Origin of the sequence: Bradyrhizobium sp. 61, from assembly GCF_023073075.1 — a bacterium.
Classification (GTDB): Bacteria; Pseudomonadota; Alphaproteobacteria; order Rhizobiales; family Xanthobacteraceae; genus Bradyrhizobium; species Bradyrhizobium barranii.
The window spans coordinates 57672-108300 of the sequence record NZ_JADPIU010000077.1 but is presented as its reverse complement, the minus strand read 5'-3'; the positions used below and the strand labels follow the sequence as shown (position 1 = coordinate 108300).

Annotated in this window: 74 protein-coding genes and 1 tRNA gene (1 of these 75 running past the window's edge); 45 read left to right on the top strand and 30 right to left on the bottom strand. The window is 61.8% G+C overall.

All coding sequences use genetic code 11. From position 1 onward, the window contains the following. The first annotated feature begins 100 nt into the window (after positions 1-100). Genes IVB46_RS30350 through IVB46_RS30340 form a run of 3 tightly spaced genes read left to right on the top strand, consistent with a single transcriptional unit; the run spans position 101 to position 830 of the window. A complete protein-coding gene (locus tag IVB46_RS30350; RefSeq protein ID WP_063983468.1) occupies positions 101-355 on the top strand; it encodes a PilZ domain-containing protein in 255 nt (84 codons plus the stop codon). Between the two features lie 56 nt (positions 356-411). Further along, complete coding sequence (locus IVB46_RS30345) at positions 412-657, top strand: hypothetical protein (RefSeq protein WP_247310617.1); 246 nt, start codon at positions 412-414, stop codon at positions 655-657. Between the two features lie 5 nt (positions 658-662). Further along, positions 663-830, top strand: coding sequence for a hypothetical protein (locus tag IVB46_RS30340; protein ID WP_014495480.1), 168 nt, complete (start codon positions 663-665; stop codon positions 828-830). 132 nt (positions 831-962) lie between these two features. Here the strand turns inward: IVB46_RS30340 and IVB46_RS30335 are convergent, their stop codons facing one another. Both IVB46_RS30335 and IVB46_RS30330 read right to left on the bottom strand, forming a co-directional pair. Beyond that, on the bottom strand, positions 963-1601 hold the full coding sequence (locus tag IVB46_RS30335) for a glutathione S-transferase (RefSeq protein WP_247310614.1): 639 nt from the start codon (positions 1599-1601) through the stop codon (positions 963-965). Between the two features lie 341 nt (positions 1602-1942). Continuing rightward, entirely contained in the window at positions 1943-2395 is a 453-nt protein-coding gene (locus IVB46_RS30330; RefSeq protein ID WP_014495478.1) for a VOC family protein, read from the bottom strand. Positions 2396-2697: 302 nt separating this feature from the next. Here IVB46_RS30330 and IVB46_RS30325 point away from each other — a divergent pair, with 302 nt between their 5' ends. The 3 genes from IVB46_RS30325 (at position 2698) to IVB46_RS30315 (ending at position 4487) form a co-directional block, all read left to right on the top strand. Next, a complete protein-coding gene (locus tag IVB46_RS30325) occupies positions 2698-2904 on the top strand; it encodes a hypothetical protein (RefSeq protein ID WP_247310611.1) in 207 nt (68 codons plus the stop codon). Beyond that, positions 2901-3623 (top strand): hypothetical protein, encoded by a 723-nt coding sequence (locus IVB46_RS30320; RefSeq protein ID WP_247344105.1) that lies wholly within the window; start codon positions 2901-2903, stop codon positions 3621-3623. Before IVB46_RS30325 ends, IVB46_RS30320 begins: the two co-directional genes overlap by 4 nt. Positions 3624-3875: 252 nt before the next feature. Next, positions 3876-4487, top strand: coding sequence for a hypothetical protein (locus IVB46_RS30315; RefSeq protein WP_247344102.1), 612 nt, complete (start codon positions 3876-3878; stop codon positions 4485-4487). Positions 4488-5266: 779 nt separating this feature from the next. Here the strand turns inward: IVB46_RS30315 and IVB46_RS30310 are convergent. The 4 genes from IVB46_RS30310 to IVB46_RS30295 form a co-directional block, all read right to left on the bottom strand. Beyond that, complete coding sequence (locus IVB46_RS30310) at positions 5267-6085, bottom strand: TIR domain-containing protein (protein WP_247344098.1); 819 nt, start codon at positions 6083-6085, stop codon at positions 5267-5269. Positions 6086-6088: 3 nt separating this feature from the next. Beyond that, a complete protein-coding gene (locus tag IVB46_RS30305) occupies positions 6089-6274 on the bottom strand; it encodes a hypothetical protein (protein ID WP_247310598.1) in 186 nt (61 codons plus the stop codon). Positions 6275-6296: 22 nt separating this feature from the next. Then, on the bottom strand, positions 6297-6566 hold the full coding sequence (locus IVB46_RS30300; RefSeq protein ID WP_247310594.1) for a hypothetical protein: 270 nt from the start codon (positions 6564-6566) through the stop codon (positions 6297-6299). Positions 6567-6929: 363 nt separating this feature from the next. Further along, positions 6930-7067, bottom strand: coding sequence for a hypothetical protein (locus IVB46_RS30295; protein WP_247310586.1), 138 nt, complete (start codon positions 7065-7067; stop codon positions 6930-6932). A gap of 86 nt (positions 7068-7153) precedes the next feature. Between IVB46_RS30295 and IVB46_RS30290 the strand changes: the two genes are divergently transcribed. After that, positions 7154-7921, top strand: a complete 768-nt coding sequence (locus tag IVB46_RS30290) for a hypothetical protein (RefSeq protein ID WP_247310582.1) — start codon at positions 7154-7156, stop codon at positions 7919-7921. Between the two features lie 159 nt (positions 7922-8080). Beyond that, a complete protein-coding gene (locus IVB46_RS30285) occupies positions 8081-8752 on the top strand; it encodes a transposase (protein WP_247310580.1) in 672 nt (223 codons plus the stop codon). A 131-nt stretch (positions 8753-8883) separates the two neighbouring features. On the opposite strand, the gene IVB46_RS30280 is transcribed toward IVB46_RS30285, so the two are convergent. Further along, positions 8884-9069 (bottom strand): hypothetical protein, encoded by a 186-nt coding sequence (locus IVB46_RS30280; protein ID WP_028151001.1) that lies wholly within the window; start codon positions 9067-9069, stop codon positions 8884-8886. A gap of 173 nt (positions 9070-9242) precedes the next feature. Here IVB46_RS30280 and IVB46_RS30275 point away from each other — a divergent pair, with 173 nt between their 5' ends. Beyond that, positions 9243-9443, top strand: coding sequence for a hypothetical protein (locus IVB46_RS30275; protein WP_247310569.1), 201 nt, complete (start codon positions 9243-9245; stop codon positions 9441-9443). Next, on the top strand, positions 9443-9721 hold the full coding sequence (locus tag IVB46_RS30270) for a hypothetical protein (protein ID WP_247310559.1): 279 nt from the start codon (positions 9443-9445) through the stop codon (positions 9719-9721). The genes IVB46_RS30275 and IVB46_RS30270 overlap by 1 nt, the downstream gene beginning before the upstream one ends. 466 nt (positions 9722-10187) lie before the next feature. Here IVB46_RS30270 and IVB46_RS30265 read toward each other — a convergent pair whose 3' ends face one another. The 3 genes from IVB46_RS30265 to IVB46_RS30255 all read right to left on the bottom strand — a co-directional run bounded on the left by IVB46_RS30265 (position 10188) and on the right by IVB46_RS30255 (position 11417). After that, on the bottom strand, positions 10188-10364 hold the full coding sequence (locus IVB46_RS30265; protein WP_014495468.1) for a hypothetical protein: 177 nt from the start codon (positions 10362-10364) through the stop codon (positions 10188-10190). A gap of 92 nt (positions 10365-10456) precedes the next feature. Beyond that, positions 10457-10759, bottom strand: coding sequence for a hypothetical protein (locus tag IVB46_RS30260; protein WP_028161315.1), 303 nt, complete (start codon positions 10757-10759; stop codon positions 10457-10459). Between the two features lie 163 nt (positions 10760-10922). Continuing rightward, positions 10923-11417, bottom strand: a complete 495-nt coding sequence (locus IVB46_RS30255) for a hypothetical protein (RefSeq protein WP_247310557.1) — start codon at positions 11415-11417, stop codon at positions 10923-10925. 351 nt (positions 11418-11768) lie between these two features. On the opposite strand from IVB46_RS30255, the gene IVB46_RS30250 reads away from it, so the two are divergent. Further along, entirely contained in the window at positions 11769-12065 is a 297-nt protein-coding gene (locus IVB46_RS30250; RefSeq protein WP_071914190.1) for an HU family DNA-binding protein, read from the top strand. Between the two features lie 128 nt (positions 12066-12193). Beyond that, positions 12194-12370, top strand: coding sequence for a DUF2934 domain-containing protein (locus IVB46_RS30245; RefSeq protein ID WP_247310553.1), 177 nt, complete (start codon positions 12194-12196; stop codon positions 12368-12370). Positions 12371-12667: 297 nt separating this feature from the next. Here IVB46_RS30245 and IVB46_RS30240 read toward each other — a convergent pair whose 3' ends face one another. Beyond that, entirely contained in the window at positions 12668-12895 is a 228-nt protein-coding gene (locus IVB46_RS30240; RefSeq protein ID WP_063983455.1) for a hypothetical protein, read from the bottom strand. 344 nt (positions 12896-13239) lie between these two features. On the opposite strand from IVB46_RS30240, the gene IVB46_RS30235 reads away from it, so the two are divergent. The 3 genes from IVB46_RS30235 (at position 13240) to IVB46_RS30230 (ending at position 14347) form a co-directional block, all read left to right on the top strand. After that, positions 13240-13377: a hypothetical protein gene (locus tag IVB46_RS30235; RefSeq protein WP_177243661.1), complete on the top strand. Its 138-nt coding sequence runs from the start codon at positions 13240-13242 to the stop codon at positions 13375-13377. 289 nt (positions 13378-13666) lie between these two features. Further along, positions 13667-13795 carry a hypothetical protein gene (locus IVB46_RS44940; protein ID WP_256468663.1) on the top strand — a complete coding sequence of 43 codons (129 nt, stop codon included), beginning with the start codon at positions 13667-13669 and terminating at the stop codon, positions 13793-13795. A 354-nt stretch (positions 13796-14149) separates the two neighbouring features. After that, positions 14150-14347, top strand: a complete 198-nt coding sequence (locus tag IVB46_RS30230) for a hypothetical protein (protein WP_039148983.1) — start codon at positions 14150-14152, stop codon at positions 14345-14347. On the opposite strand, the gene IVB46_RS44935 is transcribed toward IVB46_RS30230, so the two are convergent. Both IVB46_RS44935 and IVB46_RS30225 read right to left on the bottom strand, forming a co-directional pair. After that, positions 14344-14469 (bottom strand): hypothetical protein, encoded by a 126-nt coding sequence (locus tag IVB46_RS44935; RefSeq protein ID WP_085965803.1) that lies wholly within the window; start codon positions 14467-14469, stop codon positions 14344-14346. The two genes, IVB46_RS30230 and IVB46_RS44935, sit on opposite strands and share 4 nt — an antisense overlap. 78 nt (positions 14470-14547) lie before the next feature. After that, positions 14548-14814 carry a hypothetical protein gene (locus IVB46_RS30225; RefSeq protein WP_175627352.1) on the bottom strand — a complete coding sequence of 89 codons (267 nt, stop codon included), beginning with the start codon at positions 14812-14814 and terminating at the stop codon, positions 14548-14550. 261 nt (positions 14815-15075) lie between these two features. On the opposite strand from IVB46_RS30225, the gene IVB46_RS30220 reads away from it, so the two are divergent. Beyond that, positions 15076-15360 (top strand): hypothetical protein, encoded by a 285-nt coding sequence (locus IVB46_RS30220; RefSeq protein WP_247310548.1) that lies wholly within the window; start codon positions 15076-15078, stop codon positions 15358-15360. A gap of 69 nt (positions 15361-15429) precedes the next feature. Here IVB46_RS30220 and IVB46_RS30215 read toward each other — a convergent pair whose 3' ends face one another. Further along, entirely contained in the window at positions 15430-15594 is a 165-nt protein-coding gene (locus tag IVB46_RS30215; protein WP_014495457.1) for a hypothetical protein, read from the bottom strand. 284 nt (positions 15595-15878) lie between these two features. Here IVB46_RS30215 and IVB46_RS30210 point away from each other — a divergent pair, with 284 nt between their 5' ends. The 19 genes from IVB46_RS30210 (at position 15879) to IVB46_RS30120 (ending at position 30305) form a co-directional block, all read left to right on the top strand. Next, on the top strand, positions 15879-16640 hold the full coding sequence (locus tag IVB46_RS30210) for an NAD-dependent protein deacetylase (RefSeq protein WP_247310545.1): 762 nt from the start codon (positions 15879-15881) through the stop codon (positions 16638-16640). Positions 16641-16839: 199 nt separating this feature from the next. Then, positions 16840-17472: a cold-shock protein gene (locus IVB46_RS30205; protein WP_028150990.1), complete on the top strand. Its 633-nt coding sequence runs from the start codon at positions 16840-16842 to the stop codon at positions 17470-17472. Between the two features lie 123 nt (positions 17473-17595). Next, positions 17596-18078: a DUF192 domain-containing protein gene (locus tag IVB46_RS30200; RefSeq protein ID WP_038959501.1), complete on the top strand. Its 483-nt coding sequence runs from the start codon at positions 17596-17598 to the stop codon at positions 18076-18078. A 92-nt stretch (positions 18079-18170) separates the two neighbouring features. Next, positions 18171-18247, top strand: a tRNA-Pro gene (locus IVB46_RS30195). 279 nt (positions 18248-18526) lie between these two features. Then, complete coding sequence (locus IVB46_RS30190) at positions 18527-18742, top strand: helix-turn-helix domain-containing protein (protein WP_247310542.1); 216 nt, start codon at positions 18527-18529, stop codon at positions 18740-18742. Next, a complete protein-coding gene (locus tag IVB46_RS30185; protein WP_247310539.1) occupies positions 18739-19872 on the top strand; it encodes a ParB/RepB/Spo0J family partition protein in 1134 nt (377 codons plus the stop codon). The genes IVB46_RS30190 and IVB46_RS30185 overlap by 4 nt, the downstream gene beginning before the upstream one ends. A 173-nt stretch (positions 19873-20045) precedes the next feature. Further along, entirely contained in the window at positions 20046-20312 is a 267-nt protein-coding gene (locus IVB46_RS30180; protein WP_247344095.1) for a hypothetical protein, read from the top strand. Beyond that, positions 20293-22047, top strand: a complete 1755-nt coding sequence (locus tag IVB46_RS30175) for an AAA family ATPase (RefSeq protein WP_247344092.1) — start codon at positions 20293-20295, stop codon at positions 22045-22047. Before IVB46_RS30180 ends, IVB46_RS30175 begins: the two co-directional genes overlap by 20 nt. 240 nt (positions 22048-22287) lie before the next feature. After that, the gene (locus IVB46_RS30170; protein ID WP_247344089.1) at positions 22288-23241 is read left to right on the top strand and encodes a hypothetical protein; all 954 of its coding nucleotides are present in this window, start codon (positions 22288-22290) and stop codon (positions 23239-23241) included. A 180-nt stretch (positions 23242-23421) separates the two neighbouring features. Further along, positions 23422-23877, top strand: a complete 456-nt coding sequence (locus IVB46_RS30165) for a hypothetical protein (protein WP_247344086.1) — start codon at positions 23422-23424, stop codon at positions 23875-23877. Next, complete coding sequence (locus IVB46_RS30160; protein ID WP_247344082.1) at positions 23874-24347, top strand: hypothetical protein; 474 nt, start codon at positions 23874-23876, stop codon at positions 24345-24347. The genes IVB46_RS30165 and IVB46_RS30160 overlap by 4 nt, the downstream gene beginning before the upstream one ends. Positions 24348-24420: 73 nt before the next feature. Then, positions 24421-25128, top strand: coding sequence for a hypothetical protein (locus IVB46_RS30155; RefSeq protein WP_247344079.1), 708 nt, complete (start codon positions 24421-24423; stop codon positions 25126-25128). A gap of 1 nt (position 25129) precedes the next feature. Continuing rightward, entirely contained in the window at positions 25130-25342 is a 213-nt protein-coding gene (locus tag IVB46_RS30150) for a hypothetical protein (protein WP_247344076.1), read from the top strand. Positions 25343-25440: 98 nt separating this feature from the next. Then, positions 25441-25821 (top strand): hypothetical protein, encoded by a 381-nt coding sequence (locus IVB46_RS30145; RefSeq protein ID WP_247344073.1) that lies wholly within the window; start codon positions 25441-25443, stop codon positions 25819-25821. 167 nt (positions 25822-25988) lie between these two features. Next, positions 25989-26339 carry a P27 family phage terminase small subunit gene (locus IVB46_RS30140; RefSeq protein ID WP_247344071.1) on the top strand — a complete coding sequence of 117 codons (351 nt, stop codon included), beginning with the start codon at positions 25989-25991 and terminating at the stop codon, positions 26337-26339. Between the two features lie 557 nt (positions 26340-26896). Continuing rightward, positions 26897-27067, top strand: a complete 171-nt coding sequence (locus IVB46_RS30135; RefSeq protein WP_247344066.1) for a hypothetical protein — start codon at positions 26897-26899, stop codon at positions 27065-27067. Continuing rightward, the gene (locus IVB46_RS30130; protein WP_247344063.1) at positions 27064-28779 is read left to right on the top strand and encodes a hypothetical protein; all 1716 of its coding nucleotides are present in this window, start codon (positions 27064-27066) and stop codon (positions 28777-28779) included. Before IVB46_RS30135 ends, IVB46_RS30130 begins: the two co-directional genes overlap by 4 nt. Before the next feature lie 102 nt (positions 28780-28881). Continuing rightward, positions 28882-29046, top strand: coding sequence for a hypothetical protein (locus IVB46_RS30125; protein ID WP_247344059.1), 165 nt, complete (start codon positions 28882-28884; stop codon positions 29044-29046). Positions 29047-30065: 1019 nt separating this feature from the next. After that, a complete protein-coding gene (locus IVB46_RS30120) occupies positions 30066-30305 on the top strand; it encodes a hypothetical protein (RefSeq protein ID WP_247344056.1) in 240 nt (79 codons plus the stop codon). A gap of 33 nt (positions 30306-30338) precedes the next feature. On the opposite strand, the gene IVB46_RS30115 is transcribed toward IVB46_RS30120, so the two are convergent. Then, positions 30339-30794 (bottom strand): hypothetical protein, encoded by a 456-nt coding sequence (locus IVB46_RS30115; protein ID WP_247310499.1) that lies wholly within the window; start codon positions 30792-30794, stop codon positions 30339-30341. 119 nt (positions 30795-30913) lie between these two features. Here IVB46_RS30115 and IVB46_RS30110 point away from each other — a divergent pair, with 119 nt between their 5' ends. Then, positions 30914-31138 (top strand): hypothetical protein, encoded by a 225-nt coding sequence (locus tag IVB46_RS30110; protein WP_247344053.1) that lies wholly within the window; start codon positions 30914-30916, stop codon positions 31136-31138. 153 nt (positions 31139-31291) lie between these two features. Here IVB46_RS30110 and IVB46_RS30105 read toward each other — a convergent pair whose 3' ends face one another. From IVB46_RS30105 to IVB46_RS30095, 3 genes are all read right to left on the bottom strand, one after another. Beyond that, positions 31292-31573, bottom strand: coding sequence for a hypothetical protein (locus IVB46_RS30105; protein WP_247310493.1), 282 nt, complete (start codon positions 31571-31573; stop codon positions 31292-31294). Continuing rightward, a complete protein-coding gene (locus tag IVB46_RS30100; protein WP_247310489.1) occupies positions 31570-31815 on the bottom strand; it encodes a hypothetical protein in 246 nt (81 codons plus the stop codon). The genes IVB46_RS30105 and IVB46_RS30100 overlap by 4 nt, the downstream gene beginning before the upstream one ends. A 369-nt stretch (positions 31816-32184) precedes the next feature. After that, complete coding sequence (locus IVB46_RS30095; RefSeq protein ID WP_247310486.1) at positions 32185-32427, bottom strand: helix-turn-helix transcriptional regulator; 243 nt, start codon at positions 32425-32427, stop codon at positions 32185-32187. Positions 32428-32494: 67 nt separating this feature from the next. Here IVB46_RS30095 and IVB46_RS30090 point away from each other — a divergent pair, with 67 nt between their 5' ends. Next, positions 32495-33034, top strand: coding sequence for a hypothetical protein (locus IVB46_RS30090; RefSeq protein WP_247310484.1), 540 nt, complete (start codon positions 32495-32497; stop codon positions 33032-33034). Positions 33035-33141: 107 nt separating this feature from the next. Here IVB46_RS30090 and IVB46_RS30085 read toward each other — a convergent pair whose 3' ends face one another. From IVB46_RS30085 to IVB46_RS30060, 6 genes are all read right to left on the bottom strand, one after another. After that, positions 33142-33345 carry a hypothetical protein gene (locus IVB46_RS30085; protein ID WP_247344050.1) on the bottom strand — a complete coding sequence of 68 codons (204 nt, stop codon included), beginning with the start codon at positions 33343-33345 and terminating at the stop codon, positions 33142-33144. A 9-nt stretch (positions 33346-33354) separates the two neighbouring features. Further along, positions 33355-33588, bottom strand: a complete 234-nt coding sequence (locus IVB46_RS30080) for a hypothetical protein (protein ID WP_247344046.1) — start codon at positions 33586-33588, stop codon at positions 33355-33357. A gap of 20 nt (positions 33589-33608) precedes the next feature. Next, entirely contained in the window at positions 33609-33809 is a 201-nt protein-coding gene (locus IVB46_RS30075; protein ID WP_247310478.1) for a hypothetical protein, read from the bottom strand. 180 nt (positions 33810-33989) lie between these two features. After that, positions 33990-35252, bottom strand: coding sequence for a site-specific integrase (locus tag IVB46_RS30070; protein WP_247310474.1), 1263 nt, complete (start codon positions 35250-35252; stop codon positions 33990-33992). A gap of 365 nt (positions 35253-35617) precedes the next feature. Next, a complete protein-coding gene (locus tag IVB46_RS30065; protein ID WP_223153565.1) occupies positions 35618-35779 on the bottom strand; it encodes an RNA-binding protein in 162 nt (53 codons plus the stop codon). A 602-nt stretch (positions 35780-36381) separates the two neighbouring features. Continuing rightward, complete coding sequence (locus IVB46_RS30060) at positions 36382-36549, bottom strand: hypothetical protein (RefSeq protein WP_247310471.1); 168 nt, start codon at positions 36547-36549, stop codon at positions 36382-36384. 304 nt (positions 36550-36853) lie between these two features. Between IVB46_RS30060 and IVB46_RS30055 the strand changes: the two genes are divergently transcribed. Next, entirely contained in the window at positions 36854-37045 is a 192-nt protein-coding gene (locus tag IVB46_RS30055; RefSeq protein ID WP_028150987.1) for a hypothetical protein, read from the top strand. Positions 37046-37110: 65 nt separating this feature from the next. On the opposite strand, the gene IVB46_RS30050 is transcribed toward IVB46_RS30055, so the two are convergent. Next, positions 37111-38292 carry an OpgC domain-containing protein gene (locus IVB46_RS30050; protein WP_063983449.1) on the bottom strand — a complete coding sequence of 394 codons (1182 nt, stop codon included), beginning with the start codon at positions 38290-38292 and terminating at the stop codon, positions 37111-37113. 259 nt (positions 38293-38551) lie between these two features. Here IVB46_RS30050 and IVB46_RS30045 point away from each other — a divergent pair, with 259 nt between their 5' ends. From IVB46_RS30045 to IVB46_RS30035, 3 genes are all read left to right on the top strand, one after another. Then, positions 38552-38857, top strand: coding sequence for an ETC complex I subunit (locus IVB46_RS30045; protein WP_208086673.1), 306 nt, complete (start codon positions 38552-38554; stop codon positions 38855-38857). 266 nt (positions 38858-39123) lie between these two features. Next, positions 39124-39615 (top strand): Lrp/AsnC family transcriptional regulator, encoded by a 492-nt coding sequence (locus tag IVB46_RS30040; protein ID WP_247310469.1) that lies wholly within the window; start codon positions 39124-39126, stop codon positions 39613-39615. A gap of 240 nt (positions 39616-39855) precedes the next feature. Then, positions 39856-40143 (top strand): DUF3551 domain-containing protein, encoded by a 288-nt coding sequence (locus tag IVB46_RS30035; RefSeq protein WP_063983447.1) that lies wholly within the window; start codon positions 39856-39858, stop codon positions 40141-40143. Positions 40144-40234: 91 nt separating this feature from the next. On the opposite strand, the gene IVB46_RS30030 is transcribed toward IVB46_RS30035, so the two are convergent. Then, positions 40235-41263 carry an AraC family transcriptional regulator gene (locus IVB46_RS30030; protein WP_135213564.1) on the bottom strand — a complete coding sequence of 343 codons (1029 nt, stop codon included), beginning with the start codon at positions 41261-41263 and terminating at the stop codon, positions 40235-40237. 102 nt (positions 41264-41365) lie between these two features. Here IVB46_RS30030 and IVB46_RS30025 point away from each other — a divergent pair, with 102 nt between their 5' ends. From IVB46_RS30025 to IVB46_RS30010, 4 genes are read left to right on the top strand one after another with little or no spacing between them, the layout of a single operon-like run. After that, the gene (locus IVB46_RS30025; RefSeq protein WP_247310466.1) at positions 41366-42538 is read left to right on the top strand and encodes an isovaleryl-CoA dehydrogenase; all 1173 of its coding nucleotides are present in this window, start codon (positions 41366-41368) and stop codon (positions 42536-42538) included. Between the two features lie 24 nt (positions 42539-42562). Continuing rightward, positions 42563-44167: a carboxyl transferase domain-containing protein gene (locus IVB46_RS30020; protein ID WP_014495444.1), complete on the top strand. Its 1605-nt coding sequence runs from the start codon at positions 42563-42565 to the stop codon at positions 44165-44167. A gap of 4 nt (positions 44168-44171) precedes the next feature. Continuing rightward, positions 44172-46175, top strand: a complete 2004-nt coding sequence (locus tag IVB46_RS30015) for an acetyl/propionyl/methylcrotonyl-CoA carboxylase subunit alpha (RefSeq protein WP_247310463.1) — start codon at positions 44172-44174, stop codon at positions 46173-46175. A gap of 1 nt (position 46176) precedes the next feature. Then, the gene (locus IVB46_RS30010) at positions 46177-47088 is read left to right on the top strand and encodes a hydroxymethylglutaryl-CoA lyase (RefSeq protein ID WP_247310460.1); all 912 of its coding nucleotides are present in this window, start codon (positions 46177-46179) and stop codon (positions 47086-47088) included. Positions 47089-47196: 108 nt separating this feature from the next. On the opposite strand, the gene IVB46_RS30005 is transcribed toward IVB46_RS30010, so the two are convergent. The 4 genes from IVB46_RS30005 to IVB46_RS29990 form a co-directional block, all read right to left on the bottom strand. Next, positions 47197-48123: a dihydrodipicolinate synthase family protein gene (locus IVB46_RS30005; protein ID WP_247310457.1), complete on the bottom strand. Its 927-nt coding sequence runs from the start codon at positions 48121-48123 to the stop codon at positions 47197-47199. 73 nt (positions 48124-48196) lie between these two features. Further along, entirely contained in the window at positions 48197-49180 is a 984-nt protein-coding gene (locus IVB46_RS30000) for a TRAP transporter substrate-binding protein (RefSeq protein ID WP_247310449.1), read from the bottom strand. Between the two features lie 24 nt (positions 49181-49204). Continuing rightward, complete coding sequence (locus IVB46_RS29995; protein WP_247310443.1) at positions 49205-50470, bottom strand: TRAP transporter large permease; 1266 nt, start codon at positions 50468-50470, stop codon at positions 49205-49207. Beyond that, on the bottom strand, positions 50470-50629 hold the final stretch of the coding sequence (locus IVB46_RS29990; RefSeq protein ID WP_247311531.1) for a TRAP transporter small permease. The gene runs 449 nt beyond the window's last position; only the last 160 of its 609 coding nucleotides appear in the window; its start codon lies beyond the right edge, outside the window — the gene reads right to left on this strand; it ends in the stop codon at positions 50470-50472. Before IVB46_RS29990 ends, IVB46_RS29995 begins: the two co-directional genes overlap by 1 nt.

Genomic DNA, 50629 nt, shown 5'->3' with positions numbered 1-50629 from the left:
TGGCACCGGTGGATAGCCTCCACCCCCGCTACATTCGGGGGCAATTTCAACGGTTTCTTAGGGGCACCTGAGCTAGCGCTGGAACCGGAGAAATTTGTCCATGCCCCAGCCCAAGAAGCGCGCAGCCCGCAAATCGCTGTCGCGGCACGCCTGGATCACGCTCGACGGCGGATTCGCGGCGCGGCATTGCCTGGTCCAGGACATCTCTGATACGGGCGCGAAGATTACGCTGGACGAGGACGCGAGCCAGCTTCCGGGCGTGATCCGGATGGCGTTCGCGCGTGATGCCCGCACCGGGCGGAGCTGCCAGGTGATCTGGCGCCGCGGCAAATCGGCCGGCGTCAAGTTCATCTGATCCCGCGCGAAGCGACCCGGATGGCGCGTGGCGCCGGTCCGGGCTAGAACGGCTGCATGCGCGCGCCGTTCCTCATCCTCATCCCGTTGCTGGCCACCTCCGCGGCCGCGGCCGAGGCCCTGCGCCTTCCGCCTGCCGAGCGGCCGCAGGCCGGCAAGGCTCTGCCGCTGAAGGGGACGGGTGGCACAGTGAAGACCGGCTCCTGCGCCTCCTATGGCCCGCGCTTCGTCATGGTCGAGAGCACGGGCACTTGCGTGAAGATCGGCGGCTCGGTCAGCGTCGAGACCACGGTCAGGCGCTGAAGCCGATGCCGCCGGATCTCATGCGGCCCGACATCATCGTCCCCTTCGTGATGTATTGCGCGCTGCTGTTGTGGGTCGGCCGCGGCCTGAGCTGGACGGCCAAGCTCGCCACCGCCGCCGTGACGCTGGTGCTGATCATCTGCGTGCTGCTGGTCGAGCGCGGCTGGCGCTAGGCACCGGCCAGAACAAAAACTGCGAAAACAACCCCATGCACAGTAGCCGTCAAGTCCCGGCGCGACGCTTGGTGCGTGCGCCGTGACGACGATTCATCGCGCGCTCAGCGCAGCTTGGGCCGCGCCGCCGGCTCACGACATCGGCGGTGCGACAAACTGGGCAAAACCGGGCCGCTTGCCGAGCTCGGCGAGCCAGCGGGTCAAATGCGGTTGCGCCGGGCGGGTGATGCCCTCGACGCCGAGCCAGCGCCGCGCATAGGCGCCGATCGCGATGTCGGCCAGCGTGAACTGGTCGCCGTCCATAAAGCGGCGCGACGAGAGCAGGCGGTCGGCGATGGCCCAGACCTCGGCGGCGGCATCGGCATCCCGCTGCACCTGGATCATGTCGCGCTCGGCGGGGGCCGTGCGCACGATGCCCCAGAACACCGGGCGGTCGACCGGCTGCACCATCGACAGCGTCCAGTCGAGCCAGCGGTCGACGCTGGTGCGTAGCTTCGCGGCCTCGGGATAGAGCGGCGTGCCGCGGCCATGCGCGAGGCAGAGATAGCGCATGATGGAGTTCGATTCCCACAGCACGAAGTCGCCCTCGACCAGCGTCGGGATCCGCGCGTTGGGGTTCATCGCGAGATAGTCGGGCTCGCGGGTCCTGCCGAAACTCATGCCGGCGTCGATGCGCTCATAGGGCAGGTCGAGCTCGGCGAGGCACCACAGCACCTTCTGCACGTTGACCGAGTTGGCGCGGCCCCAGATCGTCCGCTTGGTGTCCGGCATGAAGTCCTCCCGCATTTCGCTTTGGCGCGCGTGATAGCGGAATTCCCTGGCGGGAGCGACGGCGATTGCGGCGCGCCCCTCATGCAAAAAGCTCCGCCGTCGGCGGAGCTTTCATTGCAAGCCAAACTTGGCAAGTTGAACCTAGCAAGTTGAGCCTGGCAAATCGAACCCGGCAAATCGAGCCCGATGATCAGTGGCCGAAGAACAGCCACAACAGAATGATCACCGGGATCGGCACACCAAGCATCCACAGCAACAGTCCTCGTCCCATTGCGTCCTCCTCCAATCGTTATGTCGGAGGGACAACACGGGTAGCGAGGGCTGGTTCCTGCGTCGCGGCCCTACCAGTGGCCGGTATTCGGCATCGACGACCAGGGCTCGGCCGGCGCCTTCGGCTCGCCCTTCTGCAGCAGCTCGATCGAGTGCAGATCCGGCGAGCGGACGAAGGCCATGTTGCCGTCGCGCGGCGGCCGGTTGATGGTGACGCCGGCCTTCATCAGCTGCGCGCAGGTTGCGTAGATGTCGTCAACCTCATAGGCGAGATGGCCGAAGAAGCGATCCTCGCCATACTTCTCCTCGTCCCAATTGTAAGTGAGCTCGACCAGCGGCGCGCCGCGCGTTTGCGGCTGCTTCTTCAGCGCCTCGAGATCGTCCGCCGAGCACAGGAAGACGAGCGTGAAGCGCCCCTTGTCGTTCTCGATCCGCCGCACCTCCTTCAGTCCCAGCGCATCCTGGTAAAACTTCAGCGCGACATCGAGATTGCGCACGCGCAGCATGGTGTGAAGGTATCGCATGGTTGTTGCTCCCTTGAACGGAGGTGTTTTGGTTTGGGCCGGAACGGCGGGGACAGGAGATAGCAGGAAAGTGGGACGAGGGGCAGGGGGCGCAGGCACATGTGCGTGAGGAAGAGACGGTGGGTGCGGTCAGCCAACTCAGCATGGACGGACAAGCCGTAGCGTCAGCCGGGACACGCAGATGAGTTCAATGCGCTGTCAGCGGAATTCAGCGCTTCTCGTCAATGAGCAAGCCCGGTCCTGCCGATGAACCATCCTCATTGTCACGGTCACTAATGCCCATATCTGGAAGGTATTTCGCCGTGAAATGGTTCAAGCGATATGCAATTGGCTGCCTGATCTGGTTGATCCTCGGCGGCATCAACGATGGCTACAGACGGCCCGGCGAAGACATGCGTTGGGGCGCTATCGTCATGGTGGCGGGTCTTTCGCCAATCGTGACCGCCGTCATCGTTGGCAGCTCTGTTGGCGAGGTTGCGCACAAGATCAATGAAGGGAAGCTGGGGTGACCGACGTGTCCGATACCCAGAAACTGATGCCCGCACTCTCGACGCCTAGGCGCGACCTGCTGAGGCGAGAAATATATAGGCAATTCGGAGTTGATGGTCGAAAGACGCTCTTCTTGCTCCTTCTCCTTTTCGCGATCCCCGCGGACGACTGCTCCGCGCAGACACCGCCGCCCCCAGTCGACGAACATGCGTTCGAGCGCGTGCCGCCGACGGTCGTGAAGAGATTGGCGACCCGCTTTTCGCTAGGCGCGTTCGCCGGCCGCTTCGAAGAGACGCGGCTCGGCGCGGTTCGCGAAGCCGTGGGCGAAGGGACCATCCGACACCAAGGCGACGCTGGAGATAGCATCTATTGGCTGTGTTATCGGCGCGCGCAGCATCGATTATGGGTGGTGTCCAGCGGAGAGATGGGCGGCCCGGACCATCTCGTCACGGAGATCGTTGAAGAGCTCACCGAGCAAGACGCCGGGGCCTCGGCCGATTGCGCCATCATCCCGGAAAAATTCTCGCCCGTCGTCCTCGACAGCAAGCTGCATTTAGGTATGTCGCGTCAGGAGGTAATCACGGCGTTGGGACCGCCGTCGAAGTCGGAAGCTGCTCAGATCGTGTATTCTCACGAGGGAAAGCTCGCAGACGGTTTCGATGAGACCGCTTGGCTCATTCTCGGATTTGGTGAGGACAAGCTCGTGTCCATGCGCGGGGGCAAGACCACGACGAATTGAAGTGGCTGGAGTTACGGTGACAGTGCACTCAATTGGCGTTAGCACCAAGCCGTCGGCCGAAGCCCCAGAGTCAGTATGGGTGGCGATCGGGAATCAATTTAGTGCACTGTCACCGCAACGGCGCTACAAAAAATGACGAGGGAGGCCTAAGTTAAGGTTGGGGATGTCGATCTGTCGATAAGCAACCTCGACTTGCGCCCCCTTATCGGCCGTGCAGAATAGAGCCTTTGGGAATACAGGTTTGGGGGAGTAATGAAACTGCTTTTGACAGCGATGGTCGCTGTGCTTTCCGCTATCAACCCGGCTGCTGCTTTTTGGGACAATCCTCTAGAACGTGCGACAAAACTTGGAAACTTCGGCATTCATGATGTCTATCGATCGATACAGTGTGAGATTGGACAGTTTGGCAGATACGCCACGAAGAATAGCGTGCCGATGGCGCCTGCCTTACAGGCCCAATACGCCTTCACGCAGTCCATCGATGTATCTTCCAAGGTTAGCTTTAGTGCGGAATTGGGAATCAAGATCGCCCAGATACTTTCAGGGCCGGGTGTAACGCTATCACTCGAACAGATCACCAACCGCACGAAGACCTCCAGTGACAGCCTGAATGTCAACACGGCCAACGTGGGGCAGTGGTGTCGGGGGACCGTGCCGGTCGAAGTCTATAATTGTCTCGTCGACGCTCGCGACAACTTGCGGACTGGCAAAGCAAAGTGCAGCTCCACGGTCACAGCTCACGGCATCTTGAGCGCCAATGGCAAGTTCATCATTTGGTATATCAATGTTGGTCCCGGTTTCGACTACGACGTCAAGCAGACTTATACGATAAGCATCGAAGCGCCGCCGCCAAAAGATAAGTGACTATAGGGGCAATTCGGCGCCCTTTATATTTCGATCCCATTGCCGTTCTCAGCGTGGCAACGGCCGGGCGCGTTCTTGACGACGGCGGCTATGCGCGGCCCTGCTCGCGGCGAACTGCCCGGCGTCCGGGATCGAGGTGTGTGGGCTTGGTGCCTGATGCCGAACCACGTTCATCTCATCCTGGTTCCTTCCGCCGCGGACGGGCTGCGTCGCGCACTTGCGCGCGTGCACCGGTCCCACGCGGGTGCGGTCCAGGCGCGACGCAAGCGGACGGGCCACTTCTAGCAGGGGCGGTTCGGCGCGGTCGCCATGGACGAAAAGCATCTTGCAGCGGCGTTGCGCTACGTTTCGCTTAACCCGGTGCGTGCCCGATTGGTGCAGCGGGCTCAGGATTGGCGTAGGGCGAGCACGCGCGTGCATCTGCGCGGCAAGGACGACGGGGTGACCGCGCTCGCGCCGATCAGGGAGCGCCTCCCGAGTTCTCCGACCTGCTCGACAGCGCGCCGTAGGCCGACCTGTTTGTCCCTCTGCGCGCTGCGGAGTGTATCGGCCGGCCGCTCGGGGACGACCGCTTCATCCCCGCATAGAGCGGCTGACCGGGCGGCTCCTTAAACCAGCCAAGAGCGGACCGAAGCCGCAAGCCAACAGGGTGGCGCTGGCGAATGAATTTGATGCACTGTCACCGTAATTCCTTCGGTGACCCATCAGAGTACACTTCTCCCGACGCGCAGCCTCACGGCTCAGGAACAGATTGCTAGCGCGGGCGGTCTACTTTGACCCTAGCGTTTGAAATTACCCACGGTTAGCCACACGTCACCAACGGTATCGACCTTGAACTTAAGCTTAGTCTGTAGCCGCCGGACGAGGTTTTTGCGGCTAGATGGCGAGCCGTCGAAGTGGACCATGTGCTTCCCTGCGATATCGCTTATCTCGCGGATATCACCGACCTGAACGAGGATGGTCTTGTCCGAATGCGCGCCAAGCGCAAGGCCAGCCTCGAAGATGACGTTAGGTCTCGGTTGCCCCTCAAGCGTGTGAAGGTGATTTCGCTTATCCCGCGCCCCCACGAAGCCGGGCTTTAGTTTTGCTTCTTCGTCGGGTGATAGGAGGACCATCACGCCCTGAGCTTTTTTCATGGCGTTGTTGATAACGTCGCCGACAATGGGATTGGCGCCGCCGCGCGCTCGGTCGATGGCATGCTCCCATTCTATGGGGTTGAGCCCCACAGCCATGAGAAAGGCGTACATGTCATCGGTGAGCTTTTTATCTCGGCCGTGAACTATGAAGATCGAGTTGTCCCGAGTGGCTTTCACTTTAGCCGGTTTAGCCGCCCTGGCCGCACTTGGCGGCGCTGCCGGTGCTGCGGGTGTAGCCCTCTCTCGGTGCGATCCGGATGGAAATCGCATCTCGCGCAAATCTTCCGGCGAAGCGTGTCGCCTGTAACCCAGCCCGGCATCCCTAGCGACGAGGAGCGAGGCGATGTGGTTATCCACACCGTGCTCATCCGCTATCTTGTAGATGAGCTGATAAGCTCGTGCCCTCTTGATGCCGAGCTTGTCCATGATCTTTTGGAAGAGCGCTTGGTCAATGCGTGCCATGGATTATTTACGTGCCTTCTTGGCTTTCCGAGACTTGAACCGCATCACCCGAAGGTAACTATCGCTTATTCCCAACACGCTGTTTATTTCAGGGTCGGTAAAGCGAATGCGCTCCAGCAGTTTTGCCGCTTGCTCGGTCTCCATCTCTTTCGTGACCATGATGGCTAAGAGGCTGGCAATCTTCTGCAAGGGGTCTGCAGGCGGAGGAGCCTCAACGTCGCGCCTTTTTCTTGGTGCCACGCCCCTTCCTCCCATTTTTAGCTTTCCGTCCGGCCATAACGGATACGGATTTGGCAGAACTCCCCACGGCTTCAGCGGCGGCATCTTGAGAAAGGCCCAAGCCCTTCAAGAACTTCACCTTCGCCAGGATGCCAGCCATCTTGTCAGGGTCATCCTTTTCAGCCTGCTTGAGACACAGGTACGCAAGCGACTTGCCAATCACGGCGAGCCATTCGGCTTGCTCGTCTCCAGTTTGTGCCACGGTAAAACCCCGGAATGTGATGCGAATCAGATGGGTATTGCAACCTCAGGAGAATTATAGGGCGTCTACAGCGCAGCAAGTGAAAGAGATAGCTTATCCACATACGGCTTGCCCGCAGCACGCCCGCTGTGACCATAATCAGTTTTCCTGCCACGCGAGCACATCGCACAGGAAAGTCCGAAGTCGGGAAACAGCCGAATGGGCATAACCCCGGCATAGGTTGAGACCAGGCCACCGTGTCGAACAACGGAGCCGAGGAGAGGGCGTTAGGAGTCTGTTTGGCCGTTTGTCCTTGCCGCCGCCCAATCGAAACATCTGCACCATTGAAAAGGCCCCTGAGCGGGGCCTTTGTTGTTTACCAGCTTAGTCGATGCTGGAGCCGTCCTGGATGTGGGCGCCAGAGCTGAAGAAGCTCTTCGCATCCGGGTTGGCTTGCCCTTGGTGAAAGCCCATGTTCGCAACGCCCACGATGAGCGCGGCGACGGCGATAAAGAGTACCATTGTCGTTTCTTCTCGTTGATTTATCCTCGCCTCGCGGCATGCGCGTATAATGACGCGATTGCAATCGGCTGTCACGACAGTGTAAAATGCTGAATTATCTGATGAGGCGCGCGATGGCGGACATTTTCGGCAACGTCATGATCGGAAGCGGTTTCATGGTGGCTGTCCTCACCTTGATCGATTTTCTGCTGACGGACGCGCAAAGAAAAAGACTAAATGACAAGGCCCTATCGGCGTGGGTGTGGCTGGATGACAACCGCTCGGTAAACTTTCTAGATAAGTTCAAGGATCGCGACGGGCAGGTGCAGGTGTCTGCCTGGATCCACGGGTTCATCCTAGTGGGAACGAGCATTTCAACTCTCCTGTCATGGTTTGCGGGCGGGAGTGAATGGCGATTTTTCGCTGCACTGTGGGTCGGCACCGTAATTGCTGCGCCAGTTGCAATATGGATTGTAAATCCGTTCCTCTTGAGTTGGATTACGAACGGCGACAAACCATTGCAATACTTCCTGCGCTCAACGGTGTCGGTTGTGCCGATCCTCTTTAGTATCGCTATGTTTCCTGCATCGTCAGGAATCATGCTTGTTGGTCCCGACTCCAGTAGGTTCTTGGCGCGAACTCCGCCAATCCAAGCAGCGCTCCTCGGGGCGTTCATGCCGACGGCGTCAATTCTTCTATATTTGTGGTACATAAATATCGCCCTCTTTCTCGGATGGATTATTTCCATCGTCGGTTTCGGTTCAAGCAGGTTCGTTCTTCAGAGAGTTGTAGAGCATCCTAAGGGAGTGGTTTTGGGTCTCAGTGCGCTTGCAGGGCTAATTGGAGCGCTTGCCAAATCGCTGTTGGGCAAATGATTGCTCGGCATTTCCCTCTGTGTGCATAATAATATGTGTCCAAGACCGGTCGACCATCCGACTACAAACCTGAGTATGCGGACCAGGCCGCGAAGATTTGGAAATTACGGTGACAGTGCACTAAATTGACGCCATCCGATTTCGCGATCAAGATGCGGCATGGCCCGTCTTGCCCGTGTCGTTATTCCCGGTCATCCGCACCATGTCACCCAGCGCGGCAATGGCCGGTCGCGCACGTTCTTCGACGATGGCGATTACGCGCTCTATCGTGACCTGCTCGCCGCAAATTGCGGCGACGCCGGAGTTGAGGTGTGGGCCTGGTGCCTGATGCCAAACCACGTGCATCTCATCCTGGTGCCGTCCGATCTCGACGGGCTGCGCCGCGCACTGGCCCGTGTGCATCGAAGCTATGCCGGCACCATCCAGGCGCGACGCAAGCGCACGGGTCATTTCTGGCAAGGTAGGTTCGGCGCCGTCGCCATGGACGAGCGCCATCTTGCGGCGGCGCTGCGTTACGTGTCGCTCAACCCCGTGCGGGCGCGGTTGGTGCCGCGCGCGCAGGATTGGCGGTGGGCGAGCACGCGTGCCCATCTGCGCTGGCGGGATGACGGCCTGACCGCGCTGGCGCCGATCCGCGATCGCTTCCCGGATTTTGCCGATTTGCTGGCAACTGAGCCGGAGCTGAATCTATTCGGCGCGCTGCGTTCCGCCGAAAGCATCGGCCGCCCGCTTGGCGACGACCGCTTTCTGGCTCGCATCGAGCGCCTGACCGGACGCGTTCTCAAGCCGGCGAAGCGCGGGCCGAAGCCATCTACGGCAGATGATGAATGAGGTCAGCTAATTAAGTGCACTGTCACCGTAATTACGCGCGAGGACATGACACGACGCGGCTGCAACATCAAAAAGGAGGATTGCGATGCGCGCGCGACAGCTACGTCCCTTGGCTAGCTCACTTGGCTAGTTCACTTGGCGTAACCCTGGGAACGGAGCCAGGCGATCTTGCGATCGCCGTTGATCCAGTCGTCGGCATCTGCCTTGCTGGCGAATCCGGTGATTTCGCGCTGTTCGTGGTCGGGGTAGTCCGCCAGTATCTTCCAGTCGCTGTCTGAGAGGCGGACGGTTTTGAAGGTCACTTTTGCTTTGGCCATGCCGCACTATGCAGGGAATTCTCTCAAAAGTGAACCCGCTTGCGGCTGGCTCGGCGATGATGGCTGTTTATGAGTGTCGAGCAGTGACCTTGCCAGCAACCTATCGAACCGGCGCCCGCAATGGTCAAACCCTCGGCAGTTGAACCCCGCCAGAGTTAGGGCGACTAAACGCCATGTCCGCTTTCTTTGCAGAACTCCTGTTTGATCTCGTCAGAAGCCTCGTTGGTAACTGGCTGAGGCAGGTTGCGGTGGCGGTTTGTGCGTGGCTCGATACGAAGATTCACGGCCGCGCTGCACGCCTCGTCGTGGGCGGCCTTCTCGGGCTCGCCGCCTATTTCCTCATTCCTGTTTTCGCCGGGCTGCTGGGGTTTTGATGCTCTCCGTGAAGGCAAACCTCATCATCGCATTGGCCATCGGGGCGCTCATCTCGTCGGTGCTCCTCGCCATCGAGCCGCTGACCGACTTCGCTTTTCTTTCGCTGGAGTGGCCCGGCATAAGCGCAGCGTATTTGTTCTGGGGAGCGGTCGGAGGCTCCAGCTTCGCAGGGATTGCCATTTCCTGGCTCGTGAATGCACTCACCTACGCTCTCGGTGCTTTTGCCGTTCTCAGCGTTATCAGCGCCCTCCGGCTGCTGGCCGGTCCGAATACTTGAGACGCGCGGCGACCTCCTGGAGCTCATGAAGGCTGATCCGGACAAAGGCGCAGCGGAGATCCACGCCATGATGAGGGCGGCATGAAGCGCTGGCTTCAAAGGCTCGGAAAGATTGCGCGGGTTGCGGCGATTTGCGGGACCGTCGCGTGGCTTGTGCTTTTGACGAGCTCGCCTCAAGAGCCTGATGCCGCGCATCCTGAACGCTACGCGCACCGGCACGATGTCCGGTATGTGAGCCAGGAGACGGGATCGAGCCTGCGAATTCTGCTCGGCTCGACGTTTGCCCTGGTCCTGGTGGCGTTCGGATGTCACTTCGCGACCAGGGACATGCGAGATGGGACGTAGCCGCAGCGTGTTCGTCGCTGTTGGACCATGCTTCGCATCGCCTGGAGCGCTGCGTCCGGGGCACGAGCACACATGAAAAGCCGCCCCTGACATGGCCAGGGGCGGGTTTCGAAAAGTCGGTCTAGTGACCGGTGCCGGGCTTCGTCGTCTTAGGCGGCTTGCCGTCTTCGACGCGGCCTTCGTTCCTGAGGTCGCGACCCTCCTGAGCCTTCTTCTGGCTCTCGGGCGATTTGCCGTGCTCGTACAGCTCTTCCTTGACGTAGCCGGCGGCTTCCTTGGCTTTACCTTCAACGCTCATTGCAATCTCCTCATCTGGAGATGGATCAATGTGCGGCAGAGCCGACCGTTCCTATGCGCCGGTCATCGTGAGGATGCGCTTGCCGTGAGCCGCTACGCAGCGATCCGCCGTTCGACAGGTGCCGTCAGATATTTGAGCATCTGCGCATGCTCGAGGTCGGGAACCGCAATCGCCGTGTGGCTGTAGACCGCATGGGTCCGTGAGTTTGCGATTCTGTCCAGGATCTCTTTGCCCTTGATGACGTGGAGGCCCATGCCTTCCTGCGAGGGGAAGATCGCCAGCACCACGTCGTAGGCCGCGATGACGGCCTTGAGCGCTTCAGCCTTGTCCTCGGCGATGTCAACAAACACGCGAACATCAGCCGCGAGTTCACGCAGCTCGTCAAAATTCAGCACTGTGGGTTTACTCCAACGCAACGATACTGGCGGGGAGAGTGGATGGGTTAGGTTACCGAAGTCTCAACAAGGCGTGCCGGGCCGCAGGTTTCACGATGAGGTGACGCGTTGGCTGGGGATAACCGCGGTGCGGTGACGGTCCGCTCATTTCGGCGCAGCGCGCCTAGCGCTTGGCTTCGTCGTTGCGAAGCCTGTTATCCCCGGCCTCGTCCACGAGCTTCAAGGCGCTGCCGTCGTAGCTCAGCTTGAGCCCACGGCCGACGGTCCACGTCCACCCCTCGCGGGCGTCCCTGGTCGGCTGGGCGTTGAACTGGTCGGAGATCGACTTGACGGCCGCGTCCTGCGGCCCCGGATTGTTCAACGCGGCATTGACGCGCCGGATGGGGTGGCTGGCGTCGACGTCGTCATTATAGACCGTGACTTTGGCGCCGTTGATTTCGCATTCGAGGATGTACGAACCGCGACCCTGTCGGCAGCGGTAGTGACGTTGCGTGACGAGCTTGTTGGTCTCCTCGAATGTCATCCCGGGCGAAAAGCCGAAGATGTCGGATTTCTTGACCTGTGCCAGAGACGCAGGCTTCAAAAACTCCGGCTGGATGGCGACCAGGGCAGCGACCGCAACGACGATCAGGCCGGCGATAACAATGGCAATCTTCATCAGCCCCTCACGAGAAACATCCGACCATATAACAGCCGGCGCGCTCCGCCAGGCCTCCAAAAGCGAAAGCCCCGCCTGGGGGAAGCGGGGCTCTCTGATGGGGGTGAAGCTTGGGGACTTCAATTAGTTAGACGCGCCAGCGGCAGAATGGTTCAAAGCCAACGCCGCAGCATGCTGCGACACTTTCGCGGGACAGGCTGGAACCCCAGCCGAAGCCATGCTTGTGTTTTGGGCCTCAATGGGTTCTAAGCCCCGTGACTTCATGACCTCCGGCGTGAATCGGCATCACACTTGCGTGGTTCAGCCGCGTCCTGAGCAGGCTCTGCTCACCCGCACAAAAGGAATTCAGACATGGCGAAGATGACGAAAACTCAATTGATTGATGCAATTGCCGAGGGCACGCAGCTGTCGAAGAACGACGTGAAGTCGGTCATCGAGTACATGGCGACGGTCGGCTACAAGGAGCTCAACGAGTCCGGCGAGTTCGTCATTCCCGGCTTCGCCAAGATGTCGGTCGTGAACAAGCCGGCGACCGAAGCCCGCATGGGCGTCAATCCCTTCACCAAGGAGCCGATGCAGTTCGCAGCCAAGCCGGCGAGCAAGTCGGTGAAGGCCTCGCCGCTGAAGGTGGCCAAGGACTCGGTCTAAGCGACCCGCGACGTCGTCGCGGCGGCTCCCTGTCGCGGAGCGCCGCAACGATCGCCGGCTGGTGTGCCGGACGCGGATAAGGAACTCTCGGGCGTCGTCAGGCTTTGCTTCCCAAAGGGAGACGTCACATGGCCAGTCTGAGCGAGGAACAGATCCGGGACCGCGCCTATCATCTCTGGCGGCAAGCCGGCGAGCCCGCAGGGAGGATGGACACTTTCTGGTATGAGGCCGAAAGGATGCTCCTCGCCGAGCGGGCCGCGCAAGGCGAAGTCCCGCCAGGGCTGAACGACAATCTGCCGGTCTGACGGTCAACAAAGGCCGCACGAAAATTTGCCGTACGCCGGAACGTTGTCCGGCGTTCGGCGGTTAAGATGACGGCGACGGAATCTTGCGCGAAGCTGACAGTCGTCAAAGCAGCCACCCGGTGTAACGCCCGTGTGGCTGCTTTGTTGTTTGCTGCCTTGTTGTTCGAGCGCGCGGCGCAAAGAAAAACCCCGGCGTTGGGGACCGGGGCTTCTCAAAGCTGGACGGCCGCGTCGCACAGCCGCCAGCACCACTGAATTCGACCTGATAACGCGGGGCGGGGACATTCGTTCCGGCCGCTACTCCGTCGACACCGACACATCGATGATCGCCGGCGGATCGATCTGGCGCTCGCGCCAGACGATGAATTCGCATTTGGGATTGAGCCACTGATATTCGGAGCCGCGCGCCTTGAGGTGCGCAAGCGCCGCATCGTGCGCCGTGGTCTCGTCGGGGGCCTCGACCATGATCTCCACGGTCTCCTCGATCTGACGAACCACTTCGACGGCGTAAAATTTCCTGGTCACGGTCCCTCGCTCCGGAATGGCTAACGGCGAGGGCGGCGGCGCGTTCCCAAAAGAAAAACCCCGCGCTTGCGCACGGGGCTCTCTTGGCCGGCGGCGTTGGGATTTCAGCGCCTGGCCGCCAGCGCCTCGAACTTAAGGTTGAAAATCCAAAAAGCAACCCGCCGTGGCGCGGAGCATGTTCGTCAGGTGGCGGCCGCCAGTAGCCGGGCGCGGAAATCCCCAGCTTTCAGGGGGCCGCGCAGCGCGAGCAAGGCTTGAGGCGATGTGTGTGGGAAATCGCGCGCGAGGGGCTGGACTTTTTGTTCTCCTTTTGTTCTAGTTGGTCATCACGTTGGAGGTGACTCATGACCGTCGAGAAACAGCGCGAAGTGATCAGGCTCTGGAATCAGCTGAGGAAGGTCGAGGGGCCGGCCGCAGAAGAGCTCCGCATTCAGATCCTCGAATGTTTTTCCGAGAAGGGCAACGCCAAGCGAGCGGCGTGAGGCGCGCCGGCGGGCCACGACGGCGACCCAGTCAGCGCGATCTCATCTGCCGTTGAAAATCTTGCCGATGAAGCCGTGACGGCGCGCGCCTTCATCGATCGTTAGGAGTCGCGCCGCGCTGATTTGCTCGACTCCGATTCGTTCTTTGCGAACGAAATGGAGTCGGATGCAGAACAAGGCGTGCCTTCTGTGTCGATGCGGGACAGTCCTTCTCGCCGCGCGTGAGCGTGATGCTTCGCACGGTCCCGCCCTCGTGTCCTCGTTACGGAATGAGGCGAGGGAGAGCGACATGGATGCGTGCTGGTTTCTCGCCGAGATCGTCAAAGTGTTCTGGTACGATAGGCATCCGCGACTGCGCAAAGGCAGGCCCTCGGTGCCGCAGGTGCCGCCGCCACTGAAGCCCGACGATACGGAGTGATCGGTCCTTCGCTGCGATCGTGCGTTCGCTTTCGCGACGATCCGCACCACTTGTTAAGAGTTGCTCCGCGCCGATTTCTTCGATTCCGATTCGTTCTTCGAGAACGAAATGCGGGCGAAGCTGGAACAAAGCCGTATCGCGGCTCCGCCGGAGTGTTTACGAGTTTTGGTGCGGACGTTGTCTGAAGCGGCGCGCCGGGATCTCGAGGCTTGCGCAAACTCCTAACGAAAATTTGCGGGAAAGCCGATAACCCTATTCGGTTAGGTTAAAACCCCAATCGCGTTGCGCTTGCCGCTGCTTGGGATAGGTGTCTTGGCAAGGACAAGAAACGACTTTGCCCAGAAGCAAGTTTGCATGACACCTTTTTCAGAACCATCCTTCTTTCAGGGCGACCGGCACACCTACCGGCGCGTCGCCGTCGTCGGCTCGCTGTTCTGCCTCGCCTTCGTGGTGATCAGCTTCTCGCTGCGGCCGCAGCTCGAGGACACGCGCGTCGCGGTCAAGGCCGACCGGCTGGTGCGCACGGCAGGCCAGGCGCCCCACACCAATTAGCGCTCGTCACCATAGGTGCGGTCGTCGGCGGAATGGCCCGGGCACGCGGTGCCGCGGCGCGCAAGCGCGACGAAGCCGGCATAGCCGGACAGGTTGAGCAGAACTTCAAGCCACGCGGGCATGTCGGGTCCCTTCTTGCGTGAAGAGGGTTCAACGTGCGCGGGAAACATTTGTTCCGTGCTCGCCAGAAACAAGCCCGCTTACAGCGGAGAGGAGGGGTCCAGCCGCCGGCCGAGGGTCGCAACGGACGCGCTCGACGGCTGCTCCTTGAGGAACTCGGCGATGGCCCGTGCCAGCTCGCCGTCGCTCATCGGCGTCGGCGGCGGGCGCAGCGCGCCGACACCGAAGTTGCGGACGATCTCGTCGTAATGCTGGTCGCGGGATTTGGGAACGAGCCTGCGGATGCGCCCCAGCAAAGCGGATAGCGGCAATGTGTCCTCCTCGGCATCCGTCCCGTTGGCAGCCATTGATGTCTGCTGCCCTTTTCTGTCCGTGAAACTTCTTTCCGTGAAACCAAAAACCCCGCCAGCATCGCGGAGATGCTGACGGGGCATCGTGCTGTCGCCTCAACCGGATAGCGGAGGCTTCCGCACTCGCAGATGCAATTCGCCCGAACCGGCTTTCGTTCCGCTCGTGCCGATATTTTTCTGCTGCCCGGGTTCCACTCCTCGCGCGCAACCATCGCGGGCCGGCGACGTTGTCCCCGCGAGACGCGAAGGAGGAGAGTCATGAAGAAGACATTGGCAGTTCTGGCCACCGTTGCGGCCGTCGGCGTGACCGCGGTAGCGGCGCCTGTGCCTGCAGAGGCGCGCGGTCGCGGCATTGGCCCGGGCCTCGCATTCGGCCTCGCCGCCGGCGCGATCACAGCAGGCGCGATCGCTGCGTCCCATCCGTACGGCTATGGTCCGGGCTACGGCTATTATGGCGGGCCCGCCTATTACAGCCCCGGCCCGTATGCCTATTACGGCGATGGGCCGTACTACCCCCGGCGCCACTACTACCGCCACTGGTAACGGATGACCAAGTGAAAAGCCCGGAGCGATGCTCCGGGCTTTTTTCATGCGTGGCGATCGGAGGTGCCTTTATGGCCAGAGCGAGGGCCGCTCCACCTTGCGCGCATTGTCGAGCGTCGACACGAAATACTCTTCGCGCTCGCGCTGGAATTTTTCCTGGGTGGCACGGAAGGCGGCGACACGGGCGGCGATCTCTTCGCGTTCGCGGATTTTGCGTTGTTCGTCTTCGGTCATGTCAAATCCCCTCTACACGTCAGTATCTGTGCACTCCAATATGTGTGCACGGCCGAACTCACGCACTGCCGCCGCAATCACGTTGAGTCGCGTTAACACATGCATTGGCGCTTCTGATTGGGGCGTCAATGGGGAGGAGGCATTGCAGGATTGTGATAAGCGAAGGTCGGAAAAAATTGCCGACCGCGCTTGCGCGATTCTCACACGGCAGTGGATAACAGCGTCAACTATCTTGTCGCTTGCGCATGGAGCGGCCAGCGCAAGGCCAACATGGGAGGCCGCGCGTGATTGCATCGGATCTTCGCAGCGGCGTCGAACGACTCGGCGACATGATCGCCGAGTCCAGGACCATCGTGCCGTTCACCGGCGCGGGCATCTCCACCGAATGCGGCATCCCGGACTTCCGCTCACCGGGGGGAATTTGGACGCGCAACCGTCCGATCCCGTTCGACGAATTCGTCGCCAGCCAGGAAGCTCGCGACGAATCCTGGCGCCGCCGCTTTGCGATGGAATCTGTCTTTGCCGCGGCCAGGCCCGGCCGCGGCCATCGTGCGCTCGCCTCGCTCTACCGCGCCGGCAAGGTTCCCGCCGTCATCACCCAGAACATCGACAATCTGCACCAGGCTTCGGGCTTTGCCGCCGAGCACGTCATCGAGCTTCACGGCAATACCACTTATGCGCGCTGCATCGGATGCGGGCAGGCCTATCAGCTCGACTGGGTGAAGCGCCGCTTCGACGAAGACGGCGGCGCACCCAACTGCACCGCGTGCGACGAGCCGGTGAAGACCGCGACGATCTCGTTCGGCCAGATGATGCCCGACGACGAAATGCAGCGCGCGACCGCGCTGTCGCAAGCCTGCGACCTCTTCATCGCGATCGGCTCCTCGCTCGTGGTGTGGCCGGCGGCGGGCTTTCCGATGATGGCGAAGAACGCCGGTGCACGTCTGGTGATCATCAATCGCGAGCCGACCGATCAGGACGACATCGCCGACCTCGTTATCCGCCACGACATCGGCGAGACTCTCGGGCCCTTTGTCGGAAATTGAGGCATCAATTTGATTCGCGGCTGTGCAAGCTGTTCATAGGTTCCGGCGAATCATTTTTTTATCTATGCGCCGCAACCGGGAGTGTTATCTTTTGAGTCGAAAGATTCGCATCGCGTCGAATTGAGAACATTCTCTTAAGACGCGTGATTCGACGCCGCCGCTGAGGCGGGTTGCAATGGGCAGTGTGGGGTCCGGGGTTATGGGGTCGTCGGACGGATTTGAGTCCAAGAAGATCGGAGTTCCCGCTGTGGGCGAGCACGGCGGCGGTCGCGATAACGCGCTAAGCCCGTTCAGCGGACTTGGTGAAGGCAGTGCCAACCTCGTCGAGGTTCACGGCGTCATCAAATGGTTCGACGCTTCAAAGGGCTACGGCTTCATCGTTCCCGACAATGGCTGGCCGGACGTGCTGCTGCACGTCACCGTGCTCAGACGCGACGGCTTCCAGACCGCCTATGAGGGCGCCCGCATCGTCGTCGAGTGCATCCAGCGCGCCAAGGGCTACCAGGCCTTCCGCGTGGTCTCGATGGACGAGTCGACCGCGATCCATCCGGCGCAGATGCTGCCGCCGCGCACCCATGTCACGGTCACCGCGACCAGCGGGCTGGAGCGAGCCCAGGTCAAATGGTTCAACCGCCTGCGCGGCTTCGGCTTCCTGACCTGCGGCGAGGGCACGCCCGACATCTTCGTGCACATGGAGACGCTGCGCCGCTTCGGCATGACCGAGCTCAGGCCCGGCCAATATGTCCTGGTCCGCTTCGGGCCCGGCTCCAAGGGCATGATGGCGGCCGAGATCCATCCCGAGACGGGATCGCCGGGATTGCAGTCGCACTAGCGGCGATCGCCAACTCCCGCAATCGTGACAAGAGGCGCGCGGGCCGTCCAGCGCGCCTCTGGCTTTTGTCGCGATCGCCGCGTAAGGACTGGTCCAGTCCCACGCCCCCTCGAGTACCGTCCCATGAATTTTGACCGAAAGGCCGTCTGGTCCATTGCGAGGGGCTGGCTGGCCGCCATCCTCGTCGTCGGCTGTGCCGTCGGGAGCGCGCCGGTGCGCGCCGCCAGCTTCCAGCCGCTCGAGATCGTCACCAGGAACGGCGTGCAGGTGTTCTCGGTGGAAATGGCGACGACCGAGGAGGAGAAGCAGACCGGGCTGATGTACCGCAAGGAACTGGCCGACGGCAAAGGCATGCTGTTCGACTTCAAACCCGAGCAGGAAGTGTCGATGTGGATGAAGAACACCTATGTCTCGCTCGACATGATCTTCATCCGCGCCGACGGTCGCATCCTGCGCATCGCCGAAAACACCGAGCCGCTGTCGACCAAGATCATCTCGTCCCAGGGGCCCGCGCGGGCCGTGCTGGAGGTGGTGGCGGGAACGGCGCAGAAATACGGCATCCGTCCCGGCGACCGCGTCGGCCACCCGCTGTTCGGCACCAAGTAGGGCGACCCGGCGGGGTTATTGCCGCCTTGCTGGCGGCTTGAAAGCTTGATGGCGCTTTGGGAAGCGTGTATCGACGGGGCTCGCTGGACATTCGGGGTATAGCGCAGCCTGGTAGCGCGGCAGTTTTGGGTACTGCAGGTCGTTGGTTCGAATCCAGCTGCCCCGACCAGTAAAATCAAAGACTTAACCGGAAGTCGGAAATCTGAAATCGACTTGAATCGCCACCGGGTAGCCACCGGTTTGAAACTTCTCCGGCCGAAATATTTTTTGGCCTGCCCTTACGGATTCGAGCGAAGCGTCCTAGCTTGTTGCACCTATTGGAATTCAGCGGCCCTCGCTGAAATCGACAGGACCGATTTAGTATTTTGCGGCAGCAAGCATACTAGATCCATATGCGCTGACTGGCTTTAGCCGGGGCGCTGTCTCCACCTCCCCCTTGGAGGCCCTTGTGAACTTCCTCTCCATTGATGACGTGACAGCCGCTACCGGCCTGTCGCCGTCGACACTCGCCAAGAAGCGCATGGCCGGCACAGGGCCGGCCTTCTTCAAAATCGGCCGCGCCATCAAGTATGCTGCCACCGATGTCGACGCTTGGATATTGACCCGGCGGCGAACCTCGACCTGGGTCGCGAACGATAACAAGGCCGGCGAGGTGGCGGCGTGAACTACACAGCAGCCAGCACACCCGACTTCGACGCGATGAGCGATGGGGATCTGTACGACTGGCGAGAAGAAAGGGGCACGACGGGCATGACCGAGAGGCACGCCGATCGCTGCACCCGGTTCAGAAAAACATTGGGCGAGCGGATATCCGCAGCGTCGCCTTACATGCCCAATAGCAGGAAGTACCCGAACCGATATCGGTGTTTTGATCTTCGGGGCTGGTATCAGGTTGTAGTTCCACCTGGCCGCCGGGCGCTGAACGAAGAGACCGTCGTCAGCCTGATGAAGTCAATCGAGGCCATTGGCCTACAAAGCCCGCCGGCCGTTCGTTTGGTCACGATGATGCTAGAGGGTGAAGAGCAGGATAACGTCCCGGTCCTCGTTTACGGCCATCACCGGATTGAGGCGGCAAAGCGTCTTGGCTGGAAGTGGATCGAGTGCCTTGTTCTCGACCTTGATGACATCGCAGCCGAGCTTACCGAGATATCCGAGAACCTTCACCGCGCAGAGCTAACCGTCCTTCAGCGAGACGAACAGATTGCCCGCTGGATCGAGCTGACCACCGTCAAGCCCGAGATATCGAGTGACGACGCCAAACCTGCGCAAGTTGCACAGGTTTCCGGTGGGCGAGGAAACAAGGGCGGCATCAGCGAAGCATCCCGCGAGCTTGGCATTGAGCGTACCGACGCCATTCGCGCGACGAAGGTCGCCGCGCTGTCTCCAGAAGCGAAGGCTGCCGCCACCGACGCAGGCCTTGATGACAACAGATCCGCGCTTCTGGAAGCCGCGAAGGAGACCGAGCCAGAGAAGCAGGTTGCGGTGATCCGGGATTGGAAGCAAGAAGCCAAGAGACTGAAGGACGTAAACAAAGACCTGCGCGGGAAAATCGAAGCCCGCGATGCGTTGGAGCGTGTCGAAGCGAATCTGGTGAAAACGCATAGCGCCCGCGCCATGTTTGCCGAGGCAGATAAAGAGCGGCTGCAAGCTGAAGTCGATCGGCTGACGGAGGAAAACGCCGCGCTCCGCACCGCCAAGGAAGACAGCGACGCGCGCTACCGCGAGCTATGGGCGTTCGTAGATAAAGATGCGCGCGACGCCTTCATGGCGCAAATATCGCGAGAAGCCGCCTAGCGCACGACTGGCCCCTAGCCAGGTGCACCGCTCCAAAAGGAGCAACCCCCGCTATTTTTTCAAAGCCACCCTTGGCCGGCGCCGAGGACATGGCCTAGCTAGCTACCCGACAATGAGCGCACCGGCCTCGGCCGTGGCGAGATACCTGCCCACCCCAATTAGGGGAAATCAACTTGAAGATCTTAAAGACACGCCCCGCACCACGCGGGAGCGGAACGATCGCCTTTGCAGACGTTGAAGTTTGCTTCGGCATCAAGATGTTCGGCCTGCGCGTCGAACAAAGGCCCGACCAGACCTTCAGGGTCTATTCGCCGAACGCAAACGGAGGACGCACGGCCGCTTTTAATCCGGCTGCGGTCGATGAGATCGCTAGGGCCGTAATCAAATTTGAGAACACTTTTGGAAGTGAGCCTTCTGCCGATGACTGCATCACAAGCTGAATTCAAACTCTCACGCGCCGACATGGTCGAGCAGATGGATCTGCGACTACACGGGAACATTCTAGTTCCGAAGGTTGCGAACTTCGACCCGGCCACGGTGACCTTGGAAAACCTCGTGACGCTGTTGCGCAACGAGGCACCGGGTGAGGATATTTCCAGGGGTGTCATCTATACGGACGATTGGCATTACAAAGACCGCCGCGTTCGCAACCACAATAACGTTTTCATCTCTTGGCCCTCAGAAGAGGCCGACACTGTTCTGCATAAGCAATTGCAGGGCACTGAGGAAGACGGCGCGTTCATTGTTGAAGACCTCGGTCGCGCTGCTCTTGGAGGCGGCGTCAAGTACTTCCCGCCAAAGACCGATCCCAAGGCCGCCAACGATAACAAACCTTCTCAGCCGGCACCGGCCGAGCGACCGACCAGGCCGGCGTTGTCGCATGACGAGGAACGCGAACTGCTTGAGCGCTTCCAGCGCGAGCAACTTCTCCCCGGCGAGCGCGGCAAACTTGTATTCGACGACAACATCTGGCGCGCGTGCTCAACGGGAGCGTTCTGGCACATCACCGAGGCCGTGGTCGAGGGCTTTGCCGGTGACGTGTTCATCGGCCCGCTTGACCACGCGCCGAAATTCCGGGCCGAGAATGGCACCCTCGAAATCATAACGCCGCTCGCACCGTTTCCGCTTGTTGATCCCTCCGAATGGAGAGGCGTTGTCGCAACGGTGCGGGAGTGGTTTATCACTGGCCTTATTCCCCATCGGCAGGTGACCTTGCTCTCGGGTGACGGCGGTGTCGGCAAGTCGCTTCTCGGATTGCAGATCGGCGCGGCGTCGGCCCTGGCGATTGATACGCTAGGGTTGCAGCCCAGCCCAGGCCGGGTGCTGTACCTCGGTGCAGAAGATGAAGCCGAGGAATTCCACCGGCGGCTTGAGGATATCTGCGCAGCTCATCACCGTGAGATCGGTGATCTCGCCGACCTCCGCATCTTGCCTCTCGCGGATCAGGACGCGCTGCTATCCGTGCCAGACTCCAAAGGGATTATGGAGTCGACCTCGCTGTGGCGCCGCGTCGATCGGTTCGTGAAGGAGTGGAAGCCTCGCCTAGTCGTGCTCGACACTGCGGCTGACTTGTACGGTGGCGATGAGGTGAAGCGCTCGCAGGTTCGCCATTTCGTGGCGATGTTGCGAAAGATGGCGATCGCGCGTGACTGCGCGGTGTTGTTGTTGGCGCATCCTTCTATCGCCGGCATGGCATCAGGCTCGGGCTACAGCGGATCGACGGCCTGGAATAACTCAGTGCGCTCACGCCTATATCTGACCAGCGGCGAGGGGGACGTCCGCATCCTCAGGACTGTCAAGAGCAACTACGGCAAGATCGGCGACGAGATGCAGCTTGAGTGGTGCGAAGGCGCGTTCGTGCTGCACGATCCTTCCAAGCCGGGGATTGCTGACGGGTTGCTTAATAGCCGGGCCGATAGTGTGTTCGTGTCGGTGTTGTCGAAGCTCAACCGCACCGGCCAGCGGCCCAGCCCGAACAAGTCGCCGAGCTACGCGCCGCGCATGATGCAGAAGCACCCAGACGCGAAGGGCACGAAGATGCGTGACCTCGAAATGGCGATGCAACGGTTGCTAGACGCCGGCACTATCAAGATCGTGCAGGAAGGCCCGCCATCACGTCGGTTTAGTCGGCTGATCGTCTCCGCGGAGGACTTCGGAGGGGTAGATGATGGGTGACTTCGCACCGGCTTCGCACGCCTTCGAACCACTTCGCATGCTTAGCTAAGTTATTGAAATCCTTGATGTTCGCATACCCCCTTCGCACCATTCGAACGGTGCCGCAAGTAGTTGATTTCATTGACTTCGCACGCCTTCGAACGGGTGTTCGCACAGTCCCCCATACCCCCTAAGCGCCCTTGGGGCGCGCGCTCTTGGAGGAGCGCGGCACCACGGGCTTTAAAAACGAGAAAGCGACGCATGAATTACGCAAACGACAACAGCCACCACACCGCACCGATCGTCACGCGCCTTCGCCGCGCAGGCCGATACGGGGATCTCGGCAACCTGGTCCGCTTTGCTGGCCCAGATCAGGTTTCGCAGCATGCCGACAACGACGACGTCGCCGAAGGCTATGCGATCGACACCGTCTACGAAATCCGCCCAACCGAAGGTGAGATCGAGCGAGCCTGCATGAAACAGGACGTACATGGTATCGGCCTGAGGTTCGATAGCCGGGGCAGAATCACGGCCTATCGAGTGCACGACGCCAGTGGTGATCCCATCTTGGACAATCAGGGGGAAGAGCGGTGGTTTCCCGCGCGGGAGGGCTATAGGCAAAGCAAGGGCGCGCGCCGAAAGTCGCAAATTGAATTGGCCGAGGAGAGCGCCCAGCACCTATCCCTGCGCGGGTCTGGCGGCTTTCCGGAGCGCTCCAGCTACGTTGAGCGCGGTAGCGGCGGGGACGACGCATGGCGTATGCGCCACGCGCGGATGTGCGACCTTATCGCCGGCCTGTACAATGGCCGTAGGTCGGAAATCGACCGCCTCGGCATCGGGGCACGTGCCAGCTTCGAGGCGGCCCGCAGCGCTGTTGGCATGGATCCAGCCGAACGCGGCCCGACCGTCGTTGCTCGCGGCGCTGTATTCCTGGCAGGAAAGACGCGACGGAATGTTCTGGCCGCGGAAGGCTCATTTGTCGGCGCTCCCGATGCCGCCGAAAATGCGATTGTTGCCGCCATGGACGCGCCCGCTGTAGCGCGCAAACTGGGTGAGCATGCTGCGGTATTAAACGAGGCTCTAGACGGCCTAACGGCCCGCCAGATGGCTGCCAAGCGCGGCTGGGGCGACAGCAAGGCGGCTGAGCAGCGCGCGATCCGAGCGCAGGATAGGGCTATAGAGGCGCTTGCCGCGGCGCAAAATCTGGCCGCGTAAATTATTTTGTGTGGAGTACTGCCTCCGGGCCGCTTCGGAACGAAAGCAAGTGAAGGCCACGTTTGTGGCCCGACGTGACGTGCAAAAACTGGCGCTGGTTCGATCCCGGCGCACCTCTTTTCCGGCGTAGTGCCGTGAGCCGCCTTTCATTTCATCTCTGATAACTAGGATTTAATCGCCATGCGAAAGCGCAGGGCCACCCAGGTCGTCGCGCGACGGCTTGGTCTCAATGTCAATCGCTTGGCGGCGCTGGTGCAGCGTGTCTCGGAGGCGGGCTTACTACCCGTGACGGCGGGCAGCACGCGCCCCGACTTGTCGCATCGGCAACTCGCCACGCTGTTACTGGCTGCAATCGCCGACAACGGACTTGGCAACGCGCCGGCCACGGTCCGGGAGGTTTCCGCGCTTACCGCCGGCGCACTTCGTTTTGACGACTGGCTTGAATCCGCAATTGCCGGGCGTGTGAACGCAGATCCGATCCTGTCTGTCGTGCTTCAACTCGATCCGACAGCCGTTACCGTGTTGACCAGCGCGACGCAGCTGGAATTCGGCAACCCCGCCCACGGAGCAACCACTCGCGTCACCGCAATCAGTGGCAAGGCACTCCGCGCAATCATCGAGGATTTTTCGGAATGAGTTGGGGCAGATTGGCGCGATGGAACTACGCGCGGTCGTTCGGTTTTGTCGAATACGACTATCCTCCCGGCGAAGCCGTGTTCATTCACGCGTCCGTCCTGCAGCATGCCGGCATAGAGCCATGCGACGGCGTCGCGATCGAATTTGACACTGAAGTCCACAGCGGCAAGCTGCGCGTGAAGTGGGCGAAGCGCCTGCGCACTTGGGACGAGCCTGATCCCGAAGAGGATGCTGAGGACGATCCGCAGCGAAAAATCGCGGGCCGGATCGTGCACGTCAACGACGCGAAGCGCTACGTTTTCGTATCTCGCGACGATAGGCGTGGCGTGCGCGTTTTCTGTCGGCTCGGGGACCTTCAGCGGGCTGGCGTGCCCGCCGCAATCGGGGTGCGCCTCCTTTTTGAAGTCGGCGAGCGCGATGGCAGGCCCTGCGTTGTCGGGATCGAGCCTCACGTCCACGCCGACCACTAAACCCCTGTCGGCCATTACCCTCCTCTTACCAACCATCCCCGCGCCACGTGTGTCGCTTCTAGGAGTATTACAATTGGCTAAAACCAAATCCGAACCTACCTTAATCGAACGCATCCGCGCGGTGCATCCGCGCTACGCTGATCTTCTTGAGGCTCAGGAGCGCTTGCTTGCTCGCCAAGCCATCGCGCAAGCAGAAGCGCTCCCACTCGGCCAGGAAGAACGCCGCGCGCTGCTGGGATGGGTCGTGCAACAGCCCAAATCCAAACCGCGCCCCATCGTACGGCATGCCGGGGCTGTTGACCTTGTGGGTGACTTGTTGTCGCCGCAGCCCGAGACCGAGGTCAACCCTCCGCCGTCGCCGCCGACGTGGGCCGGCGAGAAGCGCAGCCGCGAACTTGGGGCGGAGTTGGAGGCCATCGCCGAGGCGCTGAAACTTCTCGCCCCCGAGATCACGAAGGCGCGGAAGGAATATTCCAAGCTTGTCGTGGCACAACGCGGCCAGGAATACAAAGCAGTCGCCGAAGCTGTCGTTAGCGCCGCCTGCGCGCTTGGCGATGCAATTCTTGCGCACCACCACTTCATCACGGCTCAACGGTTGGACGGCGTGGCTTACTCAATGTATCGCCCTTTGAATCTGGAGCGGTTTGGAAACGTGGACGAGTCAGGCTCGCCGCTGATGCGCACGATCGTGGATGCTGTGGAGCAAAAGCACGTTGGCGCTGGCAAAATTCCGGACTGGAAAATGCCTGCCGACATCACATTGTTTGCGGGCGGCAATTGATATGACCAAGAAGAAAGCAAAGACGGTAACCGAAACGCGCGCAGAGATCCGCGGCATGGTCGCGAAGCTTGACGAGATCTGTAAAGCCGATGTGCGCAAACACGCGGCGAGGAGGAAGCCAAGCCGCAGCGCGCGATTGAAGCAGGCGGAGAAAGAAGTGAAGGACACTAAGCCGCGGGACCGCCGCCTAGTGTTCAAGGAAATGGATCAGTAACGCCGCGCGCTCTTCCTTTCTACCGGCCGCGACAGGCGAGACGCGATCGGGGAACGTCGCGTCTCGCCACCAATCAATACAAAGCAGGAAATTATTTGATGAGAGATATTAGCCAGAATCTGGGCTTTACCCAAACCATTGTGCCTGCGGTGCAGGCTGCCACGATCAACGGTACGAGCGTAGACACGCTAGGGTTTGAATCCGCTGCGATCATGATCAACACAGGCGCAATCGTCGGCGCGGGCAACTTTACTGCAAAGGTGCAGGATAGCTCTGACGGCACCAACTTTACGGATGTGCCTGCAACACTGCTTGTCGGGGCGCTGCCTGGCGTGCTCGCAGCAAGCAGCTCGTACAAACAGGGTTACCTCGGTGGCAATCGATACCTTCGGGCTGTGTTGACGCTGAACTCCGGGACCTCGCTCGCTGCTGGTGCGACCGTTGTGTTGGGCAGTCCAAAGGTCGCGCCGGTCAGTTAGCGGCGCGCGATGGGCGGCGCGTTCGGGAACAGCGCGCGCCCATCAACAATGCCGGCTAGGGGGGTAGGGGGTGACTCAAAGTGTGCAGTCTACCGCGCCGCGTGCCGGTGTTGGCCTAGAGCGCGCGCGATTGCTGCCCCGGTTCAAACAAAAATTCGGAGGGCCAAATGGCCAAACCAACCGGTGCCCCAACGGCACCCAAGCATCTACGCACCCATACGCGAAGGTGGTTCGATCAGGTTATCAGTGACTATGAACTAGACGGACACCACGTCAAGCTTCTCACCCTAGCTTGCGAGGCGTGGGACCAGGCACAGACCGCGCGAGAAGTTCTTGATTGTGACGGCCAAACCTTTCTCGATCGCTTTGCTCAACCGAAAGAGCGGCCGGAAGTTGGCATCCTGCAAAACGCCAGGATTTCTTTCGCCCGGTTGCTGCGCGAGCTGGCGCTTGATGGCGTTGACGGTCCCGAGGCGCCGCGCATGGCGAGGACTCCGGATTACGGGAGCCGAAGATAGTGCCAGTCCGTAAGCGGAAGGATAGGCGGCGTAACGCCGGCACGCTGGAGAACTGGGAGTGGACTTTGGAGCTTGGATGGCCATGCACAGGAGATCTGGACGGAATCTGCGAACTCGACGCGAAAGGATACCCCGACAGGGAGGCGGCACGGGCTGCCTGGCGACTTTATGGCGCAGAGATTATGGCCAGGTGGCACGCTGAACACCCCAAAGGATCCCGCTACATCTGCTGGGGACTCGAACAGTTCGGAGAGCCGACCTGATGCCCGCGCGATTGAAACGAGATCGGCGCCGCCGCTCCCCGCACATCTCGCCTGAAGCAGTAGCCCTGTTCCGGCGGGGCCTCGCCACCAGCGATCCACATGAGTTGCACGACATTAAGATCGCCCTGGCCTCCACCCTTGGCCGGAGCAAGTTCGCTGCCTGTCCTCTGGATCGTGAGCCACGATCGTTGCTCGGATGCGACCGCGAACCTGTTGAAGTCGTGCTCGGACTTCGGGCGCAGCTGCTGAAGAAGATACGCGGGCGCGTTTTAGTACTCCACCAACAGGAATCCAATGACCGACATCAACCTCGGGGCGCTTCCGCCCGAACTCACTGAACCACCGCCGGATGCGCGCGGCTGGATCGCCTTCCAACCTTCGACCGGCAAAGTCTGGCGCAAAGTTGATGGCCAGTGGTTTCGTATCGAAGAAGCATTAAAACGCATTGAGGAAAAGAAGTCTTGACCGCACTTAATTCATACTCCACCGGCACCATTGCTGTATCGGCAGACGGCACCGTCGTGACCGGCACTGGCCCGCTTTGGTCGAGTGCCGGCAACGTCAAGCCCGGCGATCTTTTCCAGAGCGGGCATTTCCTGGCCAGAATCGTCGACGTCACCGACGACACGCATCTGACCATAACGCCTTGGCCGGGATCGACCTTGAGCGGTGCCACCTATGCGGTCTGGAAGGAATCTCAGCAGCGCATCGTCGGCGAGACCTATGCGCGCGATGTCGACAAGATAGTCGGGGCGTGGAATACCTCGGGCTTTTTCGTTTTTGTCGATATCGACGAGACCGTGCCTGATCCGTCCCTCGGTGACGATGGACAGTATGCTTTGCAGCCGACGACCGGCAAGCAGTGGGTTAAGTCGGCCGGCGTTTGGACCTATCAGGGTATTTTCAAGGCGCTCAATCCGCGTGGCGCCTACGATAACGCAGCGACGTATTCCTATGGCGATTGGCAGACGACTTCAGGGTCGTCCTATGTTTACATCAACGATACGCCGAGTGCGGGCCACGCCGCTCCGAACGCAACTTATTGGAATTTGCTTGCTGCGAAGGGGGCTGTGGGAGGCACGGGGCCATCCCCGCTGCTACCCATAGCAGCCTGGACGACGGCGACCGCTTATGTTGTCGGGCCTCCGGCAAGTTTCGTGTCAAGCGGTGGGTCGTCCTACATGTGTCTCGTGCCTCACACGGCGGGCACATTTGCCACCGATCTCGCGGCGGGAAAGTGGGGTCTCGTTGCGCAGAAAGGCACGGGCGACCTTACAAGCACGAACAACCTGTCGGATTTGGCAAGCGCGGCGACTGCGGCTACAAATATCGGCGTGGTTCGTTACGCCGGTGCTCAGTCGCTCTCTTCATCTCAGAAGCAACAGGCGCAGTCGAACATTGGCGTGCGCAAGGCGCTCACTGCGAACGCGACGTACGAGGTCAATGGGTCGACGGGAAACGACGCTAACGATGGGCTCACCACCGGCACGGCATTCGCGACGCCACAGAAAGCAATGGATGTTATCGCAGCGCTCGACTGCTCGACCTTCGATGTTATGGTCAACGTCGCGAACAGTACGTATGGCGCGCTCGTCCTGAAGAGCTATCTAGGCTCCGGCGCGGTGACGTTCCAAGGCAACAACGCGACACCTTCAAACGTCGTTATCAGCAACTCATCCGGCGTCGCAATCTCCACCACCGCTGTCGGTGGACGGTTCACGATATCTGGCGCCCGTGTACAGTCGTCGGTGGCGCAGGATGTTGCCGTCTCGTCGGCGACGAGCGTCACCCTCCAGAATATGGAGTACAATGGATCGAGCGCGAATTTTCGGATCTATGCGAACAGCGGCGGACTGCTGACTTGTGCCGGCGCCAATCACAAGGTGCTGACCGGAGGCATCGGCCTCTTTCTCGTCGGGGATGGGGCGGCGAAGCTCACCACCAGCAGCTCAACCTTTACCTTCGGTGCGAATGTCACGTACAGCGGGGCAACGTTCACAGCGCGCCGATTTGGCTACTGCGAGTGCCCTAGCATGACCTTCACGTTAGGTGGGTTTACTGTCACCGGACAGCGGCACGCTATCGCGCAATGTTCCGGCACCGCCGGCGCTGGAGTGTCCACGTTTTTCCCGGGTACGGTAGGAGGTACCACCGACGCCACTAGCTTCTTTGGCTAGGGCCTTCGAAGCGGCGGTTCCATTTCGTCGCTTGGGTCTATCGTCGAATTTCTTTCCGCTGCCTCGTCGGCCATCCTCTTCATGTGCGTTGGGGGCTGGACGATGAGCGAGAAAGAAGCGGACCATTATCGCATCGAAGCCGAGGAATGCCGCCGATTGGCCGAGAAGGCGATCAAACAATCGGACAAGGAAGCCTGGCTAAGGCTTGCTGCAGATTGGCTGAAGCTGGCCGAAGGTGCCAGCGCGCAATCCGAGCGTAGGGGGTGAACTCATCGTCAACGCGAAAAAGGCCGCAGCGGCGAACCCCTGCGGCCAGCCGGGTTAAAATGAAAACGTGAAATATTGAGTCCAGCCCCGGCGAGACAAAGCCTACAGCAGCCGAGCCGGCGTGCGGTGTCATCGAAGTCACACTTCGCAAAAAACTAAATAGGTCAGTTTTGTTGACTGAGGGAGGGCTCGCCGGGGCTGGCGAAAGCGAGCCCTCAACCTCAAATGCGAGGCCGCCGCCATCGCAGCGCGACAGTCTGCACCCGATCGCGTCAGATTCATGTCAAACCAATATCGAAATCTGGCGGCTCGGAACTTAATACGATCGAGCTAGCAGTGTTGAGGGCGCGGTCTAACAACGTGGCGCGTGGTTCGCAAGTCGCGCACTTATCCCCAACCACCACCGCGCGACGGCAATGTAACCGCGCGCGGCGGACGCGAGACTGTAGCGGTCAAGCGGATGGCTCGTTCTCCGCATCCACAAATCGCGCGTGTAGAGTCATCTCATGCTTCGATCCGTCGAGCAAAACGCGAACGCGGTTGCGCGTTTCGCCATATCTGAGAACAACGCCGTGTCGGCCAGCCATTCTGGGACCAGCCGCTGCGTTCACGATGATCCGTTGCCCTTCCACCAGCTCGTTTTTGACGAGTGGGAGGTCTAGTAAGTTCGGCAGGCTGCGTCTGTTTGGCGGAGTCATGGTGGAAACTTAGCGCCGCCGGACGCGACGCAAAACGTCTCGTCGTCGTACCAGGTAGTTTGCGATCAGCAGCCTGACAACCAAGACGGCGAGCGCGACAGTAACAATCTCGCAGATCATTTGGACCTCGAAACGTTCATTTACCTCACGAGATCATCAAATCGTCAAGCCTCGTTATGTTGCGCGGCGGGTGTTGAGGTAAAGGCGGCAACCGCGAGGCCGCTTGCTAGCGCTGCTGCCGCGCGGACCCTGTCTTTATTGACAGGTGTGGACCGCCCCGAGATGGGTGCATATCGCCGCTAAAGGACGAGGGCCGCGGCTATGCGACGTTACTACTTCCCGATTTTCCACTACGGAGAGACACAGGCGGACGATGTGGGGGAGCTATTTGGCGCGGCTGAACTAGCAGCCCAATTCGGTGCCCGTATCGCTCGGGATATCGCCAGCGATCCCGAATATGACCCTAGTGCGGGCACGGTTGTGATCGCGCTCGACGACTCCGGTGCAGAGATCGCGCGGCATCGGGTGGCGGGGCGGGCGGAAGCGGTGGAGGTGAGGTGAAGCGGGAAGGTGGCTTAGGGGATTAGTGCACGGTCATTGTCGCGCCTGTGTTCCCGGGGTGATCTGCCGTGGTGGCTTCGTCTGCTTAGGCGCCACGACGTCGGGCGGTTTAGGTGGCACGTAGCCGCCCTCTATCTCAGGAAGCGGCATATAGCCACTGCAACTGTCGTAAACCGTAGGCTCTTGCATGATCGGCGGTGCACCGTTCCGATAGATTTGAACGGTGTGCGTCTGACGGCCTGTGTAACCGCCGAACGAGTTCTTCGCGTTTGCCTGGAGACAGACTTGCCAGCCGAACATGTTGGGTGTGGGTGTCGCTATCATTGCATCTTTGATGCTGTCCGGGTCCTTAAAGAAGTTGGCCTTGTTGCGGACGATCAGGTCTCGATAATCAGCCGGATAGCTGGCGTCTGTCGTCCCCTGCGCTGTCGTTTGACAACCGGCAAGAAGCGGCGCAGCGCAAAGCGCCGCAATTATCAAAAAACGCATTATGAAAAACTCCCCAGACCCGCCCGCTGCAACCCTAGATCGAGGAGGCGGGGAGGGCAACCAGGCTTTTGGACCTGAGGCAGGATATCCGCTACACTATCGAAGCACGGAGTGCCGCGATGCCGAATGAGCTGAATGATTACCCTGGCCGGATTGCCGAGATCGAACTCAATGAATCGGCGGCGATCTGCGTTGAGCAAATCGACGACGAAATCACCGTCGCCATCGCGAGCGTTGTGGGCGTTCATTTCCAGGTGACGGCGGATCAGGCGCTTGAGTTGTCCCGGGCCTTAGCTGTTGCTGCTGCCAATGCTAAGAAATGCAGCGCGGCGGCCGAGGCGTAGAGGGGGCGCCAGCCTTCGTCCATTGTGCCTCGCACATAAAACGGCCCCCGCGCCGGGGAACGCAGAGGCCGCTGTCGGGGTGCTCCAAGGGCAGGGGAAGGCCTGGAGCGTACGTCAACGCGAGCGGGGTTGAGGTGGTTCCTAGAACGGTCGCTAGTCCTCCCACTTGCTCTTCGGTTCTGGAATGCCGCCGCCCATCGGTACGCCCTGCCACCCGTAGAAGAGCGCGACCAGCGCTGGCCAGAATCTGCCGCCCATCAACTCGTTGATCTTCGGCAGCCCCTCCTTGTCTTCCAAGACTTTGGCGATGCGTTTCCAATCTTTGGCGCGATCACCGAGCACGGCCCGCGCTATCTGCGCTTCATTGGGGTAGAGGGGCATGTCGTGGATGGCCGCGCGTGATTTGCGCGGCTTCTTTTCGTCTTCTGTGGTCATGGCTTAATTGAGTGCTCTTGCATAAACCGCGCGGCCCGAGCGCGCGCACGCTCTAGCATGGCTTCCCTTGGCTTCGCAGCAGCAAGCTCGGCCTCAAGCCGGTCGAAGATCGGCAGATAGACCTCGCCGCCCTGGGGGGACTGGTCCATTAGGATCGCAAGACAATCCAAGCAACGTTCCAGCGTATCGACCGTGATCTCTCCATCTGCGGAAATCTTGGGGTACGGGACACGTTTGGCCATTGTTTGCCCTCGGTGCGCTCGCTGAGCGTCAAGTCGATTCGTGTTGGGACAATGCTCGCCGACTAGCATTCCTGTGGACGTGGCGAAGCGCCCCAATGTCGGGGGTGGATTTGTTTATTTGGGACCGAAAGCGCTCAGGAGCCCTATCGCGATGGGTATCAGGGCGACGCAGGCCCACAAAGCTGGAGCGCCAGAGTTTAGACCGGCAATGAAGATCCCGATGCCAAAGCCGACGATAAAGGCCGAGATCGCATAGGCAACTACTGTGTCCATCGGTCGATCCACAAGCAACAGGATCGATGCCTCAAGGACGCGCCGCGGCACCAAACGTTCCAACGCGCGAAAGGGCCACTTAAGAAGGGGGTGGGGCTAGGACTTCGGCTTCGCCAGCCTCACACCCGGCCCGCCATCGATCGACTGGCCGTCATCTAGAAAGATGACGCCGGCAGATTCGAGGGCGGCACGGATGGCGGCTATCGAATGGCCGGGCGCCGTTGCGTCGGTCTCAACCCTGCTCACGGTGTTTCTATGCACGCCCGATCTCTCCGCAAGGTCGCGAACGGTCCAATTCAACAAACCGCGTGCAGCTCTGATTTGTGCACTTGTCACCATGGTTAATTCCTGTATAGTGCATCTATCACCTTCAAGGTGATAAACGCACACTATAGGAACCCGCCCAATGCCGCAAGCTACCCGCAAAACCACCACATCCCGCCCGAAACTCGCCAAGACCGAAATCAAGCGCAGCGCGCCCGTTGAGGACACTAAGCAGCAGTCAGCCGGGATGGGAATGCTGGCGCTGTTCCGCGATTTATGGATGACGTTCAAGCACAAGGACAACTTCAGCGGCTCGGATGGCGGTCGCGAGGGCGGTGCAGAGTACGAAGGCGCGTACGAGATTATGCGGAGTATGTCCTTTGTTCGGCCGGTGACGGCGGCGGAGGCGCTTGCTCAGGCGGTATTCATCCAAAACGAGATGGGTGACCCAGGGAATTCCCCCGATGACGCCGTTGAATTATCGAAGCGCATAGTGCGCCGCGCGGCTGGGCTGGTTCTCTGGATCGAGCAGACCCACGGGATCGATTGTCGCGAGATTGGGCTTGAAGATTTTTGCAACAGCGACTTTACGGCAGCGCTCTTTCCCGACACGCCATTAAAGTCCCGGCCGGAGGCCCGGAGAGCGGCGATGGCCGTGGCGCCTGCGCAGGCGGAGGAGTAGCCAACCGAGTTCGGCGGCCAGTCATGGCTCGATAACCATCAAGCCCGTGTCGCTGAGGCGCCACCCTAGAAATGGGGTGGCGTTTTACTGTTGTGCAGGGTGCGTCGTCAGGGAGTCAGGATCAGCATCGACGCAAGGATGGCCGAAAACATGAACAGACCAAAGATGGCGATTTGAAACAGTCGCTCGGCCTTCATTTTCGCTCCCTCGCAAATCTCTTCGATCTGCGAAACGCGAAAGGGCGCGGATAGTTCCGGGTGCCGCGGCCCGCTCCGAAAAGGGCGGGCTTTTACTTGGGCGAGGACCGCCAAATTGAGGCCTCACCCATCCATCTGGTAAACATCGCCGGGCTCCAGGTTAAGCTCTTCAAACATCCGCTGCTGCTTGGGCGTCAGCGCGACATTTAGCACTTGCGCGGTCGAACCTTTCGGGACAGCGGCGAGGACCAATGTCAGCGCTTGGCCTGGCTTGGCCAGCGCAATCCAAACTTGGGTCTTCTCGTCGTCCCCGGTCACTTCAACAACGGTGAATTTATTTCCGAAAGATTCCGCCATGGCCGGCTGAGCATGCTGTATCAATCAGGGGGTTGCAATCCCGGCGACGCCAGCCAATCGCTTATATGCGAGCCGGTTTCGGCCTGTCTGGCTTTTCTCAGAATGAGATCCCGTTCGAGACCTGGCGGAAGCGCTTTGGCTTCTTCGCGGAGGCGCTTCGCTTCTTTGGCTAGGCGATCTTCGAGGGAAGATGTCTGCTTGAATCGACGACGTTGCTGCATGGCACAACCTCGGGTCCTGACCGCGGTGTTTTGAATTCTCGAGTCCTAATATGCCGACGCCGGGTCACCGGTTCCTAAATTCAGTTTGGGCCACGCAGCTCGGGAACTTCGCTGGTGGCGCTAAATCTCTGGGGAACAACAAAGTCCAGGATAGCCGCCCCCTTTTGAAGCGGGCTACTTTTATTTTCCATTCATAGCGTCGGCGATCTTGGCGGCGATCAGATCCGCAGCCCGTTTCGCCGGATCGACTGCAACATGCGCATACCGCTGCGTAGTGCTGGTCTGGGTGTGGCCGAGCAGGTTGCCGATGATCGGCAGCCCAAGACCGGAACCGGCTCCGACGCTTGCGAACGAGTGCCGCATGTCATGGATTCGGACATCTTCAATGCCGGCGCGCTTGCGTACAGCCCGCCATGGGCGGTTCAGATCGGCGCGCGGCTTCTCGTCCTTCGTACCCGCCGTCTCACTGGCAACCACGTAGGCGCCGACGCGGGGTAGGACGTCGAGTATCGCAATGGCCGGCGCAGAGAGCACGACGGTCTTTCTCCCGGTCTTAGAGTCGGGCAAGAATAGCAGGCCGCGCCCAGCGTCATACTCTGCCCACCGCAGATTGAGGACTTCCATCAGGCGACATCCAGTGAAGAGTAAGAGCCGGATCGCCGCTGCGGCATGCTGATCAATCTTCGTTAGCCGGTTCTCAGGCTTGGGCGCGTGCTTCACCTTCTTTGTCGGATCTGGCTGCCACGGAATTCCCGTTGTTTCTGCCTCACGGATCGCATTGCCCAATCGCTCTAGCTCCTCCACGGTTAGATAGCGTTGCCGTTGCTGCTCTTTGTTGGGCTTGATGCCGGCTGCTGGATTCTCCGTGCCTTTCGGGAGGATCTTCTCCATGAGCCCGAATCCCCAGATGGTGCCGATCAGTGTTACAACCCGGTTGGCCGCTACCGGGTGCGTCTCGCCTATTTTGTTCTGCAGGCGGCTAACGTCGGAATGCGTGACGGCAGTTGCCTTCTTGCGACCGAGCGCCGGACGAATATGGTTTTTTATGTACCCGCTGTTCAGACGGATGGTTCCAGCCTTCAGCTTTGGTTCCACCAGGTGCCTCTTGGTGAAGGCATCGAGCAACTCATCGACCGTTTCGGCCTTCCTCGCAGCACCTCGCTCAGTGGCCGGGTCCGCGCCTAGCTTCACGCTCGCCAACAGCTTCTCAGCGGCGTCACGGGCCTTCTCAGGCGCGAGCGTTGCCGGCGTACCAATCACCATACGGCGCTTCGCGACGCGCCTACCGCCTTCGCCCGGGCGGTATTCAACGATCCATGATTGCGCGCCAGTCGGCGTGACCTTGACGCCGAAACCGGTCAGTTCGGAGTCGTAAAAAATCGTTGCTTTCGTAACAGAGGGCAGGCCGGTGACGGCCCGTCGCCCCAACTTCAATATCGGCATTGCTTCCCCCAGAGTCGCCACCGAGTAGCCACCGGATCATCTATTGAACGGAAACGACGGGAAAGCAACGGAAACGGTATGGCGTATATATTCTTGGAAAGTCAATATATTAGGCAAGTAATGGAAATCAGCGACACCCAGCGGCATCCAGCGGAAAATGGCCTACAAAGTTTTGGGTACTGCAGGTCGTTGGTTCGAATCCAGCTGCCCCGACCAGTCCCGAGGTTGAAGCTCCTTCAATTCTCTCGATATTGCGCCGCGCTCATCCCGTTGCCGCTGCCGATCGTCAGGTCAGCGGGCGATCCCCGCGAAATTACGTCCGCTGCAGCTTTTGCGTGCATCGGCGTCCCGGCGGCGTTTCAATTTCAGAACAACAGCCAATCGACCAGGCGCCAGGCGATCCAGGCGAGGGCGCAGATCCAGCCCAGCATTGCGATCCCGGCGACGCCAAGCCCGCACAGTGCGAACAGCGAACTTTCAGTCTCCGGCGTGCCCGAGAGCTTCTCGGTCGTATCGATTTGACTCACTGCATCCCCTTGGCTTGCGGCCTGCTGTTCGTTGGTCTCTGCTCGCTCGTGAAAATTCACCGGCCGCGCTCCAACTCACACGGTCGTGAGACGAGATGACCGTCCGTACATCGCGCGGGCATGGATCGCAGCCACGCAGCGTCCCCCGGACAGACGGGAAGAACCTGCAACTCATGGCGCGGCGATTGGTTGCGACCGCAAGGGCGGGAACTGCACGCCGCAGCGACAGACCTACAACGCGCAGGGTACGCTCAGCGCCGGTGCGCAGAGCCCGTCGCGCATCTGAGCGGGCGCGATTGCGGGGGATGGGCAGGCGGGCCTATGGCGACCTGAAGCGCGCGCGAACCTTGCTTGAATCCTTGCTTGAATCCTTGCCTGAAGCCTTGCCTGAAGCCCTGGCGCTTGTTCTTCACCAAACGCCACTTCTGCGCGATTTTTCAAGGCATTGCGCCGGCCGGCCCGACCCAGAATTCGCAAAATTGCTTCGAACCTTTGGCTGTCGCCATAGACATATAGGCATTGGGGATTTCAGCGCCCAATGCCTAAACGGACGCCGCCAAGCGATGATATTCCGCTTGAGCGGCGTCGCGCTATTCCGGGGATCAGTTCGTCGCGTACCAGCCGAGCGGAAACGGCAGGAACGGCCACGCCAGATGATTGTCGTTGGCCGCCTTCGGCGGTTCAGAGACGGATGTCTTGACTGTCTCGATGCACGGCGCAGGCGGCACCGAGCACACCGCCAGGCGCAAACGTCCACATTGCATATTCATTGTGGTGCCCCAGTCAGCAAGTCATTTGAAAAATGAAAATCAGTTCGCAATTGCCACGCGTCCAAAACGGCGCGCTCATTCTCAAATTGTGCACGCATCATAGAAAGATCGGCGCCGGCTTTCAACGGGTCTTGGCGGGTACCCACGAGGGGTAAGGTTGACCGGTTAGGTTAAGGCCGAGTGGTTGTTGCGGCCGCATTCCTGGCTGATATCAGGTCGGCAAGGCTCGCGATGGGCTGCCTGCAATCGGTGGTCACACAGGTCACAGTTCGTCGCGGCGCTCATATCCTGTGAGTTTTGCGTCATGTCTTTCGATCGCAACGTCCGAACCGTCCATCCGCAGTCGAGCTGGACCGAGATCTGGCACCTCTGGACCGTGATCGTGCCGCGCCGCTCGATCAACGGGCAGCTCGTCTATGGAAAGGTCTGGCGCCGCCACGACGGCCGCGACTGGATCTACAAGAAGTTCACCGAGTACGACAGCGAAGCGGCCTGAGCCGGCTCCGCTGCCGCTACTAGAAGCCAGCACCCCGTTCCGATTTCATCGGAACGGAAATGGCTCTAGGCGGCCTTTGCGGGCGAGGCGGCCGCCGCAGGCTTGGGCGGCGGCGGCTTCAACGGCTTGTCCTGCTTTTTCGACCAGGAAATGTAATAGGCCACCGTCGTCATGATCGCGATGCCGGCGATGCTGACGAAGATCTGCGCGAACAGCGAGCCCGAACTCATCGACAGCTCGAAATGGCCGACGAAGGACAGGAACACGCCGACGCAGAACACGGCGAGCGACTGCTGGCCGCAGACGATCAAGGGATCGAACACCTTCCACTCCAGACCAGGCCAGTCCTTCGGCACGAAGCGGATCACCAGGATCACGATCACGACGAAATGGAGGAAGCGGTAGGGCGCGAGATTGGTCTTGTCGTTGGGGTTGAAGGCCGAGAACAGCCATCCCGGGAACATGCCGCCGAGGGTGGGGAAGCGGCCGGCCATGGTCATGACCAGCGCGAAGGCGAGATAGCCGAGGCAAAGCCACAGCGTGATCGGCGAATTGATCACGGCTCCCGAACGCCGGGCGCCGCCCATCGCGCACCAGGCGCCGAACACGAACAGCACCTGCCAGGCATACGGGTTGAAGTACCACTGGCCGGCCGGATAGGCGGTCAGGTTCAGGCCGTAATGGCGGGCGGCGAGCCACAGCACGATGGACAGCGCCATCGTCAGGTCGGGCTTGCGCAGCATGAACCACAGCACCGGCGGAAACAGCCCCATCAGCACGATGTAGAGCGGCAGCACGTCGAGATTGAGCGGCTTGAAGCGCAGGAACAGGCCCTGGCGCAGCGTCTCGGTGGCGTTGTCGACGAGGCCGGCGACGTTGAACTCGTTGATCATGTCGGAATCGCCGAACCGCAGCGCCAGATAGCTGATCGAGGCGATGTAGATCACGAACAGGATGATGTGGGCGACGTAGAGCTGCCAGACCCGCTTGGTCAGCCTCGTGGCGCCGACGATGAAGCCGCGCTCGAGCATCATGCGCGCATAGACGAAGGAAGCGGTGTAGCCGGAGATGAAGACGAACAGGTCGGCGGCGTCGGAAAAGCCGTAGTTGCGGGTGGTGATCCAGTTCACCACGTTGTCGGGGATATGGTCGAGGAAGATCGCCCAGTTCGCGATGCCGCGAAACAGGTCGAGCCTGAGGTCACGGCCCTTTTCGGGAAGCGTGGCGTTGATGTTCAGGAAGGCCATGCGACGGAAGCTTTCGGAGGGGGCGGATACGCTGGTGTCGGCGAGACAGGGCCGCCGGGCGGGATCCCGGCGCGGAAGGCGGGTACGCAATTGTCACGGTGCAGCATAATGACTATACCCGTCGGCAAGGCACCCCCGGGGGGACCGGAATCACCGATCAGTTCCCAAAAGGTGTCTCTATACTATGCCCGCGGTTTCCACCAACTGCTACCGTGACGCATCGAAATCGAACGAAAAGACCAAGAGGCCCGGACCACCCATGACCGCACGCATTTTCAAGCCCGCCAAGAACGCGATGCAATCCGGCCGGTCCAAGACCAAGGAATGGCAGCTGGATTACGAGCCGGAGCAGCCGCGTTCGGTCGAGCCGCTGATGGGATGGACCTCGTCCGGCGACATGAAGCAGCAGATCACGCTGCGCTTCCACAGCAAGGAAGAGGCGGTCGCCTATTGCGAGCGCAAGGGCATCGCCTACCAGGTGGTCGAGCCGCAAGAGTCGCGGCACCGGACGGTCGCCTATGCGGACAATTTCTCGTTCCGGCGCGGCGAGCCCTGGACGCATTGAGGGGCGGCTGGCTGCTCCGACTTCATACGACGTGATTTACTCGTCATGCCCGGGCTTGTTCCGGGCATCCACGTCTTTGGGGCGAGTGAGAGCGCGGATGGCCGACAAGCCCCGGCATGACGGTGGGGTACCCCGCCCGCAGACATGGCGTCGCGTCCGATGATCCCGATCGACGGATCGGCTATTGCGCTGGGCTGCGGCCACTTGGCAGCGATTCCGCCGCGTGCTTCGCTGCCTCGCATGACAGGATCATGGCGAGGTGGGGGATGGCCGGGCGTGACCAGCTCGACGGCGTCGATCTGAAGATACTCTCCGAGCTGCAGCAGGACGGGCGGGTGCGCAACAACGAGCTGGCGCTGCGCGTCGGCGTGTCCGCGCCCAATTGCCTGCGACGGCTGAAATTGCTGTTCGGCCGCGGCGTGATCCGGGCGGTTCGCGCCGTCATCGACGAGCGGCTGCTCGGCTATGAGGTGGTGTCGTTCGTCTCGATCCAGCTCGCCAGCCAGGCTCAGCCGGTGCTGGAGGCCTTCGAGAGCTCGATCGCTGCGATTCCGCGCATCCAGCAGTGCTGGCGGATTTCAGGCGACACCGACTACCTGCTGAAATGCGTCGCGCCGAACGTCGAGAGCATGCGCCAGCAGCTGCTGCATTTCGCGGCGATGCCTGACGTGAAGAACGTCCGCAGCTTCCCGGTGCTGGGCGTCGCGAAGGACGTGCCGCTGCCGTTGCAGGAGGTCGTGGCGGCATCCGTCGGATAGGGCGTTCAAGTCTCGCTACTGAAGTTCCGAAGTAGGGGGCGCTTGCGCGCGGTGCAGTCGATTCGGATAGTTATAATAGCTTAGTAACTCACCTAACTGTGACATGTGATTTAGGCAGGACTGCAATGCGCGCAACCGTGATTGTCGGCATCTTTGCGCTGCCTAGATGCAGGGTGTGAACCTCGGTCTGCGTCGCACACCGGGGATGCTTTTGTGGGACCCTAAGCAGGAAAAGACATCATGACATCGACTTCGAAGACGATCGCAGCCTCTGCTGCGACGCTGTTTGCGTCTGCGTTTTTTGTTCTGTCGGCGCCGGCTGCGAAGGCCGACGATTATTGCATCACCAACGGCGCCCAGGCCGCTCACGGCTGCGGCTATCCGACGATGGAAGCCTGCCGTCAGGCGGCCGGTGGCATCGGCGGCACGTGCTCGCAGGCCGGCGGCGCCAAGACTAGCAACGATGCGCTCGCCTTCCAGCCGAAGCAGACGAAGCAGCCCAAGGCTCGCCAGGGCGCGCAGAACTAACGCCTGAGATCGCGACCTGATCCGAGAGATTGCGTCCTCCGAGAGTGATCTCGGAGGACGTCAATTTATGACAAGCAGGTGACGCCGAGCCTCAGCGATAGCGCTCGCGAAATTCGCGCGGGCTAGCGCCGGTCCAGGTGCGGAAGGCGCGCGAAAAGCTCTTCTCGTTGCGGAAGCCGGCGATCTCCGCGATCCGCTTGATGGGGGCGCGGCCGCGCATCAGCTCCTGCTTGGCGAGCTCGAACTTTGCCTCTTCCTTGAGATCGCGCAGCGAGGTCGCTTCTTCGCGCAGGCGCCGATGCATGGTGCGGGTGGAGAGCGCCAGCTCGCTTGCGACATCCTCGGCGCCGAGAATGCGTCCGCGTGCATTGCGCAGCACGCGGCGGACGCGCTCGACCAGCAGCCGGTCGCGCCGGTAGGGCAGCACGGTGAGCCGCAGCGCGCCCTTGAGCATGCTGTCGAGATCGGCGGGGCTGCGGGTCAGCGGCAGAGACAGATAATGTTTGTCGAACACGATGCGGGCGCCGTCCGCATCGAAGCTCAAATGCCTGCAGAAGATCGTCGGATAGACCGAGACGTGGCCCGGCTCGGAATAGGGAAACTCGGCCGCACGCAGCGCGATCGCGGAATCGACGGCCCAGCAGGAAAAGCCGAGGACATAGCGGAGCAGGGTGACCAGGCAGAATTCACGCAACGGGCCAAGGTCGCGCTGCTCGCGAATGGAGATCGTCGCGGTCTCATCACCAAGCGAGAGCTCGAACAGCACGTCCTCGGTCAGCAGGCGATGATGCCGGCACCAGCGTTTTAGCGCGACTTCGAGATTGGGGGCGGTGATCGAGGCGCGGCACAGCATGCCATAGGTTCCCCAAGGCAGCCGGCGCGAGAACCAGCCGAGCGCCTCGTCGTCGAGCTCGCGCATGGCATGGCCGGCCAGCGCCTCGAACTGGGCCGCCGTCACCCGTCCGTCGCGGGATCGAACGAGGTCCGCGGTGACCTGCCCCTTGCCCAAGGCTTCGGCCGGATCCCGCCCGTAAAGGGCATAAGCGGCAACCACGCCGCGGACGAAGGCGGCTGGGGTCATGGCGCGGCGGGGCGTCGCGGTCGCGGCTTGAAAGGGCATGAAAAATCCTCGCCAAACTTGGCGGAAAATGCAACCTTTTCGACCGCTGGGACGCCCGGGCGGGGGTAGGTTCGGACCCGACAAGAATACGGAGGAATCGCCTTGAACATCCCGAGCATCGATTTCGATCTGGGCGAAGACATCAGCATGCTGCGCGACACGCTGCGCGCCTTCGTGGAGGCGGAGATCGCCCCGCGCGCAGCCGAGATCGAGAAGGCCAATCTGTTCCCGGCCGACCTCTGGAAGCGCTTTGGCGACCTCGGCCTGCTCGGCATGACCGCGCCGGAGCAATATGGCGGCTCCAGCATGGGCTATCTCGCCCATATCGTCGCCATGGAGGAGATTTCGCGGGGCTCGGCCGCCGTGGGGCTGTCCTACGGCGCCCATTCCAACCTCTGCGTCAACCAGATCCGCCGCAACGGCAACGACGCGCAGCGCGCGCGCTATCTGCCAAAGCTGATCTCCGGCGAATATGTCGGCGCGCTCGCGATGTCCGAGCCCGGCGCGGGCTCCGACGTCGTCTCGATGAAGCTGCGCGCAGACAAGCGCGGCGACCGCTATGTCCTCAACGGCTCGAAGATGTGGATCACCAATGGCGGCGACGCCGACGTGCTGGTCGTCTACGCCAAGACCGATCCGGAGGCGGGCCCGCGCGGCATGACCGCGTTCCTGGTCGAAAAGGGCTTCAAGGGTTTCACCCACGGCCAGCATCTCGACAAGCTCGGCATGCGCGGCTCCAACACCTATCCCTTGTTCTTCGACGAGTGCGAGGTGCCGGAAGAGAACGTGCTCGGCAAGGTCGGCGAGGGCGTCAAGGTGCTGATGTCCGGCCTCGATTACGAGCGCACGGTGCTGTCGGGCGGCCCGCTCGGCATCATGGCGGCCTGCATGGACGCAGTGGTGCCCTATATGCATGAACGAAAACAGTTCGGCCAGCCGATCGGCGACTTCCAGCTGATGCAGGGCAAGCTCGCCGACATGTATGCGACCTGGCAGTCGGCGCGCGCCTATGTCTATGCGGTCGGGCGCGCCTGCGACCGCGCCGACCACGCCCGCACGCTGCGCAAGGATGCGGCGGCCGCGATCCTCTATTCCGCGGAGAAGGCGACGTGGATGGCCGGCGAGGCGATCCAGGCGCTGGGCGGCGTCGGCTATACCTCCGAGTTTCCAGTCGGACGTCTCTGGCGCGACGCAAAACTCTACGAGATCGGCGCCGGCACCTCGGAAGTGCGTCGCATGCTGATCGGCCGCGAGCTGATGTCCGAGACGGCCTGAAACCTTCACCTCATTGGAATCAACATGCCGCTCCATTCCAGCATCGATACGTCTTCATCGGACTTTGCGCGCAATTCCGAGGCCATGCGCGGGCTTGTCGCGGACTTGCGAGAAAAACTGAGCCAGGTCGCCGGCGGCGGCGGCGAGGTCTCGCGCAACCGCCATACCTCGCGCGGCAAGATGCTGGCGCGCGAGCGCGTCGACCTGCTGGTCGATCCCGGCACCTCGTTCATGGAGCTGTCGCCGCTGGCGGCGTACGGCCTCTATGGCGGTGACGTGCATTCGGCGAGCGTCATCACCGGCGTCGGGCGCATCGCGGGCCGCGAATGCGTGATCGTCGCCAACGACGCCACCATCAAGGGCGGCACTTACTATCCGATGACGGTGAAGAAGCATCTGCGCGCGCAGGACGTGGCGCGGCAGAACAATCTTCCCTGCGTCTACATGGTCGATTCCGGCGGCGCCTTCCTGCCGCTCCAGGATGAGATCTTTCCGGACGAGCGCCATTTCGGCCGCATCTTCTACAACCAGGCCCAGATGTCGTCGCAGGGCATCCCGCAGATCGCGATCGTGATGGGCTCCTGCACCGCCGGCGGCGCCTATGTCCCCGCGATGTCGGACGAGAGCATCATCGTACGTAATCAAGGCACCATCTTCCTCGGCGGACCGCCGCTGGTGAAGGCCGCGACCGGCGAGGTGGTGAGTGCCGAGGAGCTCGGCGGCGCCGACGTGCATTCGCGGCAATCGGGCGTGACCGACCACTACGCCCAGAACGACGCCCATGCGATCGGCATCGCCCGGCGCATCGTCGGCACGCTGAAGCCATCGGTGCGGCCGAACCTCAACATGCACAAGCCGCGCGATCCGCTGTTTGCGGCGGAAGAGATCTACGGCGTGGTGCCGGTCGACGGCCGAAAGCCGTTCGACGTCCGTGACATCATCGCCCGCATCGTCGACGGCTCGGAGTTCGACGAGTTCAAGAAACTCTACGGCACGACGCTGGTCTGCGGCTTCGCCCATGTCTGGGGCTATCCGGTCGGCATCATCGCCAACAACGGCATTCTCTTCAGCGAGAGCTCGCTGAAGGGGGCGCATTTCATCGAGCTGTGCTGCCAGCGCGGCATTCCCTTGGTGTTCCTGCAGAACATCACGGGCTTCATGGTCGGCAAGAAGTACGAGGCCGGCGGCATCGCGCGCGACGGCGCCAAGCTCGTCACGGCGGTGGCGACCGCCTCGGTGCCAAAATTCACCGTCGTGATCGGCGGCTCCTACGGCGCCGGCAATTACGGCATGTGCGGCCGCGCCTACTCGCCGCGCTTCCTGTGGATGTGGCCGAACGCGCGCATCTCGGTGATGGGCGGTGAGCAGGCCTCGATGGTGCTGAGCCAGGTCCGGCGCGACAACATCGAAGCCAAGGGCGATAGCTGGTCGAAGGAAGAGGAAGACAAGTTCCGCGAGCCCATCCGCGCGCAATATGAGAGCCAGGGGCATCCGTATTACGCGACCGCGCGCCTGTGGGACGACGGCGTGATCGACCCGGCCGACACCCGCCTCGTGCTCGGCCTCGGCCTTTCCGCGGCGTCGAATGCGCCGATCGAGCCTACGAAATTCGGCCTGTTCAGGATGTGATGCGATGGACCGTTCAATGCTCTACCGCCGTTTTCGCACGCTCCTGATCGCCAACCGCGGCGAGATCGCCTGCCGCGTCATCCGCACCGCGCGAGCCATGGGCCTGCGCACGGTCGCGGTCTATTCCGAGGCCGACCGCGACGCGATGCATGTCGCGCTCGCGGATGAAGCCGTGCTGCTCGGTCCGGCGCGAGCCCGCGACAGCTACCTCAATGTCGAGCGGCTGATCGAGGCCGCGCGAAAGACCGGTGCGGAAGCCGTCCACCCGGGCTACGGCTTCCTGTCCGAAAATGCCGAGTTCGCGCGCGCCTGCCTGGAGGCGGGCCTGGTGTTCGTCGGCCCCACCGCCGCGATGATGACGGCCATGGGCTCGAAGTCCGGCTCCAAGGCGCTGATGGAGAAGGCCGGCGTGCCGCTGGTGCCCGGCTATCACGGCGAGGCCCAGGACGACGCGACGCTTTCGAAGGCGGCGGACAAGATCGGCTTCCCCATCCTGGTGAAGGCGTCCGCCGGCGGTGGCGGCCGCGGCATGCGCATCGTGCGCTCGGCGGACGAGCTTGGACCGGCGATCGTCAGCGCCAAGCGCGAAGCCAAGGCTGCGTTCGGCGACGACCGCATGCTGATCGAAAAATATGTCGACAATCCCCGCCACATCGAGGTGCAGATCATCGGCGACAGCCACGGCAATCTGCTGTCACTGTTCGAGCGCGAATGCACGCTGCAGCGCCGGCACCAGAAGGTAATCGAGGAGGCACCGTCGCCGACGCTCAATCCGGCCCAGCGCGAGACCGTCTGCGCCGCCGCGCGAAAGGCGGCGGGCGCGGTCAACTATGTCGGCGCCGGCACGATCGAGTTCGTCTCCGACGGCAAGGACGTGTTCTTCATCGAGATGAACACGCGCCTTCAGGTCGAGCATCCCGTGACCGAGCTGATCACCGGCATCGATCTCGTCGAATGGCAGCTGCGCGTCGCCTTCGGCGAGGCGCTGCCGCTGAAACAGGACGAGATCCGGCTCAATGGCCACGCGGTCGAGGCGCGCGTCTACGCCGAAAACCCGACCAAGAACTTCATGCCGTCGGTCGGCAGGATCTCGACCTGGCGCTTGCCGGCGGAAACCGGCGGCCTGCGCATCGACGCCGGCTATCGCGAAGGCGATACGGTCTCGCCCTATTACGATGCGATGCTCGCAAAAATGATCGCGTGGGCGCCGACGCGGGACGTCGCGATCGAACGGCTGAACCGCGGGCTGCAAGACTCCGACGTCCGCGGCATCGTCACCAACATCCCGTTCCTGTCGGCGCTGATGACGCATCCGAAGGTGCGGACCAATGCGATCGATACCGGCTTCATCGAGCGTGAGCTGGCGGGCTTGACGCAGGCCTCGCCGGCGCCCGGCGAGCTCGAGCTGTGCGCTGCAGTCGCCGCTGTTATCAACGACGAGCGGCAGGCCGCGCAAGACGAGGCGAGTTCGCCCTGGCAGACCTTTGGCTGGATGCCGGTCGGTCGCCGCCAGCGCAACTTTGCCTTCCGCGTCGGCCATGGACCTGAACAGAAGATCACGCTGAACTACGGCAGCGGTCCGTCGACGCTGGTGACTGGCGAGCGCGAATTGGCGTTCACGATCGCGCCGCGTGACGGCGGCTTCGATCTGACGCTCGATGGCGTCAAATCGCAGGTCGCAGCAGTGGTCGACGGCCATGAGCTGTATTTGCGCACACGCAACGGCCGCTTCGACCTGCATTGGGTCGATCCGTTCGGCGGCGAGAGCGAAGAGCATGTCGGAGAGGACAAGATCGCGGCGCCCTTGCCGGGCACGGTCGTCGCCGTGCTGGCCGAGGAGGGCGCCAAGCTCGACAAGGGCGCGCCGATCCTCACCCTGGAAGTGATGAAGATGGAGCAGACGCTGCGCGCGCCCTATGCCGGCGTGCTGAAATCGATCAAATGCAAGGTCGGAGACATCGTCCAGGAGGGCGTCGAGCTCGCCGTGGTCGAGCCATCGGGAGAGTGAGATGAGCGATCCCGTCCGCATCATCGAAATGGGGCCGCGCGACGGCCTCCAGAACGAGAAGACGCTCGTCAGCGTCGAGGCCCGCATCGCCTTCATCGAGGCGCTCGTCGCCGCTGGCCTCACCACGGTCGAGGTCGGCGCCTTCGTGTCGCCCAAGGCGATCCCGCAAATGGCGAGCTCGGACGCCGTGCTGCGCGGCGTCAGCCACGTCAAGGGCGCCGAATTCCACGTGCTGGTGCCGAACGAGAAGGGCTATGACGCCGCGCGCGCTGCCGGCGCGCAAGTCGTCTCCGTGTTCGCGGCGGCCTCGGAAGGCTTTTCGCGCGCCAATATCAACTGCACGGTCGCGGAGTCCATCGAGCGCTTCAAGCCGGTGCTGGCGCGCGCCAAGGCTGATGGCGTCAGGGTCCGCGGCTATATCTCCTGCGTGCTGGGCTGCCCGTTCGACGGCGAGATCAAGCCGAAGGCGGTCGCCGATCTCGCCAACACGCTGTGGGAGCTCGGCTGCTACGAGATCTCGCTCGGCGACACCATTGGCGTCGGCACGCCTGATAAGGCCAAGGAGATGCTGCGCGCGGTTAGCGCCAATATCCCGCCGGCCAAACTCGCGATGCATTTCCACGACACCTACGGCCAGGCACTCGCCAATCTCTATGCCGGCCTGGAGGAGGGCGTCCGCGTCATCGATGCCGCCGCCGGCGGCCTTGGCGGCTGCCCCTACGCGCCGGGTGCGACCGGCAACGTCGCGACCGAGGACGTCGTCTACATGCTCGAGGGCATGGGCGTCAGGACCGGCGTCGACATGGACAAGCTGCTGGCGGCCACGAACGAGATGAGCGGCGTGCTGGGCAAGCCGCCTGTGAGCCGCGTAGCCTCCGCGCTGAACGCGAAGAAGAAGCGGGCTGCTTGCTAGCTTCGTAGGGTGGGCAAAGGCGCGTAGCGCCGTGCCCACCATCTCTCCGCGATTTTGATCTCAAATGGTGGGCACGCTTTCGCTTTGCCCACCCTACGAGACCTTCGCCTAGGCCGCCTTCAGCCCGACATCCGGCAGGCGCGGCCGGCTCTTGAGCGCCTTCGCCATCATGGCCTCGACCTCGGCCTTTTCCTGCGGCAGCAGCGCGAGGCGCGGCGGACGGGTCAGCGCGGTGCCGCGGCCCATGATGTTCTCGCACAGCTTGATGCACTGGACGAGGTCCGGGCGCGCATCGAGATGTAGCAGCGGCATGAACCATTCGTAGATCGGCATGGCCTCGGCCAAGCGGCCGGCCTTGGCAAGACGAAACAGCGTCTCGCCCTCGCGCGGGAAGGCGTTCGACATGCCGGAGACCCAGCCCACCGCGCCCATGGCGATGCTCTCGACGATGACGTCGTCGAGCCCTGCGAACAGCACGAAGCGGTCGCCGACCATGTTCCTGGTGTCGATGAAGCGCCGCGTGTCGCCCGAGGAATCCTTGAAGCAGACCACGGTCTCGACGTCGGCGAGCGAGGCCAGGATGTCGGGGGTGACGTCGTTCTTGTAGATCGGCGGGTTGTTGTAGAGCATCACCGGCAGGTCGGTCGCGCTGGCAACCGCGCGGAAATGTGCGGCGGTCTCGTGCGGCTTCGACGAATAGACCAGCGCCGGCATCACCATCACGCCGTCGATGCCGACGCGCGCGGCTTCCTTGGCGGTTTCGACCGCGAAGGCCGTGGTAAACTCGGCGATGCCGCACAGTACCGGCACGCGGCCTTTCGCGACGGATTTCGCCGTCTCCATGATCGCGACCTTCTCCTTGCGCTCCAGCGAGGTGTTCTCGCCGACCGAGCCGCAGACGATCAAGCCGGAGACGCCGTCGCGGATCAGACCGTCCATGACCTTGGCGGTGGCGTCGATGTCGAGCGAGAGATCATTGTGGAATTGCGTGGTGACGGCCGGGAAGACGCCTTCCCAGGAAACGCGGCGGCTCATGAATTGACTCCAAGTGAGTTTGCCGGCGGGGGGCTGGGGCCGCCGGCTGTTGTGAAGAGGATGGCGAATGGGATCAGAGCGTCGCGCCGACCTTGCGCAGCGCGGCGAGAACAGGTGCCTTGGGCAGCCAGATCTTGTCGAACTCGGCGATGACAGCCTCGGTGTCGCCAGGCGGGACCTGGCGGATCGGGATCGGCGCGTTCTTGAAATTCTCGATCAGCGCGGGCTCGTTGGAGGCCAACTCGTCGATCTGCGCGTCCAGCGTCGACTTCACCGTCTTGGCGATCAGATCGCGGTCGGCTGCGGGGAGCGTCTGCCAGACCCGGCCCGAGACCACCGCCGCCATCGGCATGAAGACGGCATTCATCTGCAGGATCACCTTCGAGACCTTGTCGAAGCGCTGGTTCCAGGAGAATTCGAGATCGGCCTCGAGGCCATCGACCTGGCCGTTGGCCATCGCGTCGAACACCTGCGGGGTCGGGATCGGCGTCGGCGCGGCACCGAGGGAGGAATAGAAATCGCGATAGACCGGCGTCGGGTTGATGCGCAGCTTCATGCCCTTGATGTCGGCGAGCGAGTTCAGGTCCTTCGAGGAGAACACCGCGCGCATGCCGGTGATGCCCCAGCCGAGGCCGATGGTGCCGGTCTCCTGCGGCAGCACATCGAACAGCTTCACCGCCGCCGGATGCCGCACGAATTTCGCGACCGCAGGCGTCGAGCGGACGATGTAGGGCGCATTGATCGCGGCGATGTGCGGCACGCGCGAGCCGAGCTCGGCGGCCTGGATGAAGCCCATGTCGAGCGCGCCGGACTGCAATTGCTGCATCATCGCGGGCTCGTTGCCGAGCTGGCCGGAATGGAACACGGTCAGGGTGAGCCGGCCGTTGGTGGCCGCCTTGAGCTCGTCGCCGAACTTGAGCGCCGCCTTGTTCCAGGAATGGCCGTTCGGCGTGATCAGGCCGAGGCGGAATTCCTTGGCCTGGGCAAGCGCCAGCGACGGTGCGAACACCGAGGCGGCGGCACTTGCGGCGAGAAAGCGGCGGCGTGAAAGCGGCATGGTCGGGCTTCCTTTTGAACAGGCCTATTTGATGAGGATCAGCGAGAGCGACGGATAGAGCGAGAGCAGCACCAGCAGGACGCAGGAGATGACGAAGAAGGGCAGCGTCACCATGAACATCTTGCCGGGCTTGGCGCCGGTGACGGCGGCCGCGACGAAGAAGCAGAGCCCGACCGGCGGCGACAGCAGGCCGAGCACGAGGTTGATCACCACCACGACGCCGAAATGCCGGGGATCGATGTGGTAGACGTCGGTCGCGACAGGCAGGAGGATCGGCACCGTCATGATCAGGCCGGGAATGCCGTCGATGACCGTGCCGATGATCAGCAGGATGACGTTGCAGATCAGCATGAAGCTGACCGGGTCCTTGGCGGCGGACTGGATCCAGCCGGCGGTTTCCTGCGGCACCTTGCCGAAGATCAGGACCCAGGAGAACACCGCCGCGGCGGCCACCAGGAACAGCACGATCGCGGAATAGATGGCGCTGCGCAGCATCATCTGCGGCAACTGCGAGAACTCGAACTCCCTGGTCCAGTATTTCCCGACAAGCGCGGCGGCGACCGCGCCGACGGCCGCGGATTCCGTCGCATTGGCGAGGCCGCTGAGGATGGTGCCGACGATGACGATCGGAATCAGCAGGGTGGGTGACGTCCGCAGGATCGTCATGACGCGCTGGCGCGGCGTCTGATAATCCGCGCGGGGATAATTGTAGACGTATCCCATCAGCGCGATGACGAGGCAGAACATCACCGTGAGGATGACGCCCGGCACGATGCCGGCGATCAGCATGTCGCTGACCGAGACCTGCGCCAGCACGCTGTAGACCACGAACATCACCGAGGGCGGAATGATCGGGCCGAGCATGCCGCCATAGGCGGTCAATCCCGCCGCGAAGGTCTTGTCGTAGCCCTTCTTCTCCATCTCCGGGACCATGATCTGCGCCATGATCGCGACCTGCGCGGTGGCGGATCCCAGGATCGAGGAGATGAACATGTTGGCGAGGATGTTGACGTAGGCGAGCCCGCCCTTGAGCGAGCCGACGAAGGCCATCGCCATGTCGATGATGCGCCGCGTGATGCCGCCGCCGTTCATGATCTCTCCGATCAGGATGAACAGCGGAATGGCGATCAGGCCGTAGCTGTCGACGCCGCCGAACAGCTGGAGCGGATAGGACTGGAACAGCACCGGATTGCCGGACGCTGCGATGTAGACGAGGCCGGCGAGGCACAGGCAGAGGCCGATCGGCACGCCGACCAGCATGATCGCGATGAAGGCGGCTGACGTGATCATCAGTTGACCCCGTCGAGTTCGGAGAGCGCAAAGCCTTTCGGCGGCGTGCGCGGGACCAGCTCGAGATCTTCCAGCAGGTTGGCGAGGCCGTGGATGGTCATCGAGACCGCGAAGATCGGCAGCGTCAAATAGAGCACCCAGGTCGGCCAGTTCAGCGTC

Excerpts from the sequence above, each read along its gene's own strand:
- IVB46_RS30275 (WP_247310569.1), top strand. The coding sequence starts at position 9,243 with ATGTCCGCTTTCTTTGCAGAACTCCTGTTTGATCTCGTCAGAAGCCTC.
- IVB46_RS30060 (WP_247310471.1), bottom strand. The coding sequence starts at position 36,549 with ATGAATATGCAATGTGGACGTTTGCGCCTGGCGGTGTGCTCGGTGCCG.
- IVB46_RS30295 (WP_247310586.1), bottom strand. The coding sequence starts at position 7,067 with ATGGTACTCTTTATCGCCGTCGCCGCGCTCATCGTGGGCGTTGCGAAC.
- IVB46_RS30015 (WP_247310463.1), top strand. The coding sequence starts at position 44,172 with ATGGACCGTTCAATGCTCTACCGCCGTTTTCGCACGCTCCTGATCGCC.
- IVB46_RS30245 (WP_247310553.1), top strand. The coding sequence starts at position 12,194 with ATGGCCAGTCTGAGCGAGGAACAGATCCGGGACCGCGCCTATCATCTC.
- IVB46_RS30345 (WP_247310617.1), top strand. The coding sequence starts at position 412 with ATGCGCGCGCCGTTCCTCATCCTCATCCCGTTGCTGGCCACCTCCGCG.
- IVB46_RS30095 (WP_247310486.1), bottom strand. The coding sequence starts at position 32,427 with ATGGTGACAAGTGCACAAATCAGAGCTGCACGCGGTTTGTTGAATTGG.
- IVB46_RS30105 (WP_247310493.1), bottom strand. The coding sequence starts at position 31,573 with ATGACCACAGAAGACGAAAAGAAGCCGCGCAAATCACGCGCGGCCATC.
- IVB46_RS30170 (WP_247344089.1), top strand. The coding sequence starts at position 22,288 with ATGAATTACGCAAACGACAACAGCCACCACACCGCACCGATCGTCACG.
- IVB46_RS30145 (WP_247344073.1), top strand. The coding sequence starts at position 25,441 with ATGAGAGATATTAGCCAGAATCTGGGCTTTACCCAAACCATTGTGCCT.
- IVB46_RS30250 (WP_071914190.1), top strand. The coding sequence starts at position 11,769 with ATGGCGAAGATGACGAAAACTCAATTGATTGATGCAATTGCCGAGGGC.
- IVB46_RS44935 (WP_085965803.1), bottom strand. The coding sequence starts at position 14,469 with ATGCCCGCGTGGCTTGAAGTTCTGCTCAACCTGTCCGGCTATGCCGGC.
- IVB46_RS30175 (WP_247344092.1), top strand. The coding sequence starts at position 20,293 with ATGACTGCATCACAAGCTGAATTCAAACTCTCACGCGCCGACATGGTC.
- IVB46_RS30215 (WP_014495457.1), bottom strand. The coding sequence starts at position 15,594 with ATGACCGAAGACGAACAACGCAAAATCCGCGAACGCGAAGAGATCGCC.
- IVB46_RS30220 (WP_247310548.1), top strand. The coding sequence starts at position 15,076 with ATGAAGAAGACATTGGCAGTTCTGGCCACCGTTGCGGCCGTCGGCGTG.
- IVB46_RS30030 (WP_135213564.1), bottom strand. The coding sequence starts at position 41,263 with ATGCCCTTTCAAGCCGCGACCGCGACGCCCCGCCGCGCCATGACCCCA.
- IVB46_RS30265 (WP_014495468.1), bottom strand. The coding sequence starts at position 10,364 with ATGAGCGTTGAAGGTAAAGCCAAGGAAGCCGCCGGCTACGTCAAGGAA.
- IVB46_RS30035 (WP_063983447.1), top strand. The coding sequence starts at position 39,856 with ATGACATCGACTTCGAAGACGATCGCAGCCTCTGCTGCGACGCTGTTT.
- IVB46_RS30110 (WP_247344053.1), top strand. The coding sequence starts at position 30,914 with ATGCCGAATGAGCTGAATGATTACCCTGGCCGGATTGCCGAGATCGAA.
- IVB46_RS30270 (WP_247310559.1), top strand. The coding sequence starts at position 9,443 with ATGCTCTCCGTGAAGGCAAACCTCATCATCGCATTGGCCATCGGGGCG.
- IVB46_RS30020 (WP_014495444.1), top strand. The coding sequence starts at position 42,563 with ATGCCGCTCCATTCCAGCATCGATACGTCTTCATCGGACTTTGCGCGC.
- IVB46_RS30255 (WP_247310557.1), bottom strand. The coding sequence starts at position 11,417 with ATGAAGATTGCCATTGTTATCGCCGGCCTGATCGTCGTTGCGGTCGCT.
- IVB46_RS29995 (WP_247310443.1), bottom strand. The coding sequence starts at position 50,470 with ATGATCACGTCAGCCGCCTTCATCGCGATCATGCTGGTCGGCGTGCCG.
- IVB46_RS30040 (WP_247310469.1), top strand. The coding sequence starts at position 39,124 with ATGGCCGGGCGTGACCAGCTCGACGGCGTCGATCTGAAGATACTCTCC.
- IVB46_RS30125 (WP_247344059.1), top strand. The coding sequence starts at position 28,882 with ATGAGCGAGAAAGAAGCGGACCATTATCGCATCGAAGCCGAGGAATGC.
- IVB46_RS30340 (WP_014495480.1), top strand. The coding sequence starts at position 663 with ATGCCGCCGGATCTCATGCGGCCCGACATCATCGTCCCCTTCGTGATG.
- IVB46_RS44940 (WP_256468663.1), top strand. The coding sequence starts at position 13,667 with ATGGATGCGTGCTGGTTTCTCGCCGAGATCGTCAAAGTGTTCTGGTAC.
- IVB46_RS30225 (WP_175627352.1), bottom strand. The coding sequence starts at position 14,814 with ATGGCTGCCAACGGGACGGATGCCGAGGAGGACACATTGCCGCTATCC.
- IVB46_RS30160 (WP_247344082.1), top strand. The coding sequence starts at position 23,874 with ATGAGTTGGGGCAGATTGGCGCGATGGAACTACGCGCGGTCGTTCGGT.
- IVB46_RS30120 (WP_247344056.1), top strand. The coding sequence starts at position 30,066 with ATGCGACGTTACTACTTCCCGATTTTCCACTACGGAGAGACACAGGCG.
- IVB46_RS30055 (WP_028150987.1), top strand. The coding sequence starts at position 36,854 with ATGTCTTTCGATCGCAACGTCCGAACCGTCCATCCGCAGTCGAGCTGG.
- IVB46_RS30000 (WP_247310449.1), bottom strand. The coding sequence starts at position 49,180 with ATGCCGCTTTCACGCCGCCGCTTTCTCGCCGCAAGTGCCGCCGCCTCG.
- IVB46_RS30135 (WP_247344066.1), top strand. The coding sequence starts at position 26,897 with ATGACCGACATCAACCTCGGGGCGCTTCCGCCCGAACTCACTGAACCA.
- IVB46_RS30285 (WP_247310580.1), top strand. The coding sequence starts at position 8,081 with ATGGCCCGTCTTGCCCGTGTCGTTATTCCCGGTCATCCGCACCATGTC.
- IVB46_RS30045 (WP_208086673.1), top strand. The coding sequence starts at position 38,552 with ATGACCGCACGCATTTTCAAGCCCGCCAAGAACGCGATGCAATCCGGC.
- IVB46_RS30075 (WP_247310478.1), bottom strand. The coding sequence starts at position 33,809 with ATGCAGCAACGTCGTCGATTCAAGCAGACATCTTCCCTCGAAGATCGC.
- IVB46_RS30235 (WP_177243661.1), top strand. The coding sequence starts at position 13,240 with ATGACCGTCGAGAAACAGCGCGAAGTGATCAGGCTCTGGAATCAGCTG.
- IVB46_RS30205 (WP_028150990.1), top strand. The coding sequence starts at position 16,840 with ATGGGGTCGTCGGACGGATTTGAGTCCAAGAAGATCGGAGTTCCCGCT.
- IVB46_RS30335 (WP_247310614.1), bottom strand. The coding sequence starts at position 1,601 with ATGCCGGACACCAAGCGGACGATCTGGGGCCGCGCCAACTCGGTCAAC.
- IVB46_RS30090 (WP_247310484.1), top strand. The coding sequence starts at position 32,495 with ATGCCGCAAGCTACCCGCAAAACCACCACATCCCGCCCGAAACTCGCC.
- IVB46_RS30350 (WP_063983468.1), top strand. The coding sequence starts at position 101 with ATGCCCCAGCCCAAGAAGCGCGCAGCCCGCAAATCGCTGTCGCGGCAC.
- IVB46_RS30165 (WP_247344086.1), top strand. The coding sequence starts at position 23,422 with ATGCGAAAGCGCAGGGCCACCCAGGTCGTCGCGCGACGGCTTGGTCTC.
- IVB46_RS30140 (WP_247344071.1), top strand. The coding sequence starts at position 25,989 with ATGGCCAAACCAACCGGTGCCCCAACGGCACCCAAGCATCTACGCACC.
- IVB46_RS30070 (WP_247310474.1), bottom strand. The coding sequence starts at position 35,252 with ATGCCGATATTGAAGTTGGGGCGACGGGCCGTCACCGGCCTGCCCTCT.
- IVB46_RS30290 (WP_247310582.1), top strand. The coding sequence starts at position 7,154 with ATGCTGAATTATCTGATGAGGCGCGCGATGGCGGACATTTTCGGCAAC.
- IVB46_RS30280 (WP_028151001.1), bottom strand. The coding sequence starts at position 9,069 with ATGGCCAAAGCAAAAGTGACCTTCAAAACCGTCCGCCTCTCAGACAGC.
- IVB46_RS30230 (WP_039148983.1), top strand. The coding sequence starts at position 14,150 with ATGACACCTTTTTCAGAACCATCCTTCTTTCAGGGCGACCGGCACACC.
- IVB46_RS30115 (WP_247310499.1), bottom strand. The coding sequence starts at position 30,794 with ATGCGTTTTTTGATAATTGCGGCGCTTTGCGCTGCGCCGCTTCTTGCC.
- IVB46_RS30080 (WP_247344046.1), bottom strand. The coding sequence starts at position 33,588 with ATGGCGGAATCTTTCGGAAATAAATTCACCGTTGTTGAAGTGACCGGG.
- IVB46_RS30315 (WP_247344102.1), top strand. The coding sequence starts at position 3,876 with ATGAAACTGCTTTTGACAGCGATGGTCGCTGTGCTTTCCGCTATCAAC.
- IVB46_RS30200 (WP_038959501.1), top strand. The coding sequence starts at position 17,596 with ATGAATTTTGACCGAAAGGCCGTCTGGTCCATTGCGAGGGGCTGGCTG.
- IVB46_RS30310 (WP_247344098.1), bottom strand. The coding sequence starts at position 6,085 with ATGGCACGCATTGACCAAGCGCTCTTCCAAAAGATCATGGACAAGCTC.
- IVB46_RS30005 (WP_247310457.1), bottom strand. The coding sequence starts at position 48,123 with ATGAGCCGCCGCGTTTCCTGGGAAGGCGTCTTCCCGGCCGTCACCACG.
- IVB46_RS30330 (WP_014495478.1), bottom strand. The coding sequence starts at position 2,395 with ATGCGATACCTTCACACCATGCTGCGCGTGCGCAATCTCGATGTCGCG.
- IVB46_RS30010 (WP_247310460.1), top strand. The coding sequence starts at position 46,177 with ATGAGCGATCCCGTCCGCATCATCGAAATGGGGCCGCGCGACGGCCTC.
- IVB46_RS30100 (WP_247310489.1), bottom strand. The coding sequence starts at position 31,815 with ATGGCCAAACGTGTCCCGTACCCCAAGATTTCCGCAGATGGAGAGATC.
- IVB46_RS30150 (WP_247344076.1), top strand. The coding sequence starts at position 25,130 with ATGACCAAGAAGAAAGCAAAGACGGTAACCGAAACGCGCGCAGAGATC.
- IVB46_RS30050 (WP_063983449.1), bottom strand. The coding sequence starts at position 38,292 with ATGGCCTTCCTGAACATCAACGCCACGCTTCCCGAAAAGGGCCGTGAC.